Here is a 57,168-nt window from a genome sequence, read left to right on the forward strand (position 1 = left end):
CCACGACGCGGGCAGATACAACCGCCGGTCGATCAATGTGCGTCCGCGGCCCGTCGCGTAGGCGAGGAAGACCCCGATCTGGGAGTTCTCGGTGCGTCCCGCGGTGCCGGAGTACTGCCGCTGGACCCCGGCCGAGCGGACGCCCTTCTTCAGGAAACCGGTGTCATCGACGATGAGCACGGCATCCCGGTCGCCGAGGTGTTCCACGACGTAGTCACGTACGTCGTCCAGGACCTCGTCAGCATCCCACTCGATGCGGTTCAGCAGCCGGTGGATGCGATCGGGGCCGCCGTAACCAGCTTCCTCCGCCAGCGTCCAGCCGTTCTTCCGCTCCAGCGGCGAGATCAGCCCGCGCATATAGGCCAGCGCCGACTGGCGCGGCTCCTCCCGGCTGAAGCGGTGCACGAACCGCTCATGCACCGCTTCGAGTTCACCCGCCCACAACCTGACATCAGCAAGGCCCCCACCCATAACCAGACCAACGACCCAACTAGCCACCAGTCACGGCAAGCACCGTTGCAGTATTAGGGAGTGACTGAGGGATGCCCCGTCGTGGGGGAGTCGTTTCGCGTTGACCGACGTCCTGCTCGCCCGTCGATGCGAGACGGGGCCGTGCGTGGCCCCGGAGGTGGCCCGGGCCTGGGACCGGATCGTCGTCAGCCGTGGCCGGGTGCGCATCGATGATCTGGCCTTCCAGGTCGGATGGAGCCGAAGGCGCCTGTGGTCCCGGTTTCGGTCGCAGATCGGTTGCTCTCCCAAGCGCGCTGCGAAGCTGGTCCGCTTCAACCCTGCCGCCCACCACCTGGCCGGGCACGAGCGCGGCCCGGGTCGCAGCGGAGGGCGGTTACTCCGACCAGTCCCACCTCCATCGGGAGGTGAGGGCGTTCACCGGAGTAACTCCGGCGATCCTGGCCGGTGACCCAGGGCTGGCGGTGGACGGCACCGCGTGGGCGGGTCAGGGACCATTCGTACAAGACCGGCGCCCATAAGGCCGTGATGGTGGGGACATGAGCAAACACGACCCCCTCGCCGTCGCCAGGAAACTCGCACCGTTCGACTTCCGGGAACTCGCACCGTTCAACGGCGCCCCGCTCTGTGTGTACTACGGCGACCGGCTCGACCAGTCCGACTGGGAACTGCACCCCGACACAGACGAGTTGCTGATGGTCCTGGAGGGCAGTGTCACCCTCGAAATCCTCACCGGTACCGACCGCTACCGCGTACCACTGACGGCGGGCCAGTTCACGATCGTGCCCCAGGGCCACTGGCACCGGCACATCGAGGTGCACGACGTCATCGAGTTGTTCTACACGCCGGGCACCACCGAGGAATCCACAGCCGACGATCCCGGCGTTTCCGCTTCGGCTCCAGCAGATGTATGAGGCCGGCCCGCAGAAGACCCACGACAAGGAGCCGGCCGGCCACGGGAGTCGCGGCAGCGGACGACCGCCGCCGACCATGCGAACGGAGAGCCGACGGCGGCCGCGGACGGTTCCGCATCCTCCTTCGGCCGCTGTCCGGCTCCCACCCGCTGCAGGCGCTATCTCCGACGGCCCGGTGTGAGGGCCTGGACGGACCGTGGAACGTGTGGCAGAGGCGGCCAACCCGGTTCCAGGCAGGCTCGGTCCGGCCAGCGGCACGAGTGCGGTTCCGGACGGGGTGGAAGGCCGGTCGGCCGGGGCTGCCGCCAGGCCGACCGGCGCGGTTGTCGCGGACAACGCCTGTTCGTCCCGCGACAACTGTGCCTACCTGCGCAAACGCAACAGCGAAGCGATCATTTCGGAGACGAAGGACCGGGCTGCCCACCAGAAGAAGAAGGCGCCACGGGCGGGCGGCCCGTCCGCCACGACACCGGTCTCTGCACGAAGCGCAACACCGTCGAGCGCCTGAGCAGCAAGCTGGCGCGCATCGCACGGCTCCGGTGGGCGGACAGCCCGTCCCGGACCAGTACTACGCACTCCCCGCCGTAGCACGCCTTGACCTGCTCCAGTACCTCGATCAGTGCGGTGGTGTCGTAGCTGCCGGGCTTGAGGTGGAAACACAGGCGCGGACCGAGAACGGGGTCGGTGGCTTGGTAGCCGACGGCTGCAGTCCACGGCGCCCGTTTCCAGCCCGACCGGTGCCGAAGGAGCGGAGTGCGCCCCGAGAGCGTAGGTGCGGCGGATCTCAGGCAACAGCGAGACGCCTGATTCGTCGAGCAACGCGATCCAGGCACGTGTGTTCACCGCCCCTTTTGATGCGTGGCCACTCGTGCGCGACCCAGCGGGCGATCTCGGATTCGTTCCGCTCCACCGCCCGACGCTCCGGCCGTTGCGGACTCCATCCCAACCGGCCGGCCAGCAGGCGCCAGACCGTGGCCTGTGGCAGCGGCACTCCCGTCACCCGCTCGACGACCAGGCCGACCCCCTCCAAGGTCCACAGATCGGCCTTGGCTTCATGGGCCTGGGCTCCCTGCTCCAACGCCGTCGGCACTTCGTCCACCTGGGCGTTGTCCGCGGCACGTGGCGACTCGGTCCGCTCTCAGCGGGCGGCCGATGCGCGTACCTCTGTTCACCGTCCCAAACCCTTGGGTGGTGAGTGCGCGAGATCTGTTCCGCGCTTCGTGTTCGCTCCGGCGCCGCAGGTGTTCCCTCGGCGTGGGCGAGCCGGCCGGCTGCCGGTACTGGCTTCGGTTGCGATACCGTTCGCGACCACGCGAACGACGACCGTGCGTGCCGCGGCCTCAAACGCTCAAGAGCACGTGTGTCGCTGTGGAGCGCAGCATGCTCGTTCTGCTTTTTCTCGTCTCCATCGCCCTGTTCGGCTTCGGTTTTCTCCAGTCTCTCTGGTGGGCGGCCGCGGCCGTGCTGCTCGACGGGATCTTTCATTACGGCCGACGTGAAGGCGGTCCGCGCGGGGGGCCGGAGCCACACGGGGTACCGGCACATTCGGGAGGGCCGCGATCGCCGTGCCCGCTGGGACCGTTGTACCGCTGGGAGCACCGGGGCCGTTGACACCGCGAGGAGCGCGAACGGGATCGGGAGCACCGATAGCCGACAGATGGTTCACGTCATGCGTGGGGAGATACATGGAGAGTGGAGCCTGGTGGCGGTGTCCTCGGTGAAGGACGCCGCCCAGGGCGTCGACGGCCGCCGCCTGCGGGCCGAGTAATGAGCAACTGCGCCGGGGTCTGACCGGCCGCCCGGATCAATCAAGTATGCAGCGTGACGACAGCCCTGCCGACCGCACATGACAAACTCCGAGGCATGTTGGCTTGATAGCCATGGCGGCGGCGGTGCCTCCTGGAAACGTGCGGCGGGCCAGCGGTTGACTGCCCGACCTCCGGTCTTCCTCCCATCCGGCAAGGTGACCGCACGCCCGGCCCTTCCCCCTTGCTGCGTGTGAGTACATGGCTGGAGTCGCGTCTGTTCAAGGAGGGCGGGGAGGGGTACGGTGAACGCAGAGGCCCGAGCCCCCGGCCGCGTGAGGACCCGCCCGGAGGGCCAAGTGCCCCAACACTCGACACACGAGTTCACGGACCTCGCTCAGCGTGGTGACCCGTCTTCCGGTGCGCCTGTGGCACGTGTCCGTGTGGCCCGCCGCCGGTGCACCGTGGCGTCGCACCGCGGGCAGCGTCCGGCCCTGTCGTCTACTGTGAGCACAGCCGGCCCGTCGGGGCCGGCGAGATTGGCTGTATGAGTTCTGACACCCCGCTGAACCAGGTTCTGCCGCTGCCCCGGCGTAAGGGCGGCAGCGACTTCGCCCGGCTCTCCAAGAAGATCGCGGAGGCCGGCCTGCTGGAACGGCGGCCGACCTACTACGCAGTGCGGGGTGCCTCGGTGGCCGTGCTGTACGTCGTCGGTTGGGCCGCTTTCGCCCTGGTCGGTGACAGCTGGTGGAGCCTGGCCGTGGCCGCGTTCCTGGCCCTGGTCTTCGGCCAGGTTGCCCTGGTCACCCACGATGTGGCGCACCGCCAGGTGTTCCGGCTGCGCCGGGCCAGTGAACGCTCCGGCCGGGGGGCTGCGAATCTGGGCATCGGCATGGGCTACGGGTGGTGGCAGGACAAGCACACCCGCCACCACGCCAACCCCAACCATGAAGAGCTTGACCCGGACGTCGTCCCGGACCTGCTGGTCTGGTCCCAGACCCAAGCACGCGCCGCCACCGGACTTCCCCGGCTGCTCGGCCGCGCCCAGGCGTTCCTGTTCTTCCCGCTGATCCTTCTGGAAGCCTTCAACCTGCACGTGGCCGGTGTCAGGGCATTGGTCAACCGCTCGCTCAAGCGCCGGGGCCTGGAAGGAAGCTTGCTGTTCGCGCATTTCGCGCTCTACCTGACGGCGCTGTTCGTGGTGCTCCCGCCCGGCATGGCGGTGGCCTTCCTGGCGGTCCACCAGTGTCTGTTCGGCGTCTATCTGGGCTCCATCTTCGCTCCCAACCACAAGGGCATGCCCACCCTGACCGGCCCTGAACGCCTCGATTTCCTGCGCCGTCAGGTCCTCACTTCCCGCAACGTACGCGGCGGTTGGCTCATCGACATCGCACTGGGCGGCCTGAACTACCAGATCGAACACCACCTGTTCCCGAACATGCCCAGCCCGCATCTGCGCAAGGCGCAGCCCATCGTCCGCCGGTACTGCCAGGAGGCAGGCATCGACTACCTGGAGGTCGGCCTGTTCGCCTCCTACCGGCAGGTCCTCAAGAGCCTGCACCACGCCGGCACCCCGATCCGTCAGGGGACCCCGGCCGCCCCTGACACGCCCACCGGGTAGTGGCGGCTCTGTCGTTCAGGGCCGTCATGAACAGTGGGCCGGACCTCACAGCCGCAGGTGTCCCGGACGGGGGTGCGAGGCCCCGGAGACATCGTTAACAGCCTGCGTAGTTGCTGAGTTGGCCGGACCTCGCGGTGTACGGAACAGCCCTCACCGTTGGAGAATGAGAGCCGGTGGACCACCTGAGGAGGTGGCTTCGCATGACGGAGCCGATCAGCCCGAGCACGCACACATCCGCTGAGCCTCGCCGCCCGGACAACGCGACGACACCATCCGGGCGGACCGGCCCCGCCCAGTTGTCCTCGCCCCGGGGCAAGACCACCATCGCGGACGGCGTGGTGGAGAAGATCGCCGGAATGGCAGCCCGTGAAGTGCCCGGCATCTACGCACTGGGAGGCGGCCTCGCCCGTACCTTCGGGGCGATGCGTGACAAAGTCCCCGGCGGTGGTTCGAACTTCAGCCGCGGGGTCAAGGTCGAAGTCGGTGAACGGCAGACGGCCATCGACCTGGACGTGGTCGTCGAGTACGGGGGCAGCATCCCCACCATCGCCGCCGACGTCCGCGACAACGTGACCTCAGCCCTGGAACAGATGACGGGCCTGGAAGTCGTCGAGATCAACATCTCCGTCAACGACGTCCACCTGCCCGACGACGACACCAAGGAAGACACCGAAGACCGAGTCCACTGACAACCGGCTTAGAGTTCCGCTACGGAGAAACGTTCCGTCAGAAGGCGGAGCCGAAGACCTCCCGTCCGTCGCCGCCCTCCAGGACGTCCGGTACGCGGGACGCCAGGCCCGCACCACGTCCTGTTCGACGGGCGGCCCAGCACGCTCGGGCCCGACACACACGAGTTCGCCACCACCATCCGGGCGCGCGTCTCGGCCGGCGCGCGGCAGTTCCCCACCCCGACGGCTGCCCCCATCCAAGGGCGCTCCGTGCCAACCGGGGCGCGTGCGTGTCGTCGGGCACAACACCGTGCTGCTCGTGACCGACGCCGAGGGCCCCGGCCGACTCGACGTCACGGTGGTCGGAGCTGGCCTCCGCACCCACCACGGGCCCGGGGCATCGCCCCCGGAGCATCTGCTGCCGTTGCGACCTCCCCCTCGTCTCCCAGCGCAGGGGCACCGCTTGGGAGAACCTGGGCGATCTCGCCGGCGCTGGGGAGTTGGTGGAGAGATTCGGTTGCGTAGGACAGCACGAACCTGACAGTTCCGGGAAACAGAGCTGTTCAGCTCAGACGTACGGAGCATCACATCAGGTGCGGAACACGACCGTATGTCGGAAGGATTCAAGAACACCTTGCCCGGTCGTGGAGTTTGGCCGGCTATTCGCCATCAAGTGGCGGCGAGAACCAGGTTCGCTAAGTGCAAGAGGCCGTCGTCTCCTCTTTCTGCGCCGCATCATCAGGTCCGGCTAGTCACCTCACCGGGCGATGCGGCCACAGTTGGTGCCGCTCTTACCGGCTGACTCACCCGCGATTACTCCGCCCCAGGAGACACAGTAGCCTTTGGCGTCGAGGTAGACAGGACCCGCGTACGAACGGTAATAGCCGTCGTCATCGGCGTAGTCTCTCGTGTCGTCCCGCTGGACCCAGACGTACATATGGACAGCAGGACCAGCAGTTTTCCGGACTGTCACCGCACAGTTCTTACCCGTCGCGGCGTTGTAGGTCAGGTAGGACGTGCCCACCTTCCCTATGTCGGCCTGGTTCACGACCTTGTAGCCGGCGCCACATGCTTTGTTGTAGGCGGCCGCGGCTTTGGCCGGAGCTGCTGCCGACCCGGTGGCTGTCGCCATGACGCCCCCAGCCGCCAGTGCCACCGCGGCCCCCGCCGATCGGATGTGTCCCCAGCGTTGCATCGTGTTTCCTCCTCGAAGCCATGCCCGGTGTACCACCCGGCGCCCCGCCGACTTGGCTGACCCCCGTGGTGGCACTTACATCTGCAACGACACGGTTGAAGCCCCGGTCAGTTGCATCCCGTGCTTTGCAACTCGTCGTCGTCGGCACGTTCCGGCTCAGAGAACACTCCGGCCCCAGACGCCATACCGGACGGTGCATCAGGCACCGCACCCCGACGAAGCCGGGCCCGCTGATCGGCGTACTCCTCCCGTCCACGAAACGCGGGGACGGGGCCCGGCAGGGCCGTGCGGGCAGGGCGACAGCTCCAGGATGAGGTCTTCGGATGCTCCGCCGTCCGGAAGAGGTTCGCGCGGACCCTGACGGGTGGGCGTCGGCGGGAGGAAGCTCCAAAGGACCCGGCCCGAGGGGCCGGCGCCGCAACGGTTTCCGAAGGGAGCCCCGTCGACGCCCGTACTCCCTGCCCGGGAAGATACGGGCCTGAGGCTGCATGGGAGAAGACATCAGGCCGGTACTTCTCGGCGAACCCCATCGAGACCGGTACGCCGACACCGGTCACCGAAATCCGTCGTCCCGGCTTCCGTGCGCGCAGCACAGAGGAGAACGCACATGCCATACAGAAAAACTGCCATCTTCGTGAGACTGCTCTTCATCTCTTCGACGGTCACCTTTGCCGCGGACAGTTCTCTCGTACATGCCTACTTCTCCGACGCCACCCCAATACCGCCCCGTACAGCGACATCGTCTTCGGCCTGCTCACCGAGGCTGGCTATGCGTATGCGCTGCAGCTGGCGGATCTTCCCGATCAGAAGATGTGGCGCACTTACAAGAGTGTCGACTACGGCCCGTTCAACGACGTCGCCCGCGGCCGCAGCGATCTGGCGAAGGTCGAGTGGCACTGGGAGGACATCCTGCGGATCATCGGCTCAATCCACACCGGCGCCGTACGCGCCTACGACGTGATCCGGATGCTGTCTCGGGACGGGCGGCCTACCCCGCTGGGGGATACGATCGCGCACTACGGGCGGATCTCCAAGACCCTGCACATTTTGCGCCTGGTCGATGAGCCCGGCTACCGCCGTCATATCAAGAAGCAGGCCAACCTGCAGGAGGGCCGTCACGACCTGGCTCGAAAGATCTTCCACGGGCGGCACGGGCAGCTCTTTCAGCGCTACCAGGACGGTATGGGGGACCAGAGCCGTGCCCTGGGCCTGGTCTTGAACACCTTGGTGCTGTTCAACAGCCGCTACATGGATGCCGCCATCACGAAGCTGTGCGTTGACGGCTTCGACGTCCGCGATGAGGAAGTCGCCCGGCTCTCGCCGTTCGTGCGCCACCACCTCAACGTGCTGGGCCGCTATTCCTTCCAACCTCCCGAGCTGCCCGGCGGCCTGCGGCCGCTGCGGGAGAAGGACGCAGGCGACGAGGAGTAACCCGACGGCGGCGACGTAGCGGGTAGGCCCCGTGGGCGGCTGCGGCCGCCGTCCCCCGCCGAGGCCGGTCTCGGGGAGCTTTGCGGGGTGGGGCCGGTCCCGGCCCCACCCCCGGGGGAGAGGACGGACGCCGGGGCCAGGCCACCCAGGCGCGGAGGGGATCGACACCGGGCCGTGGGGGCACCGCACAGTCGTGTGCTCGGCGGGGGTCCAGCATTTATAGACTTGCCCGTACACCCAGTCGGTCGACTTCGCACGCAGTCGGTCGTCGGCGTGCACCGGGTGGGCATGCTGGCGCCTTTGCCGCCCAAGGTGGAGACTGGCATAGATGGGATGCCTCCCGGCGGGTGTCCCCTTCGCCCTTGAGGGCGAGCCGGGCATGCCTGAGTCGTCGCATGAGGACCGGCTGGCGTTGGCGTTCGTCGACCTTGCCGACACGCTGGTGCAGGATTTCGACGTCATCAACTTCCTCCACTCCCTGACCGAGCACTGCGTGGATCTGCTGGACGTGGCGGCGGCCGGGGTGCTGCTGGCGACCCCGCAGGGCCAGCTGGTGGACGCGGCCGCCTCGGACGAGCGCACCCGCAAGCTGGAGCTGGCCAGCACCGAGTGGGATGAGGGCCCGTGCCGGGACTGCTTCCGCTCCCGTGCCCAGGTCGCCGTGGACCGCCTCGACGATCCCGCCGTGCAAGTCCGGTGGCCGTACTTCGCCCCGGCGGCCGTGGAATTGGGATTCACCGAGGGATGGAAGCAGCGGCGCACGTTCTCCGCCTTCTCGTGCCGCGCCTTGGCCATGAGCATGGGCAGGGACGCTCCGGTCTTGCCGAGGTGGGTCAGCCCGGAGTGCCGGTATGCGTGCAGATCTCAGCCGGTCACCGTCGCGCCGCCGCGGGCGGTGTGCGCGTCCAGCAGCATGCGGGCCCCGGTGTCCGGGCACACATCGCGCGGACTGACGACCTTGCCGGGCCCGGCTTGCGGTGGGCGGTGAACACCGGCCCACGGGTGCGTCCCTTGAGCAGCCGGGGCAACAGCCGGGCGGTACCGTCATCCCAAAACACGGTCGCCGGCACGAAGCCCTCCCTCTCCGCGCCATCGGGTCCGCGGCCTCGCCCCCTTCGCCTTCACCGCAGCCCGGCGCCCCGCCAGGTCCAGCTCTTCGAGGTTGGCGCCGAGGATTTCTCCGCCCGCGCGGCAGGTTTCGTACAGCATCCGCCACGTCTTCTCCCGCAGATGCACCTCCCGGCGGGCGATCAGCCGGTCGATCGCCATCGTCGAGCGGGCCGGAGTCTCGCTGTCCGGCGGGCCAGCCGATTGGTCCAGGCCAGCACCGCCGGCACTTCGTAGCCGCGTTCGCGGCACCAGGCCAGGCGGGACAGCACCGCTGCCCGCGGGGCGTTCCAGGTGTTGACCGCGGCGGTGCCCCACGACTGCTCCAGGGCCTCGCCAACCTCGTCGTCCGCGATCCCGCGACCGGCCGGGCCTCGCCGAGCCGCTCGACGGTCTTGTCCAGGCCGATCGCGTACGTGCGCAACGGAGTGGGGTTGCGGAGCGAGTCGAGGAAGGCGTCGGCCGCGCCGCGCACGGTGAGCGCCGTGCCGGGGATCAGCTGGACGACCGTGGCCACCGCACCCTGGCCGTTGGCCGGCCGGGGCTCTGCTCCTCAAGCGGGAACGACTCCGGTGGCGGCAAAGATCTCCGCGGCCGATGTGTTGTTACCGTCCTGGACAGCCATGGCCATGGCTGCGCGTGCCGCGGACGCGTCGGCCTGTGGCGGGAGCATCAGGAAGGAGAAGATGTCCTGCCGCCCGCGGGTGACGAGCATCGTGCCGTCGCCGACCTCGGACCAGTCGATACGGATCAGGTGACCGTCGACGACCAAGTGGTGCGGGTGCGCGTCCCAGGCGCTCGCGTCCAGTCCGAGACGTGCGAGGGGACCCAGCCGCTCGGTCAACACGTCTATCAAGCCAGGCAGCTCGGTTTCGAGATGCCGGGACCTCGGCCACCACGTGCCGTCGAAGGTCCCGTCGCGGCGAGGAGTCGTCTCCATTCTCAGTACGGTTATCCCTGGGCCCGCCTGATGGACTCGGACGCCGTCCGGCAGCATCACGGGCAGCAAAGGGTCAACGGTCATGGCGCACCGTCCGCACCCGAATGCGGTAGCAGTCGCTGTGGCGCCCGTGGCCGGAAGGTCCGTTCGCCGATCACCGGCGGACCGAGTGTGTTCATGGTCATCACGCGACCTCGCCCGGGGCAGCCCCGGTGTGGTGCTTCGCCGAGAACGACACGGGAAACCGAGCCCGCGTAGAGGAGCCCTCGGTGTAACCAGCCTACTCTTGAACCACCGCTTCCCTGGTCAGGGTCTGTGCCCAGGGAAGCGGCAGTCGGCAGTCGTGGTTGGCGCTGACGGCAGAGTACGCTGGTGGTACCGAGAGCATTTCCTGACCGGCTTCCTTGCCGGTATCTCTCTCGGTTCCAAGTACCGGGCCGGGCACGCCGGGCCCGGGGACGGGTCGACACCATGACGGTGATCACCGAACGAGCCCCGCCGGCCACGCGGGCTGTCAGCCCCTCCGGCCACCCGCCGGCCCGGCTCTCCCTCAAGCCCTCGGGCCCGCGCACCGGGCTGCTCGACGGCGCCTGGTGGCCTCGCTCGCGCGACCTCGGACGTGAGCTTCCCACCCTGACCGGACAGCTGGAACCCCTGTGGGGCCGCATCACGCGCGTCACGGTCAACCCGACGCACTGGCCGGTCGTGCCGCGCAAGATCCCTGCCAATGGCCGTGTGATCAAGGTGGGCTGGTTCACCGACGAGCAGGACCCGCATCAGCTCCTGTTGCTCTCCTACCGCGTCGGGCGCTGGGATCTGCTGATCGTCCCTCCGGAGACCGGCGCGGCCGCCGCCGCACGGCTCATGGACGCCGCTTCGGACCCGCGCACCGCCTGTACCGGCAGCCAACTCCTGGGGGCCGAGTTGGCCCGTCACCCCGCGGCCTCTGCCGAGGCGGCTTCGCCGGGCCGCACCGAGACATGGGAAGCGGAGGGCGGCGCCATGGCCGCACCCGTTTCCACGACCGACGGGAAGTGACACGGCCATGGGCACCGGCCTCACCGTCACTGTCATGCTCGCGATGATCGCTCTGGGAGTATTCGTGATCCACCTTCTGAACGCCCAGCACAACGACCGGATCGCGCTGCACCGATACAGCAGCCGCATTCCGTACCGCCGCGGCTCCCGCAACCCGGCCCGGCCGCAGCAGGTCACCGCCGCCTCTCTCCCCGTTCACACCCGCCGGGACCACAGGGACGGAGGCCGCGGACGCCTGCGCCCGCGGCGCAGGACCACCGGATCCTTCAAGGGCCGGAGGTTCTGACAGGAAGAACAGCGCGACGCGGCGGGCCTGTGACCGGGCCTGCCGTGCGGTTCTCGCGGTAGCAACCACGGGCCTGCCACGGGCGGTGAGCGGGCACTTGGTGCCCGTACGGATTCAAGGGCCGAAGAGCCGCGCTGACGTCCGCGTAGTCGCCGCGCCCCCGTACACCTCCCGGCGGTCGCGCCGATGCCCGAGTCGGGCTCCACGCGCAGCCCGGCCGGACCCGCGTCTTGCGCGCTGCCGTGCCCTCGACCGCTTCGCCGACCCTGACCGACCCGTTAGCGTCCTACCCGAACTGGCTCCGCCCGTGAGCATTTTGAGGCCTCCCGCTCCCGGTTTGCTGGGCCCGGGGCTACCCTCATATCAGGACGTCGACGTTCCAGACCCCGACGGCGCGTTGCTGCTGAGCGCACACCTGCCGGGACCACGGCCCGCACCGCCGCTGCCCCGTCCCGGCCCGGACGCCCGGAACCGGAGGCGCCATGTCCCTGCCCGGTCTGAACGTTTACCGGCACGACAAGCGGGACCGTGCACTGATCACTCTTGCCGGTGAGATCGACCTGACGACGGCGCCGTTGGTCAGCGCGTCCCTGCGGGAATGCCTGTACGGCACCATGCGCACCATCGATGTCGACCTGACCGCCGTCACCTTCTGCGACGTGAGCGGCCTCAACGCCTTCCTGCACGCTGCCGCGCAGGCCACGCACACAGGCAGAACCCTGCGACTGCATCATCCGCCACTCGCTCTACGACGCATCCTCTCGCACGGCGACTCTGCCCTGCTGCTGGGCGGCATTCCAGCGAGTCACCGCGGAAGCACGCCCTCACCATGGCCCGCTTCCTTTCCGGCAGGCACACCGTGACGGGCGCCAGACCCGGACCAGGCCGGGAGCGGTCCACGCCTCGCTCGGCGCGAATTCGGCGGATCAGGCCGGCCACGCCGCCCACAGTGCTTTTCAGGCGTGGGGACGGCAGGACATCGGACAGGTCCGCAGGCTCTCCGGACCGGTGGCGCAACGGGCACGATGCTGCCCGCCGCGTCCTCGCGCACGACACCCGTACGCAGCGCCCTGAGAAACCGGAAACGAGGTGGGCACATGCCGGACGACAAACAGAGCGGGAAGCCTGAACTCGCCTCCGAGGACGGCCGGGAACGAGAAGCGCGACGTATCGCGGCGGTTCGCCGTTACGACATCCTGGGCATCCCGCCGGACGGGGCGTTCGACCGGATCGCCGCGCTGGCCGGACGCCTCTTCGACGTCCCGATGGCGACGGTGACGATCGTGGACACTGACCGAGTCTGGTTCAAGGCCGCCTACGGGCTGGAAGGCGCCACCCAGACCGGCCGGGACGCAAGTTTGAGCAGCTCGGCAATCCTCTCCGACGCGCCCCTGGTCATCCCCGACACCCATCACGATGGCCTGACCCGCGCACACCCGATGGTGACCGGCCCCGCCGGCACCCGCTTCTACGCCGCGGCACCGATCACCACTGCCGACGGCCACCGGCTCGGCGCCGTCGAGATCCTGGACACCCGGCCCCGCCGGACCACCCCCGAGCAGGCCGCCGCGCTGACCGATCTGGCCACGCTGGTCATGGACCAACTGGAGCTGAGGCTGTCCGCGTTGCACATGCTGCGCAGGGAACGCGAACTACTGGAGGTCGCACGCGCGGCACGCGACGGGGCCGAGCAGGACCGGGCCCGGACCGCCGCATTCGCCACGGCCCTGCAGAGTTCCCTGCTGCCGCCGGCCCTGCCCCACGTGCCGGGCCTCCAGGCGGCCTGCCACTACACGACTGCCTCCGTCCACGACATCGGCGGCGACTTCTACGACATCTTCCCCCTTGGCGCCGGCCGGTGGGCGTTCTGCCTCGGTGACGTGAGCGGCAGAGGTACTACGGCGGCCGCGCTCACCTCGATGATCCGCCACACGCTTCGCTCCACGGCGCTGCTGGAGCCCGACCCGCACACCGTGCTGGAGACGCTGAACACGGCTCTGCTGGCGGACCCGACCGCCGGCGTCCGCCTGTGCACCCTGATCTTCGGCACCCTGGTTCCCGACCCGGCAGGCGGGTTCACCATCACCCTGACCGGAGGCGGCCATCCTCCCGCATACCACCTGCGCCCGGCCCGCCGGGGACTACGCCCCCGTGCTGAACCGATGCAGTTGTCCGGCGGCATGCTTCTCGGTGCACTCGACGGCGTCCCGATCGTCTCCCGGACGTTGCGCCTGGCACCGGGCGAGGCACTCCTGCTGCACAGCGACGGCCTGACCGCCTCGCGCACCTCCCACGGCGCCCGTTTCGACGAGGAAAGCCTGGCCGCGCACCTCACCCATCACGCGGCCACCAGTACGGCCCCCCGCGCAGCCGCCGTCATCGACGACCTCGCTGCCCTGCTGGCGACCTTCCCCGTCGGCCCGGCGGACGACGTGGCCCTTCTCGCTCTCAGCGCCACCCCCTTGGAAGCCGACGGCGCACCCGTCGGCGCATCGGGTACCACCCACACCAGTGGCCCCCGTCCACAACAGCACGCATGATCTCGCCACCGGACGGAGTCGCGGACCACTTTCCCGTAACGCGCACATCCACGATCTCCGAAGCGACAGTCACCACACCACAGACAAGGACCACCATGGACATGGGACGAGTCATCAAGAACAAAGCCCAGACAGCCAAAGGCAGGATCAAGGAGACCCTCGGCCGGACCGCCCGCAACAGGCAGACCCAGCGCGAAGGCCGGTCGGACCGCTCGATGGGCAACCTCAAGCAAGCCGCCGCCAAGGCCAGGAAAGCCTTCAAACGCTGACCGGTGCGGAGACGCTCCGGAAAACCGCTTCGGCGCCGCGATCACATTGTCCGGGCATCGGCGCCGAGCACGGTAATGCTCACTCCGTACTCGACGACCACCATCAGGTCCACCGCGGTCTGGCGCATACCGGCCTCATTCGTGTCCCCACGGCCCGTGTTCGATCCGCCACCGGGGGCCTTCTTGCGCATCGCACCGAAAGTTTGGTGGCCGAGACCACCCCTCTGCCCGTGTGACGAGCACGCGGTCGACCAGGTCGTCGATGCAGTCCGGTGTCAACGGCCCGACGCCGAACAGCACCCGGGCATAGGTCGGTGTCAGGACGACGTCCAGCACATCCGGCATGTACAGGGGTTCCTCGCCGCGGGCGCGGGCCCGGTCGAGCATGCCCCGGACCCGTTCGGCGCGGGCGGCGGGGGCGGCGGCCGGCGCTGTATCGACACCCGCCCGCCCTCCCGGCCGCGCCCGAGGTGATCGTGCGGGCTGCGTCGTGCTGAGAACGGTGGTTCGAACCGGTCGCATACCGGAGTACGGTGACAGTACCGGGCGTATCTCGTATGCCGTCATCCCTTTCGGTGTCGCTCTCGGCGAACGGCAAGCCCGGGGGCCCGTCGGCCCCCGAGGACGTGGGACTGATGTATTCGCAATCCTCCATCTACAGCCGCTGCAAAAGCCGTTCGGCACCGACCGAAGAGATGCTCTTCGGGCTGACCTGCGTTATCTGCGGCACCGACTACCGGAGCGCACCGACCGCGGACGGCCTGGTGGTCTCCCGCAGCGGTGACGGGCCCACACTGGCCTGCCGGGGTGTGTGCGCCCGGCTGGCCAGCGGGTCCGCCACCGGCCTGGACGAGACCCCGCTGTCCTTGACCGAGCGCGTACGCCGGTACGAGGCGCGCTCCCGGAAGCACGTCGGCCAGGCGCAGCGCGACCAGCGGGGCAGCGACGCATGAGCCTGATGACCCTGGGCGTACTCTCCTCCCGCCACAAGGAGAACGAGTTCCGCCTTCCGCTGCATCCCCGCCATCTCGACCGCATCGACTCCGATATACGCGAGCGCATCTTCCTCGAGCACGACTATGGCCTCCGCTTCGGCCTCGACGACGAGGCGCTGCGCCCCTTCGTGGCCGGCCTGCGCTCCCGCGGGCGGCTGATGACCGACAGCGACGTGCTGCTGCTGCCCAAGCCGATGCACGAGGATGTCTCCGCGATGCGCACAGGCCAGGTGCTGTGGGGATGGCCGCACTGCGTGCAGGACGAGGAGCTGACCCAGCTCGGCATCGACCGGCGGCTGACCGTGATCGCCTGGGAGGCCATGAACCGTTGGACCGCCACGGGCGACTTCAGCGTGCACGTCTTCCACAAGAACAACGAGCTGGCCGGCTACTGCTCCGTCCTGCACGCGCTGCAGCTCGGCGGTGCGACCGGCAGCTACGGCCGGCGTCTGCGCGCGGTGGTCATCAGCTTCGGTGCGACGGCGCGTGGAGCGGTGACGGGCCTGGGCGCCATGGGCGTGTCCGACGTCACGGTGCTCACCCAGCGCGATGCGGTGGCGGTCGCCTCGCCGATGCCGTCCGTGGTGATGGGCCATTTCCAGGAGCAGCCGGACGATCCGACCCGCCTCCAGGCCCTGACCCCTGTTGGTCCGGTACCGCTCGCCGAGTACCTGTCCGGGTTCGACATCGTCGTCAACTGCATAAGGCAGGACACCGACGCGCCGCTGACATTCGTCACGGACAAGGAGCTGGATCTGTTCCGGCCGGGGGCCTACTTCGTGGACGTGTCGTGCGACGAAGGCATGGGCTTCGAGTGGGCGTACCCGGCCACCTTCGGCGAGCCGATGACCACCATTGGTGCCGGCTGCCACTACTACGCCGTCGACCACAGCCCGTCGCATCTGTGGGATTCGGCTACGTGGGAAATCAGCGAGGCCGTCCTCCCGTATGTGCGCAGAGTCCTCGAAGGCCCCGGGGAATGGGAGGCCGACGCCACGATCAGTAAGGCGATCGAGATCCGCGACGGCGTCGTCCAGAACCCGAAGATCCTCTCCTTCCAGCACCGGGCCACCGCCTACCCGCACGACCGGACGCCGTAGGTCCCCGACTCACGGACCGGGCCGTAGGGCCTGTCGCTGCCACTGTCGTCGTATCGGCCTCGGCGTGATAGGGCCCGTGCGGCTGCCCAGGAGCGGGCGTCTTCTCCGGCCTGCACAAGACCCTGCCGCGCGAAACGGAGCGGACCGGCCGCCCGTAGGCGGTACAGCGACTCCGGCAGTGGTTCGCCAACAGTCTCCAGTGGCCCCTGTGCCGCCCGTACGACGCGATGCGGCGCCTTGGCCTGGAGGCGGAAGCTAGCGACTTCGGCCTTGATGTCAATGGCAACGGCATCGTCCACACGGCCCGTACGCACTGGCGGGCCAGCCATCCCGGCCGCTACCCGGGCGATTTCATGGCCAGTCGGTCGCATCCTGTGGTCGGATTCCAGGTCGCCTCAACTCACTCGACCTGGTGTGCTGTTCCGGGACGTTGGTGACAGGTGACGCGTCCGCGATGGGTGCTTGAAAGAGGTGAAGGCCTTCTGGCTCGGTGCGGATTGTGACGTCTACCGCCGAGTGCAGGAGGCCCTCGTGATCCACCGTAACGCCCCGCTGACCCCGACCGGCCGTCTGTGGCTGGCCCGGTGCGTCGTCGACGACGGCTGGCCGCTGCGCCGGGCCGCGGAATGCTTCCAGGTCAGGGTGGGAACAGCGGTGCCGAGTCCGACGGGCGGCTCGTGCGCCGGAGCGACTGGCGCGCTGAGCTCTCCGTAGGGGCCGTGATACCGGAGCCTGCCGTCCCCGAACCGGCCCCCGCGCGGTCGGCCTCCCTGCCTGAAGAGCTGGCCGGCAGCCGTGCGGAGGTGGCCCAGGAGCGGCGGGACAACTGGCCGACGCGGCCCTACGCCGAGGAAGCCTTGAGCGGTTGACCGTTCCGGGCCGCCCGAGGTGGCGCGATCGTCCGACACGCGCGACGCACGTCTGACGCGCGTTTGGCAAGCATCCTGACGGGCCGTCAGATAGGGGAAGTCGCTCCTGCTCCCGGGGAGACCCGGGAACAGGAGCGGTTTTCGTGTGCTCAATGAGAGCCCGGCGCGGACCGGAGTTGCGGCCGCTTCATGCAGCGGTCGGGCGGCGTGGAATCGACGTCGCCTTCCGGCCAGTTCTACCTGGTCTGTCCTGGCATGTCCTCGCAGTCCATCGCGCTGTGCGGATACGCGCTCGCCGGATTCCGCAGCTCGCGTGTGGCGGGATGTGCCTCCTGGCCGCGCGTCGGTTCGCGCAGTCGTGGTTTCGTTGCCTCAGCCGGGCCCGGGACGACTCGACGTGCGCAGCACTCCTCGTGCTGTGAGGCGAGAGGACTCTGTGGATGCCTGCCGTACCGGCTCTCGTACGTGGATTGCTGACCGCCGTCTCCTGGCTAACCAGCCCGCTCACCCCGGACGACTATCTCGGACTGGTGAACCCCCTCCTCGATGCCCGCTTCCCTGTGGGGCGGGTGACAGCGGTGAGCCCGGAGACCGCGGACGCCAGCACGCTCACCCTCCGGCCCGGCCGGGGGTGGTCGGGGCACCGCGCGGGGCAGTACCTGCCGGTCGGCGTCGAGGTGGACGGCGTATGGCATTGGCGCACGTACTCCCTCACCTCGGTGCCAGGTCGAGAGGACGGGCTCCTGACGATCACTGTCAAGGCGGTGCCCGACGGTACGGTGTCGCCGCGGCTGGTCCATCGGACCTTTCCGGGCACTGTCCTTCGACTCGGCCCGGCACAAGGGGAGTTCGTTTTTCCGGACCAACTTCCGCCCCGAATCCTGATGGTCACCGCAGGCAGCGGCATCACCCCGGTCATGGGCATGCTGCGTACGTTGATGAGTCGCCGAGCCCCGCACCCCGACGTCGTGCTGGTGCACAGTGCGCCCCGTGCCCGGGACAGTATCTTCCACTCCGAACTGCACGCAGCGCATCGGCAGTTGGACTGGCTGGACTATCACGAACACCACTCCCGGCAGCACGGCAGGCTGGCCCCGGAAGATCTGGGTCGGCTCTGCCCCGACTGGCGGGAGCGCGAGACCTGGGCCTGCGGCCCGGCCGGCCTGCTCGACACAGTGGAGGACCACTGGGGCCGTGAGGGCCTTGCCGAGCGTCTCCACGTGGAGCGCTTCCGGCTCACGCCGTTCCTGCCGCCGGAGCCCGACGCCGGCCCCGACCCCGGCTGCCGGGTACTGTTCACGCGCACCGGTGCCGAGAGCACGGCGGACGCCACGACTCCGCTTCTCGTCGTAGGCGAGTCGGCGGGTGTGGCGATGCCGTACGGGTGTCGACGTGGGATCTGCTTCGGCTGCCTCACCCCACTGACGTACGGCCGCGTGCGCGACCTGCGTACCGGCGAAGTCCACGAACGGACCGGCCAGGTGATCCAGACCTGTGTCTCGGCCGCGGCCGGACCGCTGGCCCTTGACGCCTAGCCACCAAGGAGTCCCCGTGACTGTGACCCCGCTCGATTCCACCGAGACGACCCCCGGAAAGCACCTCGGCAAGGATCTCGTCGAGGAACTCGGTGCGGAGCTCGACCGCATCCGCTCCGAGGTCATCGCCGCGCGCGGCGCCGACGACGCCCGTTACATCCGTACCGTGATCGCCACCCAGCGCGGCCTGGAGGCGGGAGGCCGGATGGCTCTGGCCGTCTCGCTGTTCCCGCCCGCCTGGGCGGCGGGTACGGCCATGCTCTCCATCGCCAAGATCCTGGAGAACATGGAGCTGGGCCACAACATCCTGCACGGCCAGTGGGACTGGATGGGCGACCCGGCCATCCACTCGACCACCTGGGAGTGGGACTTCCTCACCCCCGCCGAGGCATGGAAACACACCCATAACCACCTTCATCACACCTGGACCAACGTCGTCGACCGCGACCGGGACCTCGGATACGTCGTCTTCCGGATGAGCGCCGACCAGCGCTGGCGCCCGCGCCATCTCGCCCAGCCGCTCTACAATCTCGTCCTCGCCCCGCTCTTCGAGTGGGGCATCGCGCTGTACGACCTGGAGCCCGATGCCGTCGCCGCGGGACGCAAGACATGGCGGTCCCTCGCGGCCGGCCTGAGCGGGTTCCTGTCCAAGGCCACCCGCCAACTCGCCAAGGACTATGTCCTCTTCCCGCTTCTCGCCGGGCCCTCCGCCCTGCCCTGCCTGCTCGGCAACCTCACCGCCAACACCGTGCGCAATCTGTGGGCCAACACCATCATCTTCTGCGGCCACTTCCCCGGCGACGTCCAGACCTTCACCGAGGAGCACATCGAGGGCGAGACGCGTGGGCAGTGGTACCTGCGGCAGATCCAGGGCTCGGCCAACATCGAGGGCGGCCCGCTCTTCCACATCCTCAGCGGCAACCTCGGCCACCAGATCGAGCACCACGCCTTCCCCGACCTGCCCAGCAACCGCTACGCCGAGATCGCCCCGCGCGTGCGGGAACTCTGCGAGAAGTACGGCATTCCTTACGTCACCGGGCCGTTGTGGCGACAGTACGGCTCCACCTGGGGGCGCATCCTGCGCTTCGCCATACCGGGGAAATGAGCCGCCCGGACCGAATCCAGGTGCTCGTTCGGCGAGTGAGCTCTGGGGCGGGGTGCCCGCACGCCTCGCGGGCCCGAAATGCGCCTCCCGGCCCGGCGACGGTTCGGCGTAGGCCGGGCAGCTTGCTGGAGCATGGCTGAGGAGAGTCACCGTACGCCGCGCGAGGAGCCGACACTGGAGCGGGCCGACGCGATTTCGGCGAGCTGCTCCAGGAGCTGCGGATCATCCAGACCGGCGTCCAGACCCTGTTCGCTCTCTTGCTGACGCTGGCCTTCACCGCCCGCTTTCCCACACTCGACACGGCGCAGCGCGCGATGTACATCACCACGCTGCCGCTCGCGGTGCTCGCGACGGCCCTGTCCACCACGCTGGCCGCGCTGCACCGCACGCTGTTGCAGCGCGGGGCCCGAAATCGTGCAGACCTCCTCCAGGCTCGCAGGGGCGGGCATGAGTGTCCTGATGCTGGCCCTCGCCGGCTCGGTGCTGCTCGTCGTCGACGTGGTGCTCGGCCGGGTCGAGGATGTGATCGCGCGGAGCGCGACCCTATTGGTGTGCGGCGGACTGCGGGAGCTGTTGCCGCAACTCGTCGGGTGGCACGCCGCTCGGGCCGAGGCCCGAGCGGATCCGACGGCGGCTACCGGCTCAGGCCAAGGCGCCGCCGGTGGAGGTCCCGTGACTGCTGGACAGCCAGAGCGTCCGGGCCACCGAGCGGGGTGGCCGGCATGGGTATGGCGGAGCCAAGAAGGTGCCGGGCATCAAACGCCACCTCCTGGTCGACACGCTCGGTCTGGTCCTGGCCGTCTGTGTCAGCCCGGCCAACGTCAGCGACCGCGATGGTGCCGCGGTGCTGTTGGCCCGGTGCGCCGGCAAGTTCCCCCGCTTGCGGCACCTGTGGGCGGACCAGGGCTGCCGGGGCCGGGACTTCCTGGCCTGGGTGCGCGAAGAGACCGGGGTCACCCTCCACATCGTGCGACGCAAAGACGGCGGCTTCCGCGGCACCTGGGCCAGGGCCGACGCCCCGCCTCGCGAGGTACCGCTCTTTGCGGTGGTCCCGCGCCGCTGGGTAGCAGAGCGTAGTTTCGCCTGGCTGGGCCGCTATCGCAGGCTCTCCAAGGACTACGAGTACCTCGCCGCCAGTCAGGAGAACGCGATCTACCTGGCCACGATCATGCTCCTACTGCGCCGCACAGCACGGGTCCTGCCCTGAACGGGGCTTCTCAGACACCCTCTAGGCACGGTCACTGCCGCCGAAATCGCCCGGCGTCTGTGGTGATGGGCGGCGTGCCGGACGGTTGCGGCATCTGGCCGGCGGCCAGTGTGCGGTAGACGGGACTCTCCGCCAGGAGTTCCTCGTGCCTTCCGGAGGCGACGGCCCGGCCGCCCGACAGGACGACGATCCGGTCGGCGTGCCGCACCGTCGACAGCCGGTGCGCGATCACCAAGAGGGCGCATTCCGCCGAGACGTCCCTCATGACCGTGGTCAGCGCGGCCTCGTTGACGGCGTCGAGGTGGGAGGTCGGCTCGTCGAGCAGAAGGAGGGCCGGGCGGGCGAGCAGGGCACGGGCCAGGGCGATCCGTTGCCGTTCCCCGGCCGAGAGCGTGCCCCCTCGCTCGCCGAGTAGGCCGGACAGACCGCCGGGCAGTCTCCGCACGACGTCTTCCAGTTGGGCGAGTTCGACGACACGACGGATCTCGGACTCGTCGGCGTCGGGTACGGCATAGGTGAGGTTGTCCCGCAGTGAGCCGTGCACGACGTGGGTGTTCTGGTCGACGACGGCGATACGGGCCCGGCATTCCCCGCGGCTCAGCTCGCCCGCGGGTTGCCCGTCGAACAGAAGCGTCCCGGTGTCCGGTTCGTAGAACCTGGCCACCAGCGCGAAGATGGTGCTCTTGCCCGCTCCCGACCGGCCCACCAGGGCGACCTGCCGTTGGCGCGGGACGGTGAGGGAGACGCCGCGCAGCACCGGCCGATGCGGGTCGTAGCCGAAGCCGACGTCCCGCAGAGCCAGGGCCGGCGGCTGGCCCGTCCCCGTCGGCGCCGTGGACGTCCGCACGCCGGCGGACGCGGTGAGGGGTCGGGAGGGTTCCGCGGGCAGGGACAGGACCTGTTCGATCCGCCGGTAGGCGCCCATGCCGCGCTGGATGAGGCCGACCGCCCGGAACACCGAGGAAAGCGGCATCACCAGATAGGAGGCGTACAGTAGGAAGGCCACCAGATCACCGAGGGAGTTGGCCTGCCCGCTCACCCGCAGACCGCCGATGACCAGGACGATCAGAAAGGAACCCTGAACGGCGAGTTCGACCGCCGGGCTCATCACCGACGCCAGTTTCGCGGTGCGCACGCCCGCGCCGTACGCCGATTCGACGCGTACTCCGATGCGCTGTCCCTCGCGTTCTTCGGCACGGTGCACCCGTACCATCGGCAGGGCGCCGAGCGCCCGTTCCAGATCGGCGGCGATCGCGCCGATCGCATTCTGCAGGCGTTCGGACGCCGCTCGGATGCCTTTCAGCAGGGAGGCCACGATCAGGGCGGCGAGGGACACGGTCGCGGCGATCAGGAGCAGCAGCAACGGATCGATCAGTGCCATCAGGACGACGGCCCCGACGGCGGCGAGAGCTCCGGTCACCAGGTCGACCAGGGCCTGGGAGACCACTTCCCGCAGCAGGGTGGTGTCCGTGGTCACGCGGGAGATCAGATCGCCGCTCCGGTGCCGGTCGTACTCCTTCATCTCCAGCCGGAGCAGCCGCGCCACCAGGCCGTGGCGCAGCCCCCTGACGATGCCCTCGCCCATGCGCTCCAGGACGAAGCGTCCCACCGAGCCGGTCGCTGCTTCGGTGAGGAACAGCACCGCCAAGGCCAGCAGCAAGGGCCAGGGTACCGGGCCGTGCCCGTGTGCGTCGACGATCCGCTGGGCGACGAGTGGCTGGGCCAGGCCGAGGGCCGAGCCCGCCAGCGTGAGCATCGTGGCGACGACGACGGAGGGCCGGTGGTCGGCGGTGAGCCGGTACATGGTGGCGATCGCGACCCGGGTGGAGCGGTCACCACCGGGCGGCGCCTCCTCGCACGCCGCGGTGGCGGGGTCGGTCACCGGTCCGGCCGGCTGACCTGGGCGACCGTCACCAGCCGGGTGAAGTAGTCGTCCGGTACGCCTTCGTCCACCGGGTGCCCCGCCACCTCGATCCAGGCATGTGCGGTGAAGGGCGGCACCACGCGCACCCCGGTGCACCAGGTCGGCCAGCTTCCGCCCAGCCGGCACAGCAGTGCGGCTCCCAGCGAGCGGGGCAGACATCCGCGCGGCCCGGCGCAGCGCAGGCTCACGGCACACATCGCATCCCGCGCATGCTTGGCCTGGGTGGCGGAGGCCGGTACGGCCCCGCGGCATACGAGGCCGAGCACGGCGCGCAGCCGGCGGGGCGGCAAGAAGGACAGGGCGACGGCGGGGACCAGGACGAGACGTGCCGCCAGGCGCCGGGCGAGGGGAACACCGGCTGGCCGGTCCAGGGCGCTCGGTGTCGTCATTCGGCCAGCCCCGCCGTCCGCAACTCCCGCACCAGGGAGGCGACATCCTGCGCCGCCCGGGACCGGTCAATGTCGTACTCGGCCACCAGTGCGTCGGCCGCCGCTCCTTCGTCACCACCCGCCAGTAGCGTAGTCACCACGAGTGTGCCGCTCGGGCTCAACTCCCAGTAATCACCACCGCGCTCATCCAGGAGAACCGTGCCGTAATCGGTCTTCGCCATGGAGACATTGGCGCCGAACCGCAGTGCCATGAGAGAACACCTTCTTTCGTGAGCCGACGGGGAGTGCGCTAGCGAGCCGTACCGGCCTGGCCTGCTGTGACCTGTGAGAGGCCGCGCAGCCACACTTCGCAGGCGATGGTCGAGTACAGGATCGCGTCCCTCAGTCCTGGCGCGGAGGGACGTTGCGCAAGCCGGCGCAGAACGGCGCCGTCCACCAGGCCCAGGCGCTCCAGGTGCGAGTTCTCCCACAGCGCCATCAGGTCACCGCGGTGTTCCCGCAGCCCGTTGGAGGCGTCCATGGAAGCCTGGGCCTTGTTGGTGCGCTGCAGGCAGATCTGCGGTACGACTCCCTGCATGGCGGCGGTCAGAAGGGGTTTGTACCGCCAGGGCGACACCCGTTCGCCGGGGCGCACCGCGAGGCACGCTTCGATCACACGGTCGTCGAAGAACGGTGAGGCCATGGGCAGCCCGGCCCCGGCCGCCATGCGGTCCCATTGCCGGACGATGCGCGTGCAGGACCGGATCTGTTCCAGATCAGTGTGCAGGCCGCGGTCCGGATGCAGGGGCACCGCACACTGGGCCGCCGCGCCCAGTGCCTGTTCGGCCATCCGCTCGGCCTCGGGGGTGACCCAGCCGAAAAGGCGCGGTGGCACGCCCCAGCCGAGACCGCTGCTGACGGACGTGGGCAGCGGGTCACGCAAGCGATGGCCGGAGTCCGCCAGCCACTTGCCGTACGGGCGGGTGTCGGCGAGGGCGCGCACCGTGCCGCCGAGAGGCCATTGCCACAGCGCCCGGAAACCGCGCAATTGCTTCAGCGCGAACAGCGGGCGGGTCCGCACCAACCGGTGGTAGTACGCCTCGGAGCACCAGGCCACGTTATCGCCTCCGATGCCGGTCAGATGCAGCCGGCTGCCCTGCCGCGCCAGGCCCGGCAGGTGATGCAGGACCCGTGACCGATCCATGACACCGATAGTCGGTTCGTCCAGCAGATCGTCGATACCGAGCAGGTCGGTGTAGACCAGCGGGGAGGCATCAGCGTCCCACACCACGTGCTCGACATCGGGCAGGAACGTGGCGGCCTGTTCGGCCCAGTACAGGTCGGTGTCGGCGGGATCGCGCCCCGGCCAGGTGCTGGCCACCACCCGGGACGGCGACCGGTCCGCCAGGAAACAGATGGACGTGGAGTCCAGGCCGCCCGACAGGTCGCAACTGACCACGCCGCCGTGCCGCGTACGGGCATCGACGGCCTCGGTGAGTGCCTCGCGGACGAGGGGCGCGTTCTCGGCGAGCGGTCGGTCCGGCTCAGGCGGTGTCCACCAGCGCGACCGGCGTGCCGTACGCCCGTCCGCCGAGATGATCAGCGCGTCCTGCGGAGGCACGGCGGTGACCCCACGCCAGACCGACGTCTCGCACAGCGGATGCGGGACGGGCCACAACAGCCGGACCGCCAACTGCTCCTCATCGGGCCCGGTGCCGAGCGCGGCAGCGAGAATATCGGCCCGGGTAGCCGCCACCTGCACACCGCCGATGGCGGCGTGGAACACCAGCCGGAGGCCGGACGCGGTTCCCTGCACCCTGATCCGGCCGTCGAGTACCGCCACGAGGTGGCAGCTGCCGGGCAGCGTGCGTGCCAGAACGTCGAGGTCGGCGAGGTCCCGCAACCGTCCGGCCCGGCGCTCCAGTTCGGCAGTGTCGAGCGGGCAGCAACCGACCGCCGCGACGGCGGCCGTCCCCACGCGGGCGGCCACGATCTCCTCGTCGTGCCACCGGCCGACCAGCCAGGGCCGCCCCGAGGGGTGCGGGAGGACGCGGGCTCCTGGGCGGGTGACGGAGCGGGCCGCGGCAGCCGCGTCCTCGCGGTCGGTGAAAACCGCGAAATGCGCGTCGCCGCGGCCCGGACCCGCACTTTCGTGCGATTCAGTCATGGCTTCGATTTAACGAGCCGTGGACCGTCAGTTCTTGCTCAGAACGAGACGGTCGTTTCCGTGCCGCGCGAGCAGCCCGGTCTTCTGCCGGAATGAACCCAGTCGTACGAGCGTCGGGGCTTCGTAAGCCTTCTTCATGACGTCTCCTCGATGTGGTGAGCGCCGCTCTCCAGGAACGGCCACCTGTCGGCACGCCGACTCGTGGTCGCCCGTGTCCAGGCCCGTCGGGAACTTGGAACCAAAGAGCGGAGGCGCATGTCAAAGGCTAGCTGTGAGTCACCTGTGATGCGCAATGGAAAATGGAGAAGTCATTTTATATGAAGTAGTGCACCTGGGCGAAAGATTACATAATTGTTTCTATTTTGTTCGTCTGCGGGGGAAGCGTGGCCATTTGGTGACATGGCGCTTCCGATGGGTGCGGTGTCTCCTCATGCGGGAGGGGCGCGTGCCAGTGACTGTGGCGCAGTAGTGGTACTTGGCCGTGGCAGAGCTATGAACCAGGTGCATAGTCCAGCAGAGGCGAGGTTGCCTCCAGGTCTCCGAGGCTCGTGCGCCACGTCCGCCGCCGTCTGGGCCGGTGACGAGGCCGCGGGCATCTACCGGTCCGACGAGGGTGCGCCACGGTAGGCGGACCCGCTGCTGGGTGTGCCGTGACAGTGCGTGGCCGAGGACGCTCGGGCCGGAAATGGGGCTGGAGTCGGCCAAGTGTCCTAGACTCCTTAAGCAGACAGGGACCACGAGACACATCGAAAGTCCGCCGTCACAGTCAGAGCCTGACGCTGTCGGGGATCTTGGAAATGGCAGATACCGGGTGCCGACTCGCGGATCAGCGGCTGCGGGTCTCTCATTTCGGTGTCCTGGCGCCAGGGTCTCCGGCCTGCGCGTAGGTCGGATCGTGGGGCGCGGCGTGTGCGAGGCGCCCGGGAGACGGACGGCAACATCGCAGGACACGTCTGCGAGTCGGCAGCCAGGTCAACGTCTTCATCGACGGGCCCGGCGAGCCGGTGAACAAGCGGAACGCCGGGTACGGGTCGCCTGCCAGTGCGGCGCTACCCTCCGTGTCACCCTCACCATCCCCGGCGAGAAGTGCCGCACCTGCGGTACCCGGTACGGGCACAGTGAGATTTTCCACCTTGCCGCTCGCCGGCCGCGTCGAGAGGAGCGCGGCGTGTACCAGCCGGAGCTGCAGACTCCGCGACCCGCGCCCGTCATCTGCCTCACCAAGTGGCGACTCGCGCGAAAGTGTCCTGCGCCTTTGCGGTTCGTGTTCCGGGTACCTCGCACCCGCTGCGACGCACAGCCTGGCGTAAGCCCACGCCAGAGACCCTGATATCAGGACCCGGCGTGAGAGGCTCACGGACGCTGAGCTGCGAGTCGGCACCGGGGCCTCTGACCGCACGGGCCAGTGTGCGTGCAGATCGCATACGACGAAAGCGCCCAGCTGAGAGATCTCAGCCGGGCGCTTGTCGGGGCCCGCACTCCGTCGGCTACCCGTCAGTGCGCAGCAGTCACCGGGTGCGTTGCTCCGGGCCGGTTCTTCTGTCCTCCTGCGGCGAACCGCTCACCGCAGGTGTTCAGCAGGGCAGCGTGGTCTTGCCAGCAGCGCCGGTGGAGCCGGTGGTGCCATCCGCGAACGCCGTGGCGTCGGTGCCGTTGCCTCCGGGCTTACCGGGGCACACCGGGCTGGCCGCGCCCCCGGCGCCGCCCTTGCCGCCCGTGTGGCCGCCGTCGACGACGGCTGCACCCCCGTTGCCACCCTTGCCGCCGGCGATACCGGCGCCGGCATCGCCGACACCGCCCACCCCGCCCTTGCCGCCGGTGCCGCCGAGCTTGGCCGCACCGCCATAGCCGCCGTTGCCGCCATTGCCGTTGGCCCCGCCGGCGCCGCCCGTGCCGCCGGCCCCGCCGACGGTTGCGATACCGGTGGCGTTGCCTCCGGCACCTCCGGTGCCTCCGTTGCCGTTGGCACCCGCGGCGCCACCGGTGCCGCCCAGGCCGCCGATGCCCCCGAGGGTTCCGACCCCGTTGGCGCCGTTGGCGCCGGGGGCCCCCGCAGCGGTGCGGGTCGGTGCGCCGCCCGTACCGGGCTGGGCGGAGGCGAGGGCGGGAGTGAGGGCGAGGCCGGCCACGGCGATCGCCGCGACCAGGAAGGTCCGTGCAGTGTCCGTGGTGCGCATGGTGCGCATGGTGCACTTCCTTCGGTTTTCAGGTGGAGAGATTTTCCGCCTGACACCCCTCAATGTAGGGAAGGGCGGCGCACCGGCGCAATGCAGAGAATGAACAAATGCATTTAAATAGGCTGAATCATGCGAACTTTGGCTGAGAAGTCCAAATTTTATATCCGTTATCGACAATGCTCTGCTCTCTGTCACCTCGACTCCCAGGTTGTGGGGAGTGAGTCGGCCGCCGGAGCGCCAGGGCGAGCAGCGACCCAGCCGTCGCCCGCCGCTGCCACTACCGAAAACGCACCTCAGGACACGATCCGCTGCTGGAGTACTAAAGCGGAGGAGGCGCTCCTGCGGGGTGAAGCGCGGTTTTGGTCCGTGACTGGTCCGGAAGAGCTGGTCAGGACGGGTGTGGCGGTGGGAGGAACTGGGAGGTGTAGCGCAAACCGGGCCTGGCTCTGGGTGAGTCCAGCGGAAGGCGCCTGACGGGTATAAGCCCAGGTCAGGCGCCTCTTTCATGGGCTCAGAAGAGGCCCAGCTTCTTCGGCGAATACGACACCAACAGATTCTTCGTCTGCTGATAGTGATCCAGCATCATCCTGTGCGTCTCGCGCCCGATGCCCGACTGCTTGTAGCCGCCGAAGGCGGCGTGGGCCGGGTAGGCGTGGTAGCAGTTGGTCCAGACGCGGCCGGCCTGGATGGTGCGGCCGGCGCGGTAGGCGGTGTTGGTGTCGCGGGTCCAGACGCCGGCGCCGAGGCCGTAGAGGGTGTCGTTGGCGAGGGTCATGGCGTGGTCGAAGTCGGTGAAGGGGGTGACGGCGACGACCGGGCCGAAGATTTCCTCCTGGAAGACGCGCATGTCGTTGGTGCCTTCGAGGATGGTGGGGCGGACGTAGTAGCCGCCTTCCAGTTCGCCGCCGAGTTCGGCGCGGGTGCCGCCGGTGAGGACGCGGGCGCCTTCCTTCTGGCCGATGTCGAGGTAGGAGAGGATCTTTTCGAGCTGGTCGTTGGATGCCTGGGCGCCGATCATCGTGTCGGTGTCCAGGGGGTGGCCCTGGACGATCTGTTCGGTGCGGGCGACGCCGGCGGCCAGGAAGTCCTGGTAGTGGCCCTGCTGGATGAGGGCGCGGGAGGGGCACGTGCAGACTTCGCCCTGGTTGAGGGCGAACATGGTGAAGCCTTCCAGGGCCTTGTCGAGGAAGTCGTCGTCGGCTGCGGAGACGTCGGCGAAGAACAGGTTGGGGCTCTTGCCGCCCAGTTCGAGGGTGACCGGCTTCAGGTTCTCCGAGGCGTACTGCATGATCAGGCGGCCGGTCGTGGTCTCGCCGGTGAAGGAGATCTTCGCGACGCGCGGGCTGGCGGCGAGGGGCTTGCCGGCCTCCACGCCGAAGCCGTTGACGATGTTGACGACGCCGGGCGGCAGCAGGTCGGCGACCAGGCTCATCCAGTAGTGGATGGAGGCGGGCGTCTGCTCGGCGGGCTTGAGGACGGCGGCGTTGCCCGCGGCGAGGGCGGGGGCCAGTTTCCAGGCGGCCATGAGGATCGGGAAGTTCCAGGGGATGATCTGGGCGACGACGCCGAGCGGCTCGTGGAAGTGGTACGCGACGGTGTCGTCGTCCAGCTGGGAGAGGCTGCCCTCCTGGGCGCGGACGGCGCCGGCGAAGTAGCGGAAGTGGTCGATGGCGAGGGGGAGGTCGGCGGCCAGCGACTCGCGGACGGGCTTGCCGTTCTCCCAGGTTTCGGCGACCGCGAGGGACTGGAGGTTGTCCTCCATACGGTCGGCGATCTTGTTGAGGATCCGGGCGCGTTCGGCGGGCGAGGTACGGCCCCAGGCGGGCGCGGCGGCGTGGGCGGCGTCGAGGGCGCGTTCCACGTCCTCGGCCGTACCGCGGGCGATCTCGGTGAACGGCTGCCCGGTGACCGGGGTCGGGTTCTCGAAGTACTGCCCCTTGGCGGGCGGTACGTATGCGCCGCCGATCCAGTGGTCGTAGCGAGGCCGGTACGCCATCACGGCATCGGCGGCACCAGGGTTCGCGTAACGGGCCATGAGAGCTCCCCATCGCTGTCGGGTCGGTCGCGCCCCCGCTCCCGCGGCGGGGCGCCGGTGCGCAGGCTAGGGGCGGGATCGTTGCGGGGACGTTGCGAGGGCGGCGGGAGCGCGTACGCCGTGCGGAGCCGTGTCGCGGTGGAGGCCGGTCCGGTGTCTCCGGGCAGGGCGGTGGCCGCCAGGGCCTCCCAGACCTCCAGGTCGTGTTCGCCCCAGGGGGTGTCGGCCCACAGGCGTAACGTTTCCGGAGTGCGGTGGGTGAGGACGGAGCGCCGTAGCCGGTCTTCGAGGAGGGAACGGAGGCGGCGGACACCGGGGGCCTCGGAGCGGGGGAGAAGAGGGCCTCGGTAGCCGCGGAGCGCGGCCGGCAGGTCGCCGGCGGTCAGGTCCGTCTCCACGGCGTCCGCGTCCGTCTCGACGGTTCTGGTCAGGCGGTACGGGCGTGAGGCGAGCAGCGGACCCACGACGTGGCGCAGCCGGGACAGCTCCGCGCGCAGCGTCACCGGCCGCACGTCACGTTCGCCGTAGAGCAGCGTGGCCAGTTGGTCGCCTGCCAGTCCTTCCGGGTGCCGGGCCAGCAGCAGGACGATCTCGCTGTGCCGGCGGCCGAGTCGCAGGGTCCGGCCGTCGGTGGTGAGGAGGGCCTCGTCCCGGGCGAGCACGGTCAGGTGTACCGCGGGTGCCGGGTGTTTCGCGTACTTCGCGTACGAGGCCAGGTGTGCTTCGGCGGCACGGGCGGTGGCCTGGACGAGGGCCAGGCTGTGCGGGCTGGCTAGGTGGTCGCCGCCGGTGATGTCCACGGCGCCCAGCAGCCGCCCCGTCCGCAGGTCGTGCAGGGGCGCCGCCGCGCACGTCCACTGCTGTACGCGCTTGTTGTAGTGCTCGGTCGCGAAGATCTGTACGGCGTGGTCGGCGGCCAGCGCGGTGCCGGGCGCGTTCGTACCGGCGTGCCGTTCGTCCCAGCGCGCGCCGGGCACGAAGTTCATGCGCTCCGCATGGCGGCGGACGCCCGGGTGACCTTCGACCCAGAGCATCCGGCCCTGCGGGTCGCAGACGGCGAGGACGTGGGCGCCGTCGTGGGCGATGGTGCCCAGGAGGTCGCGGAAGACGGGCATGGCGCGGGCCAGCGGGTGTCCGTCGCGGTAGGCGCGCAGTTCCGGCTCGTCGAGGTCGATCGGCGCGGGCCCGTCGAGTGTCGCGCGCGCGGACGCCGACCGGCGCCAGGAGTCGGCCACCACCTGGCGCACGGGCTGCGCCACCGGCCCGCCCGCCAGGAACGTCTCGTGGGCGTGCCGCAGGGTGCGGGTGTGCTCCGCGGGGTCGGTTCCCGTCTCCATCGCCAGCCAAGGGTTGACCACGCGTCACCTCTCCGTTGCGGTTCCTGCCCCCGTCCCGTACGCCGATGGTGCTCGTACGGGGTGGCGCAGTAAAGGCCGGGGGCAGGGCCGGGGGAGGCGGGGGCGATGTCGTGGTTGCGGGCCGGGGCCGTGCGTACGGTCAGGTGGGGGCCGCCCGGCTCGCGGGAACGAGGTCCGACGTGGCCCGCCAATGCGCTTTCGGGAGGCCCACCAGCCCGTACAGCCCGCGGACGGGGGAGCGGCGCGGCAGGAGAAGCGTTCCTGCCACGGCGGCGAAGGCCGTGAGGCCGACGGGGTAGCCGAGGAAGCGGACCAGCGTGCTCGCCAGGACGGCGCCGGCCAGAGGCAGCCCGTAGAGACCGGCTCCCGCGACGGCTACGGCGAGGAGGCGCGGGACCTTGCGGTCCTGGGCACCACCCGGCAGAAGCCACCCTTCGGCCAGCCAGCCGATCTCCACCAGCAGCATCGTGCCGATGACGGCGGCGCCGAGGAGCAGGAGGGTGAGGAAGGTGCCGGAGGTGAGGAAGCGCAGGACGTTGTTGACGACGCTCTCCTCCGGCCAGGCGCGCAGCGCGGCGCCGTCCGTCGTCAGGAAGCGGCGGTAGCCCTGGCCGTCCCAGCCGTGTACGAGGGTGCCGAAGAGCAGGAAGGAGCCGCCGACGCAGTTCAGGTACGCCCAGTAGCCCGCGCCGACCAGGCACAGTGCCTGCGCGAGCAGGAAGCCGAGGAGGGCGGCGATCACGACGCCGCCTGCGTAGAGGAGGGGGAAGCCCGCCCAGACGCCGCGGTGCCCGTCGGCGATGTGCATCGTCGCCCAGGACGGGTTCTGCCACATCAGGAACAGGCCGGTGGGCACCAGCAGCACCGCCGCGTACAGGAGCGTCAGACACAGGTACGGGTTCGCGGCGCGGCTGACGAGACGCGGGGCGAGCCGTGCGGGCAGCCCGGTGCGGTCGGCGGCTCGGCGTTCGAGGAACTGTAGCTGCCGGGCGGCGGAGAGCGCGAACGTCGAGCCGATGGCGTACGCCCAGAACAGCGCGGCCGGCAGCCCGATCATGCCGTCCCCGCTCCCGGCTCGGCTTCCGTCCCCGTTCCCGGTCCGGTTCCCGGCCCTGTTGTCGGCCCGGCGTCGAGGGTCAGTCCGTCCGCGACGATCAGGTCGGAGGTGACCAGGGCCTGTTCGGCGTCCACGTCGGTCATGAAGACGAAAGGCGGCACGACGGGCGGTACCGGGAGGGTGTCCGGGGTGAAGGTCAGGCAGATCAGCCCTTCCAGACAGCCGCTGAACTTGGTGAGGTAGAGCGTCACATTGCCGCTGAGATCCAGGCTGCGGGCGCCGAGGCTGAGTTGTGGGCCGCCCGCGTCACGGGTGGTCAGCCGGTAGTCCGTGAGGGATGCGGCCTTCATACGGAGGACCATCGCCCTGACCGGCCCGTCCGCCGTCTGCACCTCGGTGACACCGGCCAGCATGAAGCCCTTCGGCGCGAACATGGTCGTGGTCACCGTCGGCGGGACGGGCGGGGCGGGGATACCGGCCGCCGCCGCGTGCGCGGGTTCGGCGGGGGTGCCGACAGCCGCGATCAGGACGAACGGCAGTGTTACGGCGAGTGTTCTGTTCCGGCCCTTGTCATCCTTGTCGTCCGTGCCGGGCGCGGCTGTGTCCTTCTGCGGGAGGGGCGAGGCGGGTCTCCCGTCCCCCTCGTCTCCGTCCCCCTCATCTTCCTCGTTCTCCTCCGCCTCCTCCCGCAGCGGCGTCCACCCGAACCCCATCGCGCTGCCCGCGATGCCCAGCCCCATCCCCAGCAGGAAGCCGCCCAGGTTGGTCGCGGCGAAGGACAGGACGGACAGGATCAGCGCGTGCAGACTCACGTAATGGTGCGCTGCCGGGCGCAGCCACAGGAACAGCCCGGCCACGATCAGCGCCAGCCCGATGCCGATCGCGGCCAGCCCGCCCAGGCCGAGGCTGATCAGTACGGTCAGCGGCGACAGCGGTACGAGCAGCAGTTCCGCGCCGCCCAGGATCAGCAGCAGCCCGGCCCAGAACGGCCGGGTCCGCCGCCAGTCGCGGAACGCCGCCCGCCGCTCGGGCCAGGGGAGCCGGACGGCCGGGCGCCGGGTGGTCAGAAGCACTTCTTGCCGTCCAGACTCACGTCCAGCCGCAGACCCTTGAGGCGGAAGTTGCCGCCGGTGGCGGACCACGCGTGGGATCTGACCCCGGCGACCTCGATGTCCCCGGCCTGGAGGCCGAACTTGCCCTTCTCGCCCTGGACGCCGGGCACCTGGTCGAGGGTGGAGGCGTCCCGCCCGATCTGCGCCGTACCGAAGCGCGCGTCGCCCACCAGGTCCTCGGCGTCGATGACGAGGCTGTCGGCGGTGACCTGCCCGGCGTCGCCGCCGGCGGTCAGCTTGAACACCACCGTGCCCAGCGGTGTCTTGACCTCGGCCGCCTGACAGATGTCGCTCAGTGTGGCCTTGCCCAGCCCGAGCAGCGCGACGGGGTGGCCCTTGCCTCCCACGTCGCGGTCGGTGTGTACGTACGAGGCCAGCCCCTGGCTGGTGAGCTTGCCCGACGAGACCTGGAAGTTGGTGCCCGATACGGCGAACGACGCGGCCAGTGCGCCCTCGGCCATCACCGAGGCCATCGCGCCGACCGCGAGCACCGCGGGGATCGCCGTGACCGCGGTCTTCTTCCAGGAGGTGCGTCCCTGCGGCAACGGCCGCCTTTTCTTGCTCACTGCTTCCTCCCCGGGGCAGCGATGGGACGGCTGCCGTGCGCAGCCGTGGACACGTGCGAGCGCGCGAGGGAAGTGCCTGGTGGAGCTGCCACGGGACGAAGCCGCAGGTGGCGTACTTCTGCCATACTGCGGAAAATCCGCGGCAGTTGGAGACTAGGGCTCGAATTGAATAATAGTCAACAGCGCGGACCCGGTGTCCCACGGGTCGCCCGCGTCACCGAGCGTTCGCAGGCACGTCGTGCCGAACTGATCGCCACCGGAAGGAGACTGTTCGCCGACACCTCCTACGACGCCCTGTCCATGGACGACATCGCCCGCCAGGCCGGTGTCGCCAAGGGCCTGATCTACTACTACTTCAAGAACAAGCGCGGCTACTACCTCGCCATCATCGAGGACGCCGTCGCGGAACTGGTCCGGCGCGCCGCGAGCACCCACGACCTGCCGCCTGTGGAGCGGGTCCAGCACACGATCGACGGCTATCTGCGCTACGCCCAGCACCACCAGGCGGCCTACCGCGCCATCGTCACGGGCGGCGTCGGCTTCGACGCGCAGGTGCTCGCGATCCGGGCGGAGGTCCGGGAACGGCTGCTCGGCACCATCGCGCACGCTGCCTGGGGCCGTGAGGACATCCCCGCACTGGCCCGTACGGCGCTGGTCGGCTGGCTCTCCAGCGTCGAGGGCGTCACCCTCGAATGGATCGCACGGCAGGAACTGGACCGGGAGACGGTCGGCTCGCTGCTGGTCCGGGGGCTCGGGGACACCTTACGGCTGATCGAGGAGTACGAGCCCACCTGTCCGGCGCCCAGCCGGCCGCCTGTTCCCTGACGTGCGCCGGGGCCTGGGGTCGTGTTGGCGGGGGTGGGCCAGGGATGATGGTGACAGGTGTGGGTCAGGGCTGGTTGTGGTGGGTGTGGGGCACGGCCGGTTGTTGGCGGGGGCGTCTTGGCGGGGAGTTTTCCGCCGTTCTGACGGAACCCGCCGACGGGATTCTCGACAAAGTCAGCACCCGCACCCATTGAATGTTCGACTCGGTTCACCAAGGCAACCACCGTGTCCCTGGAGGCTTTTTCTCTGGGGATACGGCCTTGTGTCTCTTGTCTTGCCGTAGCACGCGACCCTGCTCAGTTTCCCGCCAACGCCCCTGAGCGCGTGGCTTGATGGGGGAGGGGGCGAGGTGAGCGCCGGGGCGGGTAAAGGCGCGACATTTGTTTATTGTGAAACATGGTCTTTGGTGCGGGCCAATCGCTGGGCAGGGGGCGATTCCCTCGTACGTCGGAGTCATGGCATGATCACGCAGATCCGTTTCGCGCATCGTCGCGAGCGTCCTGTCGTCGTGAGGCGCTGCCCACGGAGCCGACTCCGTCGTGGCGTACCCCACCCCACGTCCCCTAGGGCCCACTTTGCACAAGATCACCAAGCAGGCACTCATACCTGCCTTGACCACCATCTCCCTGCTGGCCGCGGGGTGTTCGTCGGCCGGTAGCGGGCAATCCGGCAGTGCCGGTGGCGCCGGTGGTACCGCCGAGGCCGCCGGTACCGGTGACGGCGCTGAGAATGCCGCGGCCCCGACCGCCGAATTGGACGCTGCGGCCGACACTGCCAAGGGTGGCAGCGCAGGCGGCGGGCGGCGGCTGCCGGTCACCGCGGCCCCGGCGCCGTCCACTCCGGCCGGCGCCACCGCCGTGGCACGTCCCTCCCGTGACGGGCGTGTGGCGCACAAGTCCTCGCTGCGGGTCGCCTCGTACGACCGCCACAGCGGGCGCGCGGTCATCGCCGGCCCGGCGGCGGTCTCCCCGAAGAAGCCTCCGGTCGCCTCTGCGCCCTCGTCCACCCCCACGTCATCCGCCCTCGTGCCTTCCGCCGATGCCGGTTCCGGTCCCGATTCCGGTTCCGAGGGGCGGCCCCGGAAGCTTCCCGAGCTGCCCAAGCCCACCGCTCCCGCTCCCGGGAAGAATTCGGCTGTGGCTGTCGGTGACGTCATCGCGAGCGCGCCCGCCCCCGGCGCCCCCGACGGTGTACTGGCCAAGGTCACCAAGGTGCTGGCCACGACGCGCCAGGGCACGGAGGTCAACACCGCCCCAGCCACGCTCGACGCGCTGCTGGGCAAGGACGAGGCGGACGGGAAGGTGCCCGTCGATCCGGCGGGCATCTCGGTCGAGCCGCTGGTCAAGGGCGTAAAGGTGTCCTGGGCGAAGAACGGCGAGCGCCGGTTCGGCCCCCATGGCGCCACGCTGCCCCTGGGCAGTCTGCGCCTCGACGTCGGCGCGTCGGTCGCCACCGCCGAGGGCGCCCCGGCCAGTGCCGCCGCCTCGGTCTCCGGCTTCGTCCAGCTCTCCCCGAAGGTGGAGTTCGGCTACAACGGCAACCGTACCCACGCGGACTCCGCCGACTCCGGCACCGCCACCGGCACGGCTCCCCGCGGCGCGTACATCGGACTTTCGGGTGACTGGTCCTCCCAGTGGAGGTTCAAGGGGCAGGCCGCCGCGTCGACCGGCAAGGACAAGCCGCTGCGGATGCCGTTCGCCAAGCTGCACGCGGACCCGGTCATCCAGGTCGGCCCGGTACCCGTCGTCGTCAACCTCGATCTCACCTGCTATCTCGCGGTGGAGGCCGACGGCAGGATCAGTGTCGATGTCAAGCAGGACCTCAAGGGCGGCTTCCGGGTCGGTGGGAGTTACACCTGGGCCGAAGGCTGGAAGCCGGTCAGCGAATCCGGCCTGACCGCCACCCCGGTGCAGGCCACCGTGACGGCAGCGGGCCGCGTCAAGGCCGCGCTCGGCGCCGAAGCGGGCGTCGGCCTGTACGGCATGGCCGGGGTGAGCGCCGACCTCGCTCCGTACCTGCGCGGTGAAGGCGGTGCCGTGATCGCCGGCTCCTCCGACGGAAAGGGCTCCGCCACGGCCGACTGGAAGGCTTTCGGAGGACTGGATCTGTCGGGTTCGCTCCAGACCCAGCTGACGGTCTTCGGTACCCCGCTCTTCCAGAAGCGCATCCCGCTGGGCACCCTGCACCGAGAGTGGCAGCTCGCCGCCGGCCGTCTTTCGTCCGCCGCCCGCTAGCCGTACGTCGTCCGACCGACACGGCTCGGCACGTTGCCGTCTTGCCGCCTTGCCCGTACCGCCCCGGTGGTACGGGCAAGGCGGCACTCCGGCATCCGGCATCCGGCGTCCGGTATCCGGTGACTGGCGACTGGTCGGCCTCGATGAGCGGTGCCCGGCTGGGCAATTGCCGTGTAGAACTGTTGTTTTGCGGTGCGGAGTGTGTCTAACTGTTTGACTATGTTTCCTTCTTCGCGTGGCCTGAGCCCGCGTGTCAGAGGTCCCCACTGGAGACACCGCATGAGGCGCCCTCGGCGCTCCTTCTCCCACCTGCTGTTCAGCGCATTACTGTTCGCCTTCGCCGTATCGCTGCCCGTCAGCAGCCTCGCGCCGCCCGCGCGGGCGGCGGAAACCCCGAGCGCGGACGAACACGGCCTCAAAGGCGAGTACTTCCGGATGTCCGCGCCCGGTGCCCGCGACTTCGCCGAGCTCGGCGGGACGACCGTGGAACCGGCCGTCGACTTCCCGGACCTGAGCTCCGTCTTCCGCTTCGCCGCCGGGCGCACCGAACACACCACGGCGCGGTGGAGCGGCAGGATCGAGGTGCCCGAGAGCGGGAAGTTCACCTTCTTCGCCAAGGGGGACAACGGCTTCCGGTTCTTCATCGACGGCAAGCCGGTCATCGACCACTGGTTGCCCGACTGGGACGTCGAAGTCAAGAGCGAACCCCTCGAACTCACCGCCGGCCGGCAGTACGACTTCCGGTTCGAGATGTTCCAGGACACCGGCGGTTCCAACATGGTGCTGAGCTGGCAGAGTCCGGACGTCAAGAGGCAGCCGGTCCCGGAGTCGGCCTTCACCCTGCCGGACGGCTTCGAGCCGTATCCGGTGGACCTCACCGTCGGCGCCGACGGGCGCCGGCTGCGGGCGACGTTCGAGGGCGAGGTCCATGGGGCCGAGGCGCTCAAGGACCACCTGATGCTGGAGGTCGACACCACGCAGATGCCTGTGGAGTCGGTCGTCGGGGACGGGAACGACCCGCGCTCCGTGGTCCTCACACTGGCCGGGCCCGTCCAGAAGGGGCAGCGGGTGCGCTTCGGCTACGACGGCAAGGGCGGGCTCACCAGCGGCGGGAAGCCCGTCCCCGTGGTGATCCGCGCTGTCGGGAACCTCTCCACCCACCGGCTGATCACCGAGTGGGGCGACAAGATCGATCCGAACAACCCGCTGCCCGAGTACCCCCGCCCGCAGGAGAAGCGGGCGGCGTGGCAGAACCTCAACGGCCGTTGGGAGTTCGTCGGCGCCCGTAAGGACGAGCAGCCCCCGTTCGGCAAGCGGCTGGCCGAAACGGTCACGGTGCCGTTCCCCGTCGAGTCGCAGCTCTCCGGGATCGAGCGGCACGAGGACCACATGTTCTACCGCAGGCTTGTCACCGTCCCCAAGAGCTGGCACGTCGGCAACGCGCGACGCCTCAAACTCAACTTCGGCGCCGTCGACTACGAGGCGCGGGTATGGGTCAACGGCAAGCAGGTGGCCCGGCACACCGGCGGTTACACCGGATTCAGCGCCGACATCACCGACGCGCTGAAGAAGAGCGGCCAGCAGGAGATCATCGTCGGCGTCACCGACACCGGCGGCGCCAACCAGCCGAAGGGCAAGCAGACGCCGCACCCCGGGGGCATCTTCTACACCCAGTCCTCCGGCATCTGGCAGACCGTCTGGATGGAACCCGTCGCCAGGACGGCCGTCGACAGGATCGTCAGCTCTCCCGACATCGGCAGCAGCACTCTCAAGGTGACGGCGGAGTCCCACAACGCTTCCTCGCGGGCGAAGGTCACGGCCGTGGCGCGTGACAAGAAGGGGCGGGTGGTCGGCAGGGTCACCGGAGCGGCCAACACCAGCCTGAACCTGAAGGTGCGGAACCAGCACCTGTGGTCGCCGGACGACCCCTACCTGTACGACCTCGAAGTCACCCTGCGCGACGGTGGGCCGAAGGACTCCGTCAAGAGCTACTTCGGGATGCGCTCCATCGGCGTAGAGAAGGTCGGCGGCCACCCCAAGCTCGTCCTGAACGGCAGGCCCTTCTTCTCCCTCGCCATGCTGGACCAGGGCTTCTGGCCGGACGGCCTCCACACCCAGCCCAGCGACGCCGCGCTCCGCTTCGATCTGGAGGGACAGAAGCGGCTCGGCTTCAACGCGGTGCGCAAGCACATCAAGGTCGAGTCGCCCCGGTGGTACTACCACGCGGACCGCATCGGACTGCTGGTGTGGCAGGACTTCGTCTCCGGCACCATCGCCGACGAGCGGGGGCAGCAGGCGTTCACCGACCAGGGCAAGGAGATGATGAAGCAGACGCACAACTCACCGGCTGTCGGCGGCTACGTCGTCTTCAACGAGGGCTGGGGCGAGTGGGACCGCGCCGCCACCGGCCGGCTCGCCGAGGCCGTCAAGGCGACCGACCCCACACGCATCGTCAACGCGCACAGTGGCGTCAACTGCTGCGACTCCAAGGGAGATTCGGGCAAGGGCGACATCATCGATCACCATGACTACAACAACGTCGACCCGCCCGCACCCGACGACCGCCGGGCCGCCATGGACGGCGAACACGGCGGCTTCACCTTGCGCACCCCCGGCCACATGTGGCCCGGCACCCCCACCGTGATCTACAGCGGGGTGGCCGACCCGGAGGCGCTGACCCGGAAGTACGTCGACAACACCCGGCGGTACTACCTGCGCCAGGCAGGCGAGCAACTGTCCGGCTCGGTCTACACGCAGGTCTCCGACCTGGAGAACGAACTCAACGGATTCTGGACGTACGACCGGCGCGAGCTCAAGGTCGACCCCGCCCGCATCCGCGCCGTCAACCGCGAGGTCATCGCCGCCGGAGCGGCGGCGGGAGGCTGACGGCCCCGCGCGTCCCGGGTCCTACGACCGGCCCGGGACGCACGGGAGCGCCCGAAGCGCCCTACGCCGGAACGTCGTTCCGCTGTGGACCGCCGCCAGGCGGGGGCGTGCACAGCCAGTGCGCCGACATACCGCCGACACCGTTCGGGGCAATGCAGGCCCGTTTCTCCATCACTCCTGGGGGTGATGCATGGGTGCGCCTCTGCCGAAGGGGGAAGGGGTGCCTGCGGCAACTTTCCCACCTGCAGAAAGACCCGCAGATGCGTCTTCGCTCCGCCATCACCGCCGCCCTCGGTGCTGCCGTGCTCCTGGCCGCCACTCCTGGTTCGGCTTCCGCGGCTACAGGACAGTTCCGTTTCTCCTACGTGACTGTCGAGGGGGACGAGGCCAGCGGCTTCCTCAACAACCCGCCCAGTGGTCGCTGCATCAACCTCCACGGCGTCGGCCAGGAGAACCCGGAGCCCGGCCACTCGCCGAAGAACCGCACCGATGCCTGGGCGACCGTCTTCACCGGCACCGACTGCCAGGGCGACTCCTTCCGCCTGCGGCCACGCACCGGCGGCGCCTCAGAACGCCTCAAGCTGCGGTCGGTCATCTTCAACTGACGCGCACAGACAGAACCGAACGGCATCGTTGCCCCGGCTCGTTAAGCTCTTCGCGGCCGCTCCCGAAAGTATCGACGGGTATAGCGTTCTGGGGTGGAACGGTTTCGTGCGGGGGACCGCGAGGGCCCCCGATCCGGTTGGCAATGCCGCTGGGGGTGGACCGGCACGCGCAGGGACCACTGGAAGAAGGCGAAGAAGGGCAGCGACAAGGCGGGACCACCCCCGCACCCGCGGGGACCACCTCGGCGAGGTGGCCCGCAGAGTCGATGAGCGGGGACCACCCCCGCACCCGCGGGGACCACAAGCCGTGCGCGGCCCTGATCATCTCGGCCGGGGGACCACCCCCGCACCCGCGGGGACCACAGGCCCTGACCAGCGGCTTCAGCAGGCGGTGCTGTGGATTTTACTTACTTTCACGGAATTCGGCATAACCGGCATATGTGGAGGCATTGACGGGCTGGTCCGTTCGGGGTGTGAGCGGGAGGTGGGTCTTGAGGTGGGGAGGGGAGGGTGGCGTGTTTCAGGGGGCTGGGCCTCGGTGGGGCCGTTTCTGCGGCGGCCGAGGGTGTGGTTCCGGCGGTACCCTAACGCGCTTCCGGAGCGTCGGGCTCTGTATTCCCGTGAGGGCGGGATCAGTTCGATGACGTGGCTTGGTCGACCTGGGGTGGGCGGTACAGGGGAGTCTGCGTTGGTAAGGGGAGTTGATGGAGATGGCGAGGCCGGGCCCGTGGAGAACGGGCCCGGCCTCAGCGCCATTGTGCGGAGACTGTCGCTACGGCATTCCCTGACCTTGCGTCTGGCGAGGGGGTGCGCCCAGTCCGGAGGCGCTGCTTGGGTGGCTACTTGATGGACTTGATCAGTTCACCGTTCGCCGTGTCGCCGCTCAGTTCCCAGAAGAACGTGCCGCCCAGGCCCTGCTGGTTCTTGTAAGCCATCTTGGTGCCGATGGTTTCCGGGGTGTCGTAGCTCCACCACTGGCTGCCGCACTTGGCGTAGGCCGTGCCGCCGACCTTGCCGGTTGCCGGGCAGCGGGTCTTGAGGAGCTTGTAGTCCTCGATGCCGGCCTCGTACTTGCCCGGTGCCGCGCCGGTCGCCGTGCCGCCCGGCGCGTCCTGTGTCACGCCCTGCCAGCCGCGTCCGTAGAAGCCGAGGCCCAGCAGGAGCTTGTTGGCGGGGACGCCCAGGGTCTTGAGCTTCTTGATGGTGTCGGTGGTGTTGAAACCGGCCTTCGGGATGCCGTTGTACGGGGTCAGCGGCGAGTGCGGGGCCGTCGGTCCCTTCGCGTCCCAGGCGCCGAAGTAGTCGTACGTCATGGGGTTGTACCAGTCGAGGTACTGCGCGGCGCCCTTGTAGTCGGCGGCGTCCAGCTTGCCGCCGGCCGAGGCGTCGGCGCTGATGGCCGCCGTCACCAGCTTGCTGCCGAACTTGGAGCGCAGCGCCTTGGCGAGGTTGGTGAACGCTTCCCGGCCGCTGGTGTCGCAGGTCAGGCCGCAGGCGTTCGGGTACTCCCAGTCGATGTCGATGCCGTCGAAGACATCGGCCCAGCGCTTGTCCTGGACGAGGTCCAGGCAGGACTGCGCGAACGCGTTGGGGTTCTTGGCGGCCTGGGCGAAGCCGCCGGACCAGGTCCAGCCGCCGAAGGACCAGATCACCTTGAGGTTCGGGTGCAGTTTCTTGAGCTTGCGCAGCTGGTTGAAGTTGCCGCGCAGTGCGCCCGCGTCCCAGGTGTCGGCCTTGCCGTCGACGCTCTGGTCCGCGGTGTACGCCTTGTCGTAGTCGGCGTACGCGTCGCCGATGGTGCACTTGCCGCCCTGGACGTTGCCGAAGGCGTAGTTGATGTGGGTCAGTTTGTCGGCGGAACCGGACGTCTGGATGTTCTTGACGTGGTAATTGCGGTCGTAGACGCCCCAGTTGGTGAAGTAGCCGACGACCTTGTCGCCGGCTGCCTGGGTGGCGGCGGGTGCGGTCGGCGCGGTCGCGGGGGCGGCGCTGCCGGTGGGGTCGGCGGCGGCCGTGCCGGCGAAGAGGGTGCCGGCCAGGGCGGCCGTACACAGCGCGGTGGTGGCGGCGATCAGTCGACGAGGTGATCGCGTACGGATGGGTCTGGGCATGTCGTCTCCTCGGAGGGGGGCGAGGGCGGTGCGGGACGGACACGCGTTCCGAATTGGCATGAACGCGTTGAGTGTTGCGGGGGAGAACGTAGAAGGACTAGACCAGTGTGGTCAATGGTTTGGACCAATTTCGTGGGCGCGTGCGTACAGCCCCCGGCGGCCGGGAGGGGCGGGGGAGTGACGGGAGGGCGTATAGGGGACGGGGGGAGTGACGGGAGGGCGTAAGGGAGGACGTGTGGGGTGGCGTAGGCGGCGGGGAAGGTGGCGGGGTCGAGTTTCGGCCGGGTCTGATGGCGGTGAAGGGCCGCCGGTTCCGGGGCTGACGAAGTTCCGGCCGAGCGGAACAAGATCTCGATCAACCAGTGACGTGAAGCTGTCGATCGGGCATACTCACAGCGCCACAGCTGCAGGTCACCGCCCTCCGCGACCCGGTGGGGGATCATCTGCTGAGCACTGTGCGAATGACCGGCGGCGCCGCCTCACCCTCGCGGGCGCCGTCGCAGCGCCCGACAGGGAGGAGAGCGCCGCCATGACCGAGTACGGCCCCCGGCCGGTGGACCGCAGGCTGCCCACGGAGGAGGCCCGCGATCTGCTGGCCCTGGTGCGGGATCTCCTCGACCGTGAGATCAAGCCGGTCGCCGCCGAGCAGGAGGAAGCGGGACGGTTCCCCCGGGAGACCTTCGCCCTGCTCTCCGAGTCCGGTCTGCTCTCCCTCCCGTACGCGGAGGAGTTCGGCGGCGGAGACCAGCCTTACGAGGTGTACCTCCAGGTCCTGGAGGAGCTGGCGGCCGCACGGCTGACCGTGGGGCTCGGCGTCAGCGTGCACACCCTCGCCTGCCACGCGCTCGCCGAGTTCGGCACGAAGGAACAGCGCGCCGCCCACCTGCCCGCCATGCTCGGCGGCGGTCTGCTCGGCGCCTACTGCCTCTCCGAGCCCGCGTCCGGCTCCGACGCCGCCTCCCTGACCACCCGGGCGGTACGGGACGGGGACACCTGGACCCTGGACGGCACCAAGGCGTGGATCACCCACGGCGGTGTCGCCGACTTCTACACCGTGCTGGCGCGGACCGGCGACAAGGGCGCCCGCGGCATCACGGCCTTCCTGGTGCCCGGTGACGCGGAAGGGCTGACCGCCGCCGCGCCCGAGCGCAAGATGGGCATGAAGGGCTCGCCCACGGCCCAGTTGCACTTCGACGGCGTACGGGTTCCCGACGCGCGCCGTATCGGGGACGAGGGCCAAGGCTTCACCATCGCCCTGTCCGCCCTGGACTCCGGTCGCCTCGGGATCGCCGCCTGCGCGATCGGCGTCGCCCAGGCCGCGCTGGACGAGGCGCTGGAGTACGCCGCATCCCGGCAGCAGTTCGGCCGTCCGATCGCCGACTTCCAGGGCCTGCGCTTCATGATCGCCGACATGGCCACCCAGATCGAGGCCGGCCGCTCGCTCTATCTGGCCGCCGCCCGCCGCAAGGACGCCGGCCTGCCGTTCTCGAAGGAAGCGGCGATGGCCAAGCTGTTCTGCACGGATGCCGCGATGCGCGTCACGACGGACGCCGTCCAGCTGCTCGGCGGGTACGGCTACACGCTCGACTTCCCGGCCGAGCGCTACATGCGCGAGGCCAAGGTGCTCCAGATCGTCGAGGGCACCAACCAGATCCAGCGCATGGTCGTCGCGCGGCACCTGGCGGGGCCCGAGTCCCGCTGAGGGCAGGGGAGGGAATCCGTACGGCGGCTCCGTAGGAAATGGCGGGTCGGGGCGGCGGCGGACGGTCGGAGAGCCGCCCGCCGCGGGGGGCGATGAGCCCCGCGGTGCCGTCACCCGCCCGCCGGGCCGGACCCCAGCTCCTTCATGCCCGTCGCCGTGCCGATCGCCACCACCAGTTCCGGCAGCTCGCGCAGCATCCGGCGGGCGACGGAGACCGCCACGGCGGAGGACGTCTCCAGCAGCAGGCCCTGCTCGGCGAGGCGCCGCTGTTCGGCCACGAACTCCTTCTCGGCCACGGCGACGGCCGTGCCGCCGGACCGCCACAGCGCGTCCAGTCCCTGCCAGCACGGGCGTTCCTCGCCGAGCGAGAAGGCGGCGGTGGGGTGGCTCTCCACACGCGTACGCTCCTGGGCCGCGCGGTCGGCGTGGCGCAGGGCGGCGGTGAAGGGCGCCGCGCCGGCGGGCTCGGCGGCCACCATCCGCGGCACCGCGGACACCAGGCCGGCCGCGGACAGCTCCCGGAAGCCGCGCTCGATCCCGGACAGCAGGTCGGCCCGGCAGGTCGGTACGACGACCGCGCCGATCCGCCGCCCGGCGAAGTCGCGCGCCAGCTCGTACGCCACCGACTTGTAGCCCTCGTCGGCGTACGGATTGCCGCCGGGGGAGGGCGCGGAGAAACTCGTGAGCGGATACCAGCCGTGCTCCTCGACGGCCCGCGCCATCGCGGCGTTGCGGGCCAGGAAACCGCCTTCGCACGGCACCTGCTCGGCACCCAGCAGGTCCATCTGCGCGGCCAGCGCGGGCGGTACGCCCTCGTCGGTGAAGACCACGCACCGCAGCCCGGCCCGGCCCGCGTAGGCGGCCGCCGCCGCGCCCGCGTTGCCGGACGACGCGGCGACGACGGTGTCGGCACCGGTCTCCAGCGCGGCGGCCACGCCCACCGCCATCGCCCGGTCCTTGTGCGAGCCGGTCGGATTGCCGCCCTCGTACTTGACCCACAACTCACTGCCGCACTCCGGCGCGAGCCCGTCGCCGAGCGCGGCCGGGTCGGTGCGCAGCCGTATGGTGGGGGTGTCACCCTCGCCGAGCGTCACCGGCGGGCCGCTGACCGGCAGGGTTTCCGGCCAGCCCCACGGGCCGCCCGGGTACGAGGACAGCTCCAGGCCCGCCAGGTCGGCCAGCGGCGGCATCGCGTTGACCCCGATGTCCTCCGCCGCGCACCGGGGGCAGCCGGTGAAACCTCTCACCTCCAGGCCACAGCGCAGGCAGTGCAGGCTGCTCGGGTCCTGTGCGGCGCCGGCCGTCGTCATGGTGCCCCCTCGTTCCGTCACCGTTATGTCGCCGGTGTCCGCGATGGCTTACGCCTCCCACTGTACGGCGGTGTGTCCGTCGTACAGCGCAGCGGGCGGCTCCGTGTCCGCCGGCAGCCGGGGGAGGGCGGTGCCGTGGCGCGGCGCCGCTTTGGCCCTGGGCTCCTCGTCCGGGCGAGGGCACGGCTATGGTCCCGCGCCTACTCCTGACGTACCGTCAATTCCTGCCGCGGAAACGGTCGCCGCCGAGACGGAACCGCGCGCCCCGGAGGCCACCGGACCGCGCCCGCCCGCGCGTCCAGGAGGTGTCCCGTGACCGACCGGCCGATCGCGCTCGACGAATACCCGGTCCACCAAGTGCCGCTGTCCATGCGGTACGTCGCCACCGGTGACCGCAACGCCTACGACCGCTGCATCTTCCACGTCATGGACCACACCGGCCGCGCACTGCTCGTCGCCGGCCTCGGCGTCTACCCCAACACCGGTGTCATCGACGCCTACGCCACCTTGCGGCTCGGTGACCGTCTGCACGCCGTACGGGCCTCCGACGCGCTCACCGACGACCGCCTGGCCCTCACCGTCGGACCGCTGACGATCACCGTCGACCGGCCCCTCGAACGGCTCCGGCTGCACTGCGCCGCCGACCCGGCCGTCCCCGGCGGGCTCTCCTGCGATCTCGTGTGGCACGCCGCCTTCCCCGCCGTCTGGGAACCGCACCACACCCAGTACCGCGGCGGACGGCTCGTCCTCGAAGGCCGCCGGTTCGTCCAGGCGGGCACCTGCACCGGCACCATCCGCGCCGGCGGCGAGCAACTGACCGTCACGGCGGGGGAGTGGACCGGCACCCGGGACCGCAGCTGGGGCGTGCGGCCGATACCCGGCGAGGACGGCGGGCGGGCCGCCGAGGAGGCGCGGCCGGAGGGCTTCCACTGGATCTGGTGCCCGGTCCGCTTCGACGACCGGTTCGTGATGGTCGTCGTCCAGGAGGACGCCGACGGGCACCGTACGCTCAATGAGGCCCTGCTCGTGCGCAACGGCACCCACGACGTCCAACTCGGCTGGCCGCACGCCGACATCACCTACCGGCCGGGCACCCGCCACCCCGAGCGCGCCGTGCTGCACCTCACCGACCCGTCCCGCAAGCCGCTCGAACTCGCCGCCGAGATCCTCACCTCGTCGCCCCTGGCCGTCGGCGCGGGTTATCCGCCCGCCGACGACTGGCAGCACGGTACCTGGCGCGGACGCGGCTGGACCGACCGCCGCACCTACGACCTCGCCGACCCCGCCGCCCATCCGCGGGCGGCCCACGGGGTCACCGATCACGCGGCCCGCTTCACGCTCGACGGCCGTACCGGGTACGGGATCTTCGAACACGGCAGCTTCGGCCGCCACGATCCCAGCGGGTTCAGGGGACACGCCGACGTGGCGGCGGCCGCCGGGGCACCGCCCGAGGCGGCACCGGACCGTCCGGAGGCGCCGGCCTCCCCGGAGGGGCGGTCATGAGCGGTGCGTCCCGGCCCCGCACCACCACCCGCGACCCGGTCGAGCTGACCCGGCGGCTGTCGGCGTGGCTGGCCACCCGCCTGCCCGGTGCCCGCGCGGTCTCCGCGACCGTCCCCGCCTCCAACGGCATGTCCAGCGAGACCCTGCTCTTCGACATCGACCACCCCCGTCCGCCCGTCCGCTCCTGCGCCTTGCGCCTGGCCGCCGACCCTGCCGCTTACACGGTATTCCCCACCTATGACATGGCCCGCCAGTACCGCACGCTGCGCCTGGTGGCCGAGCACACCGACGTGCCCGTGCCGCGCACCCTGTGGCTGGAGGAGGACCCGGGGCCGCTCGGCGCGCCGTTCTTCGTGATGGAGCGCGCCGAGGGCCGCGTACCGCCGGACGTCATGCCTTACACGTACGAGGGGAGTTGGCTGCACGCCGCTACCGACGCGCAGCGCGCGGACCTGGAAGCGGGCACGGTCTCCGTCCTCGCCCGGATCCACGACCAGGTGCCCGTCGGGGAGACGGAGTTCCTCGCCCTGCCCGGCGGCGGGAGCGCACTGCGGCGGCATGTGACGGCCCAACGGGCGTACTACGCCTGGGTCGTCGCCGGACAGGAGCCGTCCCCGCTGATCGAGCGCGGCTTCGCCTGGCTCGCCGACCACTGGCCGACGGAGCCGGAAGAAGCCGACGAGACCGTACTGACCTGGGGCGACGCGCGGATCGGCAACATCGTCTACGACGGTTTCACGCCCGCCGCCGTGCTGGACTGGGAAATGGCCGTGCCCGGCCCGCGCGAACTCGACCTCGGCTGGCTGATCTATCTGCACCGGTTCTTCCAGGACTTGGCGGAGAGCGGCGGTCAGCGGGGGCTGCCCGGTCTGCTGCGCCGCGACCATGTGGAGGAACGATACGCCCGGCTCGCCGGTCACCCACCGCGCGCCATGGACTTCCACATCCTCTACGCGGCCCTGCGGCACGCCGTCGTCATGCTGCGCGTGGCGTACCGCCAGGTCCATTTCGGGGAGATGCCCGCACCCGCCGACCCGGACGCGCTGATCATGCACCGGGCCGCACTGGAGGCGATGATCGAGGGCCGCTACCGGCACTGGTGAGGGCCGTCACGGAGGCCGGGCAGTGGTGCCGCGGCGCTCCGGAAGCGGTGCCGGGACGGCGCGGGAGCGGCCGTCCGCTCCCGCCGGACGGACGCGGGCCTCAGGGCCGGCGCATCCGGGGCACGCGTGTCGGCCGCGTACCCGGCCCGCCCACGTGCGAGAACGGCTGCCGGCGCCAGTCCAGCCCCTCCGGCAGGGTCAGCAGCACGCCGGCGTCCTGCTCCTGGGCCTCCAGCGAGTCGTCCGCCGCGGGAGCGTCGGCCACCGGCCGCCCCGAGCCCTCGCACACCGACAGGCAGAACGGGTTCCAGGGCGTCGGGCACAGCGCGTGCTCGGGCAGGGTGTCCTCGTCGGCCAGCATCGCGATCGGCTGGGCGCAGTCCGGGCAGGTCACCCGGAAGATCTCCATGGTCTCGAAGGAGTCGTACGGATCGTCCTCGCCGGCGAAGCCGGGACCGTCGTCCTCCTGGGCATCGAGGCCGAGCGGCACGGATTCGGTCTTCAGACGTCGCATGATGGTCATCCCCCTCGGGTGGGCCGTACGGGCCGCCGGCTTCCTGTGACGGGCGGCTCGGCCAAGACCAGCAATTCCCCTCATGCCCCGCGCATAATCGCCTAGCCCCGCAGGATACGGGGGCACACGTGTGGCGTTGGTCACACGGGCAGCGCGGGCGCGTCCACGATCCGGCGTACGGTGCGCACACGCGCCCGAGCACAGTAGGTTGATCGGGTGGAGGAGTTGGACCGACAAATCGTGGATCTGCTCGTCAAGGACGGGCGGATGAGCTACACCGACCTGGGCAAGGCCACCGGCCTGTCCACTTCGGCGGTGCACCAGCGGGTGCGCCGCCTGGAGCAGCGCGGTGTCATTCGCGGCTATGCCGCCATCGTGGACCCGGAGGCGGTGGGGCTGCCGTTGACCGCGTTCATCTCGGTGAAACCCTTCGACCCCAGCGCCCCGGACGACATCGCCGACCGTCTGGCCGAGGTGCCCGAGCTGGAGGCGTGTCACAGCGTCGCGGGTGACGAGAACTACATCCTGAAGGTGCGGGTGGCCACGCCCCTGGAGCTGGAACACCTGCTGACCCGTATCCGCACGCTGGCCGGGGTCTCCACCCGGACCACGGTCGTGCTCTCCACGCCGTACGAGGCCCGGCCGCCGCGCATCTGACGCCCGCCGGGGCGCACGGGCACCCGTCCGGCGCGCACCGGCACCCGCCCGGGGCGCCCGAGGCGTGTGCCCCGGGCGTGCGCCGGGCCCAGGACGCTCCGGCGCGCGGGCGCCGCGCGTCAAGATCCTGACCCCGCGCGCGGGCCCGCCGCCCGCAGGGGCCAAACTGTCCGCTATGAGTGAGCGCACCCCCGGCCCGGCCCGGCCCCGTACCGTCCTGCTGCGCGGTGGAGAGGTCCACAGTCCCGCCGACCCCTTCGCCACCGCCATGGTGGTCGAGGGCGACAGCATCGCCTGGGTGGGCGAGGAGGGCGCCGCCGACTCCTTCGCCGACGGCGTGGACGAGGTCGTCCACCTCGACGGCGCGCTCGTCACCCCCGCATTCACGGACGCACACGTGCACACGACGGCCACCGGCCTCGCACTCACCGGCCTGGACCTGTCCGCAGCCCGTGCGCTCCCGGACGCGCTGGCCCGGGTACGGGAGTACGCGGCAGCCCGCCCGGCCGACCGGATCCTCCTGGGGCACGGCTGGGACGCCGCCGCCTGGCCCGAGGGCCGGCCGCCGTCCCGCGCCGAGCTGGACGCGGCCACCGGCGGCCGCCCGCTCTACCTGACCCGGGTCGACGTGCACTCCGCGGTCGTCACCACCGCCCTCCTCGACCTCGTCCCCGGCATCCGTGACCTGCCCGGATTCCATGCCGAGCAGCCGCTGACCGGCGACGCGCACCACGCCGTGCGGGCCGCCGCGTACGCCACCGTCACCCCCGCCCAGCGCGACGCCGCCCAGGCCGCGGCCCTGGCCCACGCGGCCTCCCGGGGCATCGGCACCCTCCACGAGTGCGCGGGGCCCGACATCTCCAGCGAGGACGACCTCACCGCCCTGCTGGCCCGCGCCGCACACGGGCCAGGGCCGCGCGTCGTCGGCTACTGGGCCGAGACCGTCACGAGCGCAAAGGACGCCGACCGGATTCGCGCCCTCGGCGCGATCGGCGCCGCCGGTGACCTCTTCGCCGACGGCTCCCTCGGCTCGCACACCGCCCACCTGCACGCCCCGTACGCCGACGCCGGCCACACCGGCACCGCCCATCTGGACGCCGACGCGGTCGCCGCCCACGTCGCGGCCTGCACCGAGGCCGGCCTCCAGGCCGGGTTCCACGCCATCGGCGACGCCGCGCTGACCGCCGTCACCGACGGCGTACGGGCCGCCGCCGACCGCGTCGGCCTGGGCCGGATCCGGGCCGCCCGGCACCGCGTGGAGCATGCCGAGATGCTCACCGAGGCCACCGTCGCGGCCTTCGCCGAGTTCGCCCTCACCGCTTCCGTACAGCCCGCCTTCGACGCGGCCTGGGGCGGCGAGGACGGCATGTACGCCACCCGGCTCGGCGCCGGGCGCGCCCGCACCCTCAACCCGTACGCCGCGCTGCTGCGGGCCGGCGTCCCGCTCGCTCTCGGCTCCGACAGCCCCGTCACCCCGCTGGACCCGTGGGGCACCGTGCGGGCCGCCGTCTTCCACCGCACCCGCGAGCACGGCATCTCCGCCCGCGCGGCCTTCACCGCCCACACCCGCGGCGGCTGGCGGGCGATCGGCCGCGACGACGCGGGCGTCCTGGTGCCCGGCGCACCCGCCGACTACGCGGTCTGGCGCACCGGCGACCTCGTCGTACAGGCTCCCGACGAGCGGGTCGAGCGCTGGTCCACCGACCCCCGCTCCGGCACCCCGGGCCTGCCCGACCTGACCCCCGGCCGGGACCTGCCCGGCTGCCTGTGGACGGTGGTCGGCGGTCGCACGGTGTACGGGCGGCCGAACGAGTGACTTCACGCGGGCGCGTACCCCCTCGGGACGCGCCCGGAGGCGCCTGCCCCACCTGGGAGAGCGGGCGCCGGCCTGGGGCGACGCGAAAACCACGCGGTCCGGGCAACTGTTGACAGCAGACGGTCGGCGGCCGGTAGGTTCGGCCGGGTCCACCACAGGACGTCAGACCGGGAGACCTCCGCGCAGTCGTCGAACGCAGCTGGGCCATGGGACGGTGTGCCGTACCGGCACTCCGCCACTGGGAGCCAGGTCCAGCACCTGCGGAACGGGGACGACGGAAAGGTTTCGTCCGGATGGGGGTCCCTCCCTGCTCGCCGAGAGCCAGGGGGAAGGTGCGACCCGGGTGGGGCCCGGTTGCTCAGTAGACAACGGCTTTCGGTCGACCCGCAGCCAGCGGGTCCCAGGTCGGCCCGAAGGGCGCCGGGCCCCGATCCGCACCGCGGGACGGTGCCCGCTCCCTCTTCCCCGCCGCACGCGGGCGGCGCAGCTCATACCTGTCGGCACCCCCGGTCCGCAATCGCGCGACCCCGTTGTACGGTCTGCACACCACCGCATGACCTGCAAGGAAGGCCGCGACCGTGCCCGACACCACCGCACGACCTGCAAGGAAGGCCGGGACCGTGCCATCGGGCTCCGACACCCCCGCACCAGCCGTGCCAGGGCGCGGCCGCCGGTTCGCGGCGCTGGTCCGCCGCGAGGCGCCGCGTACGGTGCTCGCCGTGCTGAGCGGTCTCGCCCTGGCGCTGGCCTTCCCGCCGTTCGACCTGTGGCCGCTGTCCCTCGTCGGCGTCGCGGCCCTCGGCCTGCTCACCCGTGGCAGGACGGCCCGTCAGGGTGCCTGGACCGGGCTCGCGTTCGGGCTGCCGTTCTTCTTCATGCTGCTGAAGTGGCTGCACGTCGTCGGCTGGGACGCGGTGTTCGGGCTGGCCCTCGTGCAGGCTCTGTACACGGTCCTGCTCGGTGCGGGCCTCGCCGTCACCTCCCGTGTGAAGTACGCGCCCGTATGGGCCGCCTGTCTGTGGGTCACCGAGGAGTGGGTCCGCGACCGGGTGCCCTTCGGCGGCTTCCCGTGGGGACGGCTCGCCTTCGCCAACACCGGCTCGCCCTTCACCTCGCTCGCGGCCCTGGGCGGCGCGCCCCTGGTGACCTTCGCCGTCGCCCTGAGCGGCGCTCTGCTGGCCGCGGCGGCCGTCGTCCTGTGGCGGCTGCGCCGCGGGCCCGGCAGGTCGGTACGGGCGGCCCTGCCCGCCGTGGTGGCCGTCGGCCTGGCCGCCGCGGTCACGGTGTCGGGACTCCTGGTCCCGGTGCACACCGACGCGGACGACCGGGTGGACATCGCCGTGGTCCAGGGCAACGTGCAGCGGCCCGGCATGGACTTCCTCGGCCGCCCGATGCAGATCCTGGACAACCACGCCACCGCCACGGAGCAACTGGCCGCCGACGTGAAGGCGGGCAAGGCCAGGAAGCCGGACCTGGTGATCTGGCCCGAGAACGCCTCGGACCTGGACCCGTTCCGCTACCCGCAGGCGTACGACCGTATCGACGAGGCGGTCAAGGCGATCGGTGTTCCCGTCCTCGTCGGCGCCCTGGTCGACCACCCGGACAAGCCGGGCTACGTCTTCAACCAGGGCATCGTCTGGGACCCGAAGAAGGGCCCCGGCGCCTCGTACACCAAGCAGCACCCGGTGCCGTTCGGCGAGTACGTGCCGTTCCGGGAGCAGCTCAGCAAGATCATTACACGGTTCCAGCGGGTGCCGCGCGACTTCTACCCCGGCGACCACACCGGCGTCCTCGACCTCGGGTCGGCCCGGCTCGGCGACGTCATCTGCTTCGAGGTCGCCTACGACGAGATCGTCCACGACACCGTGAACGCGGGCGCCCGCGCCCTCGTCGTGCAGACCAACAACGCCACCTACGGCCGCACCGGACAGCCCGAGCAGCAGCTCGCGATGTCCAAGCTGCGCGCCGTGGAACACGGCCGTGCCGTCGTCACGGCGGCCACCAGCGGGATCAGCGCGGTGGTGGCACCGGACGGTACGGTCACCCACAAGATCCCGGAGTTCACCCGAGGGGTGCTGCAGGCGAGCCTGCCGCTGCGTGACGAAAAGACGGTGGCCGACCGCGTCGGTGCCATTCCCGAGTGGGTGCTCGCTATCGTGGGGCTTCTGTCCTGCGTCGCCGCGACAGTCATCGGCCGGCGCGGGCGTACGAAGGACGAGAAGGGGCAGCAGTGACAGACGGCGGTCAGCGGAAGTACGGTCCGCTCGGGACCACCTTGGTGATCATTCCGACCTACAACGAGGCGGAGAACATCAAACCGATCGTCTCGCGGGTACGGACCTCCGTGCCCGAGGCGCACATCCTCGTCGCGGACGACAACAGCCCGGACGGTACGGGCAAGATCGCCGACGAGCTGGCGGCGGCGGACGACCATGTCCAGGTGCTGCACCGCAAGGGCAAGGAAGGGCTCGGCGCCGCCTATCTGGCGGGCTTCCGCTGGGGCATCGAGCACGGTTTCGGTGTCCTGGTGGAGATGGACGCGGACGGCTCCCACCGCCCCGAGGAGCTGCCGCGGCTGCTCACCGCCCTCAAGGGCGCCGACCTGGTGCTCGGCTCCCGCTGGGTGCCCGGCGGCCGGGTGGTCAACTGGCCCAAGCACCGCGAGTACCTCTCCCGCGGCGGCAGCACGTACTGCCGGGCCATGCTGGACGTACCGCTGCGCGACGTCACCGGCGGCTACCGGGCCTTCCGCAAGGAGACCCTGGAAGGGCTCGGCCTGGACGAGGTCTCCTCGCAGGGCTACTGCTTCCAGGTCGACCTGGCGCGCCGCGCCGTCGAGAGCGGCTTCCACGTCGTCGAGGTCCCCATCACCTTCGTCGAACGCGAGCGCGGCGACAGCAAGATGAGCAAGGACATCGTGGTGGAGGCCCTGTGGCGGGTCACCGGCTGGGGCGTCGGCTCCCGGGTGAACAAGCTCCGCGGACGCTGAGAGCGGGGCGCCGGGCTCCCGGGAGGGGCCCGGCCCTCGCCCCCGGCTGCTGTCGGCCCCGGCCGACGGCAGCGGGCGCGCCCGACGTTCGCGAGCGCACACACTAGGCCGGTCGGGCGGAGTCTTCCGGACCCGGCCGGGCATCATCACCACGACCGAGTTTTGCGGTCACATGATCGGGAAACTCGCGCCATATGGTGCAAATCGGCTACACGATGATGACTGAGCAAGCCGGCCCGCGTGATCTCGTCGACCACGTCGTCCGGGCCGAGGAGACCGGGTTCGACTTCTCGGTGACCTCCGACCACTATGCCCCCTGGCTGGAGTCCCAGGGCCACGCCCCCTACGCCTGGAGCGTGCTGGGCGCGGCGGCGCAGGCCACCTCCCGCATCCCGCTGATGACGTATGTGACCTGCCCGACGGTGCGCTACCACCCGGCGGTCGTCGCGCAGAAGGCCGCGACCATGCAACTGCTCTCCGGCGGCCGCTTCCGCCTGGGCCTGGGCGCGGGCGAGAACCTCAACGAGCACGTCGTCGGACGCGGCTGGCCGGGCAAGACCACCCGGCACGAGATGTTCACCGAGGCCCTGGAGATCATCCGGGCGCTCTTCGAAGGCGGCACCGTCAGCTACCACGGCAACCACTTCGACGTGGACTCCGCCAAGCTCTGGGACCTGCCCGACCAGGCCCCGCCGATCGGGGTGGCCGTGTCGGGGGAGCGGTCCTGCGAGATCGCCGGCCGTCTCGGCGACCTGGTCATCGCGACCGAGCCGAAGGGTGAGCTGATCAGTTCCTTCGAGAAGCACGGCGGCCAGGGCAAGCCGCGGGTGGGCCAGCTTCCCATCTGCTACGACCCCGACCGGGACGCCGCGGTACGCCGCGCCCACGACCAGTTCCGCTGGTTCGCCGGCGGCTGGAAGGTCAATTCCGAGCTGCCGGACCCGGCCGGGTTCGCCGGGGCCACCCAGTTCGTCCGGCCGGAGGACGTGGCCGGGACGATTCCCTGCGGCGACAACGTGGACGACTTCGTCGAGGCGGTGCGTCCGTACGCGGAGGCCGGCTTCACGGAGGTCGCCGTGGTCCAGGTCGGCGGCGGCCACCAGCGCGAGTTCTTCGACTGGGCGGGGAAGAAGCTGCTACCCGCGCTGCGGGAGCTCTGAGCGCGCTGGGAGCCCTGCGGAACCGATGGACCGCGGGGCTCCCGGACCGCCCGGCAGGGAAGCGCGCCGCCCGGCGCGCGGGCCCGCCGCATCAGTCGGCGGGCTCGTCCGGCGTCGGGTCGTCGGCCTGCGTGTCGCGGTCGTGCGCCGCGCCGCGGCGGCCCGTGCCGGAGACGTCGGTGTCGGGCACGTCGGTGTGCTCCGAGCCGTCGTCCCCGTCGTCCTCGCCGTCCGGGGTTCGGCCCTCCCACGGGTCCGGCGTGCCGCCGTGCGGGTCCGCCTGCTGGTCCGGCAGGTCCCGGGGAACGGCGCTGCCGCGCTGCTCCGGTGTCTCGCTGCGCTTGTCCATCGTGTTCGGCCTCCTTGTGAGAGGGGCGGGTAGGAGTGTCCGGTACGGGTGCCCGACAGGAGCGGCCACATGCGTTCCGAAGTGATCAGGACCGTACGGAGTGGCTGTACGGAAGCGGCCGTACGGAGAGGCCGTACGGAGAGGCCGTACGGAGAGGTAAGGGCAGGAGGAGACGGCGATGGCGGCGGTGACACCGAAAGAGCTGGTCATGGTGCTGGACTGTGCCGACCGGGAGGCGCTGGCGGACTTCTGGAGCCAGGCCCTCGGCTACCGGATCACGCGCACCACACCGCCCTACACCGCTCTGACGGACCCGGAGGGCCGCGGCCCCGAGCTGCTCCTCCAGCAGGTGCCCGAGCCCAAGCAGGGCAAGAACCGGATGCACCTCGACCTGCGGGTGCCCGCCATGGAACCCGGGCTGAGCAGGGTGCTGGCCCTGGGCGCCCGGGTCCTGCGCGGCCCGTTCGACGACGCGGGCTGCCCGACCACGGTCCTCGCCGACCCGGAGGGCAACGAGTTCTGTCTGATCGTCTTCGAGGGCGCGTGAGGCGCCCGGAGGCCACCCGCGGGCGGGCGCGGCGGCCGGGGCCAGGCACACTTGAACCATGACGTTCGCAGCCACGCCGCCGCCCCGGTCCCGTCCGCCCCAGCGCTCGCGCGCCCGCCGGTTCGTCCCCTTGGGCATCGCCGCCTGGCTGGTGCTGGAGATCTGGCTGCTGACCCTGGTCGCTGACGCCGCGGGCGGCCTGACGGTGCTTCTGCTGCTGCTGGCCGGTGTGGTCGCCGGCGGGTACGTGATCAAGCGCGCGGGCCGGCGGGCCTGGAAGAACCTCACGGAGACCATGCAGGCGGGCGGGGACCCCGCGGCCTCCTCGGGCGCGTCCGCGAAACCGGGGGAGCGGGCGTCCTCGGGCAGCGGGAACACGCTGCCGATGCTCGGCGGGCTGCTGCTGATGTTCCCCGGCCTGGTCACCGACGTCGCCGGGCTGCTCTGCCTCTTCCCGCCCACCCGCAAACTGCTCCACCGCCGCGCTGAGCGCTTCCTGTCCCGCCAGACGCGCCGTACGCCGGGCTCCCTCGGCGACGCCTTCCAGCAGGCCCGTATGCACCAGCCGGACGGCAAGGTCGTCCAGGGTGAGGTCGTACGCGAGGACGAGGGGCCCGCCCCGCGGCGTGAGGATCCGCCGCTGACGCGCTGAGCGCGGTAACTGGGAGCGGAACAGGGCGGATTGGCCGCGCAGGCGTACAGCAGGTGTGCGAGCGGTCACGCCGTGTGGCGGCGCGGGCGGGCGAGGTCCGCAGGGGGCGAGAGGCGGGCATGAGGAAGCCCCGGCCAGTCGGGGGGAACCGGCCGGGGCGGTCCGAGGGTGCGGATACCGATGGCGGTCGCCTCTCGGCGGAAGGCTCCGTGGGGCTTCAGCCGAACGATCGTCCCCACGGGCACATGGTGAGGCCCGGGGACACTGTCCCACCGGCACCCGCACCCGTTGCAGCGCTTCGGCTCCGCGGATGATTCCGCAGGTGGGGGGTGACCTGACGCACACCGGGGCCCGCATGCGGACGTGGAAACGGGCCGGGGCCACTGCGTGGTGCAGTGGCCCCGGCCC

48 protein-coding genes and 5 pseudogenes are annotated in these 57,168 nt (G+C 70.5%); 31 read left to right on the forward strand and 22 right to left on the reverse strand.

Features of this window, described 5'->3' with window-relative positions; translation table 11 throughout:
• Positions 1-471: IS701 family transposase (locus tag ACZ4QV_RS25485; protein WP_467763450.1), on the reverse strand; the 471-nt coding region annotated here is incomplete at its 3' end.
• A 536-nt stretch (positions 472-1,007) separates the two neighbouring features.
• Here ACZ4QV_RS25485 and ACZ4QV_RS25490 point away from each other — a divergent pair.
• Together ACZ4QV_RS25490 and ACZ4QV_RS25495 are read left to right on the forward strand one after the other, a co-directional pair.
• Positions 1,008-1,382 (forward strand): cupin domain-containing protein, encoded by a 375-nt coding sequence (locus ACZ4QV_RS25490; RefSeq protein ID WP_361635923.1) that lies wholly within the window; start codon positions 1,008-1,010, stop codon positions 1,380-1,382.
• Between the two features lie 205 nt (positions 1,383-1,587).
• A complete protein-coding gene (locus tag ACZ4QV_RS25495; protein WP_467763451.1) occupies positions 1,588-1,890 on the forward strand; it encodes a hypothetical protein in 303 nt (100 codons plus the stop codon).
• Positions 1,891-2,166: 276 nt separating this feature from the next.
• On the opposite strand, the gene ACZ4QV_RS25500 is transcribed toward ACZ4QV_RS25495, so the two are convergent.
• Positions 2,167-2,481, reverse strand: coding sequence for a helix-turn-helix domain-containing protein (locus ACZ4QV_RS25500; protein WP_361620386.1), 315 nt, complete (start codon positions 2,479-2,481; stop codon positions 2,167-2,169).
• A gap of 1,193 nt (positions 2,482-3,674) precedes the next feature.
• Between ACZ4QV_RS25500 and ACZ4QV_RS25505 the strand changes: the two genes are divergently transcribed.
• Together ACZ4QV_RS25505 and ACZ4QV_RS25510 are read left to right on the forward strand one after the other, a co-directional pair.
• Positions 3,675-4,748, forward strand: coding sequence for a fatty acid desaturase family protein (locus ACZ4QV_RS25505; protein WP_361635919.1), 1,074 nt, complete (start codon positions 3,675-3,677; stop codon positions 4,746-4,748).
• A gap of 200 nt (positions 4,749-4,948) precedes the next feature.
• Positions 4,949-5,437 carry an Asp23/Gls24 family envelope stress response protein gene (locus tag ACZ4QV_RS25510; protein ID WP_361153848.1) on the forward strand — a complete coding sequence of 163 codons (489 nt, stop codon included), beginning with the start codon at positions 4,949-4,951 and terminating at the stop codon, positions 5,435-5,437.
• 736 nt (positions 5,438-6,173) lie between these two features.
• On the opposite strand, the gene ACZ4QV_RS25515 is transcribed toward ACZ4QV_RS25510, so the two are convergent.
• Positions 6,174-6,593 carry a spore-associated protein A gene (locus tag ACZ4QV_RS25515; RefSeq protein WP_467763494.1) on the reverse strand — a complete coding sequence of 140 codons (420 nt, stop codon included), beginning with the start codon at positions 6,591-6,593 and terminating at the stop codon, positions 6,174-6,176.
• 735 nt (positions 6,594-7,328) lie between these two features.
• Between ACZ4QV_RS25515 and ACZ4QV_RS25520 the strand changes: the two are divergent.
• Positions 7,329-8,042: pseudogene (locus ACZ4QV_RS25520) on the forward strand (Tn3 family transposase); the annotation flags it as partial.
• Between the two features lie 738 nt (positions 8,043-8,780).
• Here the strand turns inward: ACZ4QV_RS25520 and ACZ4QV_RS25525 are convergent.
• Both ACZ4QV_RS25525 and ACZ4QV_RS25530 read right to left on the reverse strand, forming a co-directional pair.
• Positions 8,781-9,666, reverse strand: a pseudogene (locus tag ACZ4QV_RS25525) (site-specific integrase); the annotation flags it as partial.
• A 36-nt stretch (positions 9,667-9,702) separates the two neighbouring features.
• Positions 9,703-10,089 carry a DUF5994 family protein gene (locus ACZ4QV_RS25530; RefSeq protein WP_361619605.1) on the reverse strand — a complete coding sequence of 129 codons (387 nt, stop codon included), beginning with the start codon at positions 10,087-10,089 and terminating at the stop codon, positions 9,703-9,705.
• Positions 10,090-10,560: 471 nt separating this feature from the next.
• On the opposite strand from ACZ4QV_RS25530, the gene ACZ4QV_RS25535 reads away from it, so the two are divergent.
• The 5 genes from ACZ4QV_RS25535 (at position 10,561) to ACZ4QV_RS25555 (ending at position 14,222) form a co-directional block, all read left to right on the forward strand.
• A complete protein-coding gene (locus tag ACZ4QV_RS25535) occupies positions 10,561-11,127 on the forward strand; it encodes a DUF5994 family protein (RefSeq protein WP_361619604.1) in 567 nt (188 codons plus the stop codon).
• Positions 11,128-11,134: 7 nt separating this feature from the next.
• Positions 11,135-11,413, forward strand: coding sequence for a hypothetical protein (locus tag ACZ4QV_RS25540; protein ID WP_467763452.1), 279 nt, complete (start codon positions 11,135-11,137; stop codon positions 11,411-11,413).
• Between the two features lie 482 nt (positions 11,414-11,895).
• Entirely contained in the window at positions 11,896-12,276 is a 381-nt protein-coding gene (locus tag ACZ4QV_RS25545; protein ID WP_361619601.1) for an STAS domain-containing protein, read from the forward strand.
• 234 nt (positions 12,277-12,510) lie between these two features.
• The gene (locus ACZ4QV_RS25550) at positions 12,511-13,953 is read left to right on the forward strand and encodes a PP2C family protein-serine/threonine phosphatase (protein WP_361619599.1); all 1,443 of its coding nucleotides are present in this window, start codon (positions 12,511-12,513) and stop codon (positions 13,951-13,953) included.
• 95 nt (positions 13,954-14,048) lie between these two features.
• Positions 14,049-14,222 carry a CsbD family protein gene (locus ACZ4QV_RS25555; protein ID WP_467763453.1) on the forward strand — a complete coding sequence of 58 codons (174 nt, stop codon included), beginning with the start codon at positions 14,049-14,051 and terminating at the stop codon, positions 14,220-14,222.
• A gap of 41 nt (positions 14,223-14,263) precedes the next feature.
• Here ACZ4QV_RS25555 and ACZ4QV_RS25560 read toward each other — a convergent pair whose 3' ends face one another.
• Entirely contained in the window at positions 14,264-14,413 is a 150-nt protein-coding gene (locus ACZ4QV_RS25560; protein WP_361619609.1) for a hypothetical protein, read from the reverse strand.
• Positions 14,358-14,789, reverse strand: a complete 432-nt coding sequence (locus ACZ4QV_RS25565; RefSeq protein WP_467763454.1) for a TetR-like C-terminal domain-containing protein — start codon at positions 14,787-14,789, stop codon at positions 14,358-14,360. The genes ACZ4QV_RS25560 and ACZ4QV_RS25565 overlap by 56 nt, the downstream gene beginning before the upstream one ends.
• A gap of 68 nt (positions 14,790-14,857) precedes the next feature.
• Here ACZ4QV_RS25565 and ACZ4QV_RS25570 point away from each other — a divergent pair, with 68 nt between their 5' ends.
• The 7 genes and pseudogenes from ACZ4QV_RS25570 to ACZ4QV_RS25600 all read left to right on the forward strand — a co-directional run bounded on the left by ACZ4QV_RS25570 (position 14,858) and on the right by ACZ4QV_RS25600 (position 21,033).
• On the forward strand, positions 14,858-15,175 hold the full coding sequence (locus ACZ4QV_RS25570) for a hypothetical protein (RefSeq protein WP_361619595.1): 318 nt from the start codon (positions 14,858-14,860) through the stop codon (positions 15,173-15,175).
• Complete coding sequence (locus ACZ4QV_RS25575) at positions 15,172-16,317, forward strand: N(5)-(carboxyethyl)ornithine synthase (RefSeq protein WP_361619593.1); 1,146 nt, start codon at positions 15,172-15,174, stop codon at positions 16,315-16,317. Before ACZ4QV_RS25570 ends, ACZ4QV_RS25575 begins: the two co-directional genes overlap by 4 nt.
• 531 nt (positions 16,318-16,848) lie before the next feature.
• Positions 16,849-16,971 (forward strand): annotated as a pseudogene (locus ACZ4QV_RS25580) (IS481 family transposase); the annotation flags it as partial.
• A 655-nt stretch (positions 16,972-17,626) separates the two neighbouring features.
• The gene (locus tag ACZ4QV_RS25585; protein WP_361591824.1) at positions 17,627-18,721 is read left to right on the forward strand and encodes a ferredoxin reductase; all 1,095 of its coding nucleotides are present in this window, start codon (positions 17,627-17,629) and stop codon (positions 18,719-18,721) included.
• Between the two features lie 22 nt (positions 18,722-18,743).
• Positions 18,744-19,826: a fatty acid desaturase family protein gene (locus ACZ4QV_RS25590; RefSeq protein ID WP_361591851.1), complete on the forward strand. Its 1,083-nt coding sequence runs from the start codon at positions 18,744-18,746 to the stop codon at positions 19,824-19,826.
• 245 nt (positions 19,827-20,071) lie between these two features.
• Positions 20,072-20,333: pseudogene (locus tag ACZ4QV_RS25595) on the forward strand (DUF6328 family protein); the annotation flags it as partial.
• Positions 20,334-20,505: 172 nt separating this feature from the next.
• Entirely contained in the window at positions 20,506-21,033 is a 528-nt protein-coding gene (locus ACZ4QV_RS25600; protein WP_467763495.1) for a transposase, read from the forward strand.
• Between the two features lie 31 nt (positions 21,034-21,064).
• On the opposite strand, the gene ACZ4QV_RS25605 is transcribed toward ACZ4QV_RS25600, so the two are convergent.
• The 11 genes from ACZ4QV_RS25605 to ACZ4QV_RS25655 all read right to left on the reverse strand — a co-directional run bounded on the left by ACZ4QV_RS25605 (position 21,065) and on the right by ACZ4QV_RS25655 (position 33,704).
• Positions 21,065-22,915 (reverse strand): ABC transporter ATP-binding protein, encoded by a 1,851-nt coding sequence (locus ACZ4QV_RS25605; protein ID WP_467763455.1) that lies wholly within the window; start codon positions 22,913-22,915, stop codon positions 21,065-21,067.
• A complete protein-coding gene (locus tag ACZ4QV_RS25610; protein WP_361591826.1) occupies positions 22,912-23,346 on the reverse strand; it encodes a lasso peptide biosynthesis B2 protein in 435 nt (144 codons plus the stop codon). Before ACZ4QV_RS25610 ends, ACZ4QV_RS25605 begins: the two co-directional genes overlap by 4 nt.
• Positions 23,343-23,597: a lasso peptide biosynthesis PqqD family chaperone gene (locus ACZ4QV_RS25615; protein ID WP_361153803.1), complete on the reverse strand. Its 255-nt coding sequence runs from the start codon at positions 23,595-23,597 to the stop codon at positions 23,343-23,345. The genes ACZ4QV_RS25610 and ACZ4QV_RS25615 overlap by 4 nt, the downstream gene beginning before the upstream one ends.
• A gap of 38 nt (positions 23,598-23,635) precedes the next feature.
• Positions 23,636-25,492, reverse strand: a complete 1,857-nt coding sequence (locus tag ACZ4QV_RS25620) for a lasso peptide isopeptide bond-forming cyclase (RefSeq protein ID WP_361591828.1) — start codon at positions 25,490-25,492, stop codon at positions 23,636-23,638.
• 27 nt (positions 25,493-25,519) lie between these two features.
• Positions 25,520-25,630 (reverse strand): keywimysin-related RiPP, encoded by a 111-nt coding sequence (locus ACZ4QV_RS25625; protein WP_361153799.1) that lies wholly within the window; start codon positions 25,628-25,630, stop codon positions 25,520-25,522.
• 1,436 nt (positions 25,631-27,066) lie between these two features.
• On the reverse strand, positions 27,067-27,678 hold the full coding sequence (locus ACZ4QV_RS25630) for a hypothetical protein (protein WP_361591830.1): 612 nt from the start codon (positions 27,676-27,678) through the stop codon (positions 27,067-27,069).
• A gap of 502 nt (positions 27,679-28,180) precedes the next feature.
• Positions 28,181-29,704, reverse strand: a complete 1,524-nt coding sequence (gene adh, locus ACZ4QV_RS25635) for an aldehyde dehydrogenase (RefSeq protein WP_361153796.1) — start codon at positions 29,702-29,704, stop codon at positions 28,181-28,183.
• Entirely contained in the window at positions 29,665-31,062 is a 1,398-nt protein-coding gene (locus ACZ4QV_RS25640) for a GAF domain-containing protein (RefSeq protein ID WP_361638769.1), read from the reverse strand. The genes adh and ACZ4QV_RS25640 overlap by 40 nt, the downstream gene beginning before the upstream one ends.
• 139 nt (positions 31,063-31,201) lie before the next feature.
• Positions 31,202-32,119 (reverse strand): hypothetical protein, encoded by a 918-nt coding sequence (locus ACZ4QV_RS25645; protein WP_361591836.1) that lies wholly within the window; start codon positions 32,117-32,119, stop codon positions 31,202-31,204.
• A complete protein-coding gene (locus tag ACZ4QV_RS25650; RefSeq protein WP_361591838.1) occupies positions 32,116-33,192 on the reverse strand; it encodes a DUF6114 domain-containing protein in 1,077 nt (358 codons plus the stop codon). Before ACZ4QV_RS25650 ends, ACZ4QV_RS25645 begins: the two co-directional genes overlap by 4 nt.
• Positions 33,183-33,704: a DUF6230 family protein gene (locus tag ACZ4QV_RS25655; RefSeq protein ID WP_467763496.1), complete on the reverse strand. Its 522-nt coding sequence runs from the start codon at positions 33,702-33,704 to the stop codon at positions 33,183-33,185. Before ACZ4QV_RS25655 ends, ACZ4QV_RS25650 begins: the two co-directional genes overlap by 10 nt.
• 258 nt (positions 33,705-33,962) lie before the next feature.
• Between ACZ4QV_RS25655 and ACZ4QV_RS25660 the strand changes: the two genes are divergently transcribed.
• From ACZ4QV_RS25660 to ACZ4QV_RS25675, 4 genes and pseudogenes are all read left to right on the forward strand, one after another.
• Positions 33,963-34,622 carry a TetR/AcrR family transcriptional regulator gene (locus ACZ4QV_RS25660; RefSeq protein ID WP_361591840.1) on the forward strand — a complete coding sequence of 220 codons (660 nt, stop codon included), beginning with the start codon at positions 33,963-33,965 and terminating at the stop codon, positions 34,620-34,622.
• 1,136 nt (positions 34,623-35,758) lie between these two features.
• Entirely contained in the window at positions 35,759-36,856 is a 1,098-nt protein-coding gene (locus ACZ4QV_RS25665) for a hypothetical protein (RefSeq protein WP_361638766.1), read from the forward strand.
• 279 nt (positions 36,857-37,135) lie between these two features.
• Positions 37,136-39,736: pseudogene (locus ACZ4QV_RS25670) on the forward strand (PA14 domain-containing protein); the annotation flags it as partial.
• 266 nt (positions 39,737-40,002) lie between these two features.
• Positions 40,003-40,347 (forward strand): hypothetical protein, encoded by a 345-nt coding sequence (locus ACZ4QV_RS25675; RefSeq protein ID WP_361153777.1) that lies wholly within the window; start codon positions 40,003-40,005, stop codon positions 40,345-40,347.
• An 839-nt stretch (positions 40,348-41,186) separates the two neighbouring features.
• Here the strand turns inward: ACZ4QV_RS25675 and ACZ4QV_RS25680 are convergent.
• Positions 41,187-42,458: a glycoside hydrolase family 18 protein gene (locus ACZ4QV_RS25680; RefSeq protein ID WP_467763456.1), complete on the reverse strand. Its 1,272-nt coding sequence runs from the start codon at positions 42,456-42,458 to the stop codon at positions 41,187-41,189.
• Between the two features lie 529 nt (positions 42,459-42,987).
• Here ACZ4QV_RS25680 and ACZ4QV_RS25685 point away from each other — a divergent pair.
• On the forward strand, positions 42,988-44,160 hold the full coding sequence (locus ACZ4QV_RS25685) for an acyl-CoA dehydrogenase family protein (protein ID WP_361638762.1): 1,173 nt from the start codon (positions 42,988-42,990) through the stop codon (positions 44,158-44,160).
• A 110-nt stretch (positions 44,161-44,270) separates the two neighbouring features.
• Here ACZ4QV_RS25685 and ACZ4QV_RS25690 read toward each other — a convergent pair whose 3' ends face one another.
• Positions 44,271-45,470, reverse strand: a complete 1,200-nt coding sequence (locus ACZ4QV_RS25690) for a threonine synthase (RefSeq protein ID WP_361153770.1) — start codon at positions 45,468-45,470, stop codon at positions 44,271-44,273.
• Between the two features lie 312 nt (positions 45,471-45,782).
• Between ACZ4QV_RS25690 and ACZ4QV_RS25695 the strand changes: the two genes are divergently transcribed.
• Both ACZ4QV_RS25695 and ACZ4QV_RS25700 read left to right on the forward strand, forming a co-directional pair.
• A complete protein-coding gene (locus ACZ4QV_RS25695; protein ID WP_361618479.1) occupies positions 45,783-46,973 on the forward strand; it encodes an Rv3169 family protein in 1,191 nt (396 codons plus the stop codon).
• Entirely contained in the window at positions 46,970-48,076 is a 1,107-nt protein-coding gene (locus ACZ4QV_RS25700; protein WP_361153767.1) for a phosphotransferase family protein, read from the forward strand. Before ACZ4QV_RS25695 ends, ACZ4QV_RS25700 begins: the two co-directional genes overlap by 4 nt.
• Before the next feature lie 100 nt (positions 48,077-48,176).
• On the opposite strand, the gene ACZ4QV_RS25705 is transcribed toward ACZ4QV_RS25700, so the two are convergent.
• Positions 48,177-48,599: a hypothetical protein gene (locus tag ACZ4QV_RS25705; RefSeq protein WP_361153765.1), complete on the reverse strand. Its 423-nt coding sequence runs from the start codon at positions 48,597-48,599 to the stop codon at positions 48,177-48,179.
• A 207-nt stretch (positions 48,600-48,806) separates the two neighbouring features.
• Here ACZ4QV_RS25705 and ACZ4QV_RS25710 point away from each other — a divergent pair, with 207 nt between their 5' ends.
• The 5 genes from ACZ4QV_RS25710 (at position 48,807) to ACZ4QV_RS25730 (ending at position 55,212) form a co-directional block, all read left to right on the forward strand.
• On the forward strand, positions 48,807-49,247 hold the full coding sequence (locus ACZ4QV_RS25710) for an Lrp/AsnC family transcriptional regulator (RefSeq protein WP_026170119.1): 441 nt from the start codon (positions 48,807-48,809) through the stop codon (positions 49,245-49,247).
• Between the two features lie 175 nt (positions 49,248-49,422).
• The gene (locus tag ACZ4QV_RS25715; RefSeq protein ID WP_361153763.1) at positions 49,423-51,063 is read left to right on the forward strand and encodes an amidohydrolase; all 1,641 of its coding nucleotides are present in this window, start codon (positions 49,423-49,425) and stop codon (positions 51,061-51,063) included.
• Positions 51,064-51,683: 620 nt separating this feature from the next.
• Positions 51,684-53,297: an apolipoprotein N-acyltransferase gene (gene lnt, locus ACZ4QV_RS25720; RefSeq protein ID WP_361153760.1), complete on the forward strand. Its 1,614-nt coding sequence runs from the start codon at positions 51,684-51,686 to the stop codon at positions 53,295-53,297.
• Positions 53,294-54,052: a polyprenol monophosphomannose synthase gene (locus ACZ4QV_RS25725; protein WP_361153757.1), complete on the forward strand. Its 759-nt coding sequence runs from the start codon at positions 53,294-53,296 to the stop codon at positions 54,050-54,052. Before lnt ends, ACZ4QV_RS25725 begins: the two co-directional genes overlap by 4 nt.
• Positions 54,053-54,246: 194 nt before the next feature.
• Positions 54,247-55,212 (forward strand): LLM class F420-dependent oxidoreductase, encoded by a 966-nt coding sequence (locus ACZ4QV_RS25730; RefSeq protein ID WP_361153755.1) that lies wholly within the window; start codon positions 54,247-54,249, stop codon positions 55,210-55,212.
• A gap of 91 nt (positions 55,213-55,303) precedes the next feature.
• Here the strand turns inward: ACZ4QV_RS25730 and ACZ4QV_RS25735 are convergent, their stop codons facing one another.
• Positions 55,304-55,561 carry a hypothetical protein gene (locus tag ACZ4QV_RS25735; RefSeq protein WP_361153753.1) on the reverse strand — a complete coding sequence of 86 codons (258 nt, stop codon included), beginning with the start codon at positions 55,559-55,561 and terminating at the stop codon, positions 55,304-55,306.
• 178 nt (positions 55,562-55,739) lie between these two features.
• Here ACZ4QV_RS25735 and ACZ4QV_RS25740 point away from each other — a divergent pair, with 178 nt between their 5' ends.
• Together ACZ4QV_RS25740 and fxsA are read left to right on the forward strand one after the other, a co-directional pair.
• The gene (locus tag ACZ4QV_RS25740) at positions 55,740-56,108 is read left to right on the forward strand and encodes a VOC family protein (protein WP_361587850.1); all 369 of its coding nucleotides are present in this window, start codon (positions 55,740-55,742) and stop codon (positions 56,106-56,108) included.
• Between the two features lie 58 nt (positions 56,109-56,166).
• Complete coding sequence (gene fxsA / locus ACZ4QV_RS25745) at positions 56,167-56,760, forward strand: FxsA family membrane protein (protein WP_361153747.1); 594 nt, start codon at positions 56,167-56,169, stop codon at positions 56,758-56,760.
• The last annotated feature ends 408 nt before the right edge of the window (positions 56,761-57,168 follow it).

Source organism: Streptomyces sp. NPDC026394, assembly GCF_055567735.1.

Coding starts and splice junctions, on each gene's coding strand:
- ACZ4QV_RS25560 (WP_361619609.1), bottom strand. CDS start 14,413: ATGCGCAAGAAGGCCCCCGGTGGCGGATCGAACACGGGCCGTGGGGAC.
- ACZ4QV_RS25505 (WP_361635919.1), top strand. CDS start 3,675: ATGAGTTCTGACACCCCGCTGAACCAGGTTCTGCCGCTGCCCCGGCGT.
- ACZ4QV_RS25575 (WP_361619593.1), top strand. CDS start 15,172: ATGAGCCTGATGACCCTGGGCGTACTCTCCTCCCGCCACAAGGAGAAC.
- ACZ4QV_RS25700 (WP_361153767.1), top strand. CDS start 46,970: ATGAGCGGTGCGTCCCGGCCCCGCACCACCACCCGCGACCCGGTCGAG.
- ACZ4QV_RS25675 (WP_361153777.1), top strand. CDS start 40,003: ATGCGTCTTCGCTCCGCCATCACCGCCGCCCTCGGTGCTGCCGTGCTC.
- ACZ4QV_RS25550 (WP_361619599.1), top strand. CDS start 12,511: ATGCCGGACGACAAACAGAGCGGGAAGCCTGAACTCGCCTCCGAGGAC.
- ACZ4QV_RS25540 (WP_467763452.1), top strand. CDS start 11,135: ATGGGCACCGGCCTCACCGTCACTGTCATGCTCGCGATGATCGCTCTG.
- ACZ4QV_RS25685 (WP_361638762.1), top strand. CDS start 42,988: ATGACCGAGTACGGCCCCCGGCCGGTGGACCGCAGGCTGCCCACGGAG.
- ACZ4QV_RS25620 (WP_361591828.1), bottom strand. CDS start 25,492: ATGACTGAATCGCACGAAAGTGCGGGTCCGGGCCGCGGCGACGCGCAT.
- ACZ4QV_RS25630 (WP_361591830.1), bottom strand. CDS start 27,678: ATGCGCACCATGCGCACCACGGACACTGCACGGACCTTCCTGGTCGCG.
- ACZ4QV_RS25655 (WP_467763496.1), bottom strand. CDS start 33,704: ATGGCCTCGGTGATGGCCGAGGGCGCACTGGCCGCGTCGTTCGCCGTA.
- ACZ4QV_RS25585 (WP_361591824.1), top strand. CDS start 17,627: ATGCCTGCCGTACCGGCTCTCGTACGTGGATTGCTGACCGCCGTCTCC.
- ACZ4QV_RS25680 (WP_467763456.1), bottom strand. CDS start 42,458: ATGCCCAGACCCATCCGTACGCGATCACCTCGTCGACTGATCGCCGCC.
- ACZ4QV_RS25730 (WP_361153755.1), top strand. CDS start 54,247: ATGGTGCAAATCGGCTACACGATGATGACTGAGCAAGCCGGCCCGCGT.
- ACZ4QV_RS25715 (WP_361153763.1), top strand. CDS start 49,423: ATGAGTGAGCGCACCCCCGGCCCGGCCCGGCCCCGTACCGTCCTGCTG.
- ACZ4QV_RS25535 (WP_361619604.1), top strand. CDS start 10,561: ATGACGGTGATCACCGAACGAGCCCCGCCGGCCACGCGGGCTGTCAGC.
- ACZ4QV_RS25645 (WP_361591836.1), bottom strand. CDS start 32,119: ATGATCGGGCTGCCGGCCGCGCTGTTCTGGGCGTACGCCATCGGCTCG.
- ACZ4QV_RS25615 (WP_361153803.1), bottom strand. CDS start 23,597: ATGGCACTGCGGTTCGGCGCCAATGTCTCCATGGCGAAGACCGATTAC.
- ACZ4QV_RS25555 (WP_467763453.1), top strand. CDS start 14,049: ATGGACATGGGACGAGTCATCAAGAACAAAGCCCAGACAGCCAAAGGC.
- adh (WP_361153796.1), bottom strand. CDS start 29,704: ATGGCCCGTTACGCGAACCCTGGTGCCGCCGATGCCGTGATGGCGTAC.
- ACZ4QV_RS25690 (WP_361153770.1), bottom strand. CDS start 45,470: ATGACGACGGCCGGCGCCGCACAGGACCCGAGCAGCCTGCACTGCCTG.
- ACZ4QV_RS25625 (WP_361153799.1), bottom strand. CDS start 25,630: ATGAAGAAGGCTTACGAAGCCCCGACGCTCGTACGACTGGGTTCATTC.
- ACZ4QV_RS25530 (WP_361619605.1), bottom strand. CDS start 10,089: ATGGAGACGACTCCTCGCCGCGACGGGACCTTCGACGGCACGTGGTGG.
- ACZ4QV_RS25510 (WP_361153848.1), top strand. CDS start 4,949: ATGACGGAGCCGATCAGCCCGAGCACGCACACATCCGCTGAGCCTCGC.
- ACZ4QV_RS25705 (WP_361153765.1), bottom strand. CDS start 48,599: ATGACCATCATGCGACGTCTGAAGACCGAATCCGTGCCGCTCGGCCTC.
- ACZ4QV_RS25570 (WP_361619595.1), top strand. CDS start 14,858: ATGTATTCGCAATCCTCCATCTACAGCCGCTGCAAAAGCCGTTCGGCA.
- ACZ4QV_RS25565 (WP_467763454.1), bottom strand. CDS start 14,789: ATGACGGCATACGAGATACGCCCGGTACTGTCACCGTACTCCGGTATG.
- ACZ4QV_RS25490 (WP_361635923.1), top strand. CDS start 1,008: ATGAGCAAACACGACCCCCTCGCCGTCGCCAGGAAACTCGCACCGTTC.
- fxsA (WP_361153747.1), top strand. CDS start 56,167: ATGACGTTCGCAGCCACGCCGCCGCCCCGGTCCCGTCCGCCCCAGCGC.
- ACZ4QV_RS25740 (WP_361587850.1), top strand. CDS start 55,740: ATGGCGGCGGTGACACCGAAAGAGCTGGTCATGGTGCTGGACTGTGCC.
- ACZ4QV_RS25610 (WP_361591826.1), bottom strand. CDS start 23,346: ATGACGACACCGAGCGCCCTGGACCGGCCAGCCGGTGTTCCCCTCGCC.
- ACZ4QV_RS25545 (WP_361619601.1), top strand. CDS start 11,896: ATGTCCCTGCCCGGTCTGAACGTTTACCGGCACGACAAGCGGGACCGT.
- ACZ4QV_RS25735 (WP_361153753.1), bottom strand. CDS start 55,561: ATGGACAAGCGCAGCGAGACACCGGAGCAGCGCGGCAGCGCCGTTCCC.